This window comes from Nocardia cyriacigeorgica (assembly GCF_010868145.1).
In the GTDB taxonomy this organism is placed as follows: domain Bacteria; phylum Actinomycetota; class Actinomycetes; order Mycobacteriales; family Mycobacteriaceae; genus Nocardia; species Nocardia cyriacigeorgica_D.
In genome coordinates, this window is record NZ_JAAGUY010000024.1 from 1 (window position 1) to 57,671 (window position 57,671).

The following is a 57,671-nucleotide window of genomic DNA, read 5'->3' on the forward strand; positions in this document are numbered from 1 at the left end:
AGCGGATGTATCGCACCGGTGACCTGGTGGCGTGGAACGCGGCCGGTGAGCTGGAGTATTTGGGCCGCACTGACTTCCAGGTGAAGTTGCGTGGTCTGCGCATCGAACTCGGCGAGATCGAAGCCGCGCTGACCGGGCTCGACGAGATCGCCCAGTCGGTCGTGGTGGTCCGCTCCGATGACCGCCTCGGCGATCAGCTGGTCGGCTACCTGGTGGCCACGGCCGGGCAGAGCATCGATATCGAAGGCGTGCGCACGCAGCTCGGTGGCGAACTGCCCGCGTACATGGTGCCGACGGCGTTCGTCGTGCTGGAGGAGTTCCCGCTCAATGCCTCCGGCAAGCTCGACCGTAAGGCGCTGCCCGCGCCGGTGTTCGAGGCCAAGGCCTTCCGCGCACCGTCCACCCCGATCGAGGAGATCGTCGCCGGTACCTTCGCCGACGTGCTCGGCGTGGCCAGGATCGGCCTCGACGACGACTTCTTCACTCTCGGCGGCAACTCGCTGCTGGCCACCCAGGTCACCGCACGACTCGGTGCGGCCCTCGACACCCAGCTGGCCGTGCGTGACCTGTTCGAGGCGTCCACAGTGGCGGCGCTGGCCGGTCGAGTCGAGCGCAACGCCGGTTCCGGGCGGGCCCGGCCCGAGCTGACGGCAGGGGAGCGGCCGGAGCGGATTCCGCTCTCGCCCGCGCAGCAGCGGTACTGGTTCCTCAACCAGTTCGACACCGCCACCTCCGCGGTGGACAACATTCCGCTGGCGGTCCGGCTGTCGGGTCGCCTGGATGTCGGTGCGCTCGAACATGCCATCGGCGACGTCTTCACCCGTCACGAGGTGCTGCGCACGATCTACCCGCGCTCGGCCGACGGCCCGCACCAGGTGATCGGTTCCGTCGAGCGGTCCGCGCCGCATCTGACGGTGATCGCGGTGCCCGAATCCGAGCTGGTCGCCAAGGTCATCGAATTCGCCATGACCACCTTCGACGTCACCGTCGAGGTGCCGTTGGCGGTGGCGTTGTTCCGCATCGTCGCCGATGACACCGGCGCCGCGACCGACGATCACGTGCTGGCCTTCACCGTGCACCACGTCGCGGCCGACGGCTCGTCCATGGGCCCGCTGGCCCGCGACGTGATGGCCGCCTATGTGGCCAGGGCCAACGGTGACGCCCCGCAGTGGGCGCCGCTGCCGGTGCAGTACGCCGATTACGCGCTGTGGCAGCGTGCGGTACTCGGCGACGAGGACGATCCGGAATCCTTGGCCGCCAAGCAGGTCGGCTACTGGAAGTCCGCACTCGCCGACCTGCCGGATCAGCTGGAACTGCCCGCCGACCGGCCGCGCCCGCCCGCGCAGTCGTTCCACGGCAAAGCCATCCGGTTCGAGATCGATCCGCAGCGCCACGCCCGCCTGCACGAACTGGCCCGCGCCAACAACGCCTCGCTGTTCATGGTGGTGCACGCGGCGCTCGCGGTACTGCTGTCGCGCCTGTCGGGCACCGATGACATCGCCGTCGGCACCCCGATCGCCGGACGTGGTGAACGCGAACTCGACGACCTGATCGGCATGTTCGTCAACACCCTGGTCTTCCGCACGTCGGTGACGCCCGGCGACCGGTTCGCCGACCTGCTCGCCGATGTCAAGGAACGCGACCTCGAGGCGTTCGCCAACGCCGACGTGCCGTTCGAGCGTCTGGTCGAGGTACTCAACCCGGTCCGCTCGACCGCGCGCAACCCGCTGTTCCAGGTAGGCCTGTCGTTCCAGAACCTGGCCGAGACCACCTTCCAACTGCCCGGTTTGTCGGTGAGCGCGGTCAACTTCGATTCGCAGCTGGCCAAGACCGACCTGCACGTCACCCTGTACGACCGCTACGCCGACGATGGCACCCCGGCCGAAATCATCACCGAATTCGGTTACGCCATCGACCTGTTCGACGAGGCGACGGTTCAGGGCTTCGCCGACCGGTTCCTGCGGGTGCTGGATGCGGTGGTCGAGGACGCGACCGTCCCGGTGGGCGAGATTGATCTGCTGGCTCCGGCGGAGACCGAGCGCATCCTCACCGAGTGGAACGACACGGCGCATTCGGTCGACGCGTCGGCCACGCTGGTGTCGCTGCTCGACGCGACCGTGGCCGCGACGCCCGACGCTGTGGCGTTGGTCGCCGACGAGCCGTCGGCGACTCGCGAGGCCCACCCGTCGCCCGACCGCCACCCCTCATCGACTCGCTTCGTGAGGCTGTCGTATGCCGAGCTGGACGAGCGGGTCAACCGTCTGGCCCGCTACCTGATCGGGCGCGGTGTCGGACCGGAGGACCGGGTGGCGCTGGCCATCCGCCGCAGCGCCGACCTGGTGATCGCCATGTACGCCGTCGCCAAGGCCGGTGCGGCCTACGTGCCGATCGACCCCGATCAGCCGGCCGAGCGCACCGACTACATCCTCACCACCGCGGCACCGGTCTGCGTGCTGACCACCGCGCGCGACGATTTCCATGCCGTGGCCGATGTCGTCCAGATCGACGAGCTCGACCTGTCCGGCGTCGCCGCCGGTCCGGTGGCCGCCGACGAGCGGCGCGGTGAGCTGACGCCGACCAACACCGCCTACGTCATCTTCACCTCGGGTTCGACCGGCCAACCCAAGGGTGTGGCCGTGCCGCATCGGGCGATCGTCAACCAGTTGCTGTGGGAGACGGCCGAATTCGCGCTCGGCGCCGACGATGCCGTGCTGTTGAAGACGGCCGCGACCTTCGACCTGTCGGTGTGGGAGTTCTGGACGGCCGCCGTCTGCGGTGGACGTCTGGTGATCGCCACCGCCGACGGCCATCGCGATCCGTCGTATCTCAACGAGCTGATGCGCGATACGGCCGTCACCACGCTGCACGTGGTGCCGTCGATGCTGGACGCGCTGCTGACGGAGGCCGGTGGGCAGCTGCCCGCATCGCTGCGCCGAGTGCTGGCCATCGGTGAAGCGTTGCCCGCCGCGACCGCACAGCGGTTCCTCGCAGGCAGCGACACCGAACTGTTCAACCTCTACGGCCCGACCGAGGCGGCGGTGTCGATCACCAGCCACCGCGTCACCGTGGCCGACCAGCCGTCCGTGCCGATCGGTGCGCCGGAATGGAACAGCCGGGTATACGTCCTCGATGCGCGGCTGCGGCCGGTGCCGGTCGGTGTGTCCGGTGAGCTGTACCTGGCCGGTACGCAGCTGGCCCGCGGCTACTTCGGCCGCGCCGACCTGACCGCTGACCGGTTCGTTGCCGATCCCTTCGGCAGCGGCGAGCGTATGTACCGCACCGGTGACCTCGTGGCCTGGAACGGCGACGGGGAACTGGAATACCGGGGCCGCACCGACTTCCAGGTGAAGATCCGCGGCTTCCGGATCGAGCTCGGCGAGATCGAAGCCGCGCTGCTGCGGCAGTCGAGCGTGAGCGCCGCCGCGGTACTCGCGCACACCGACCCCAATATCGGTGACCGGCTCGTCGCGTACGTGGTGCCCACCGACGGCGCGATCGAGCAGCGTGCGTTGACGGCGGCGCTGGCGGCGGAACTCCCGTCGTACATGGTGCCCTCGGTGGTCGTCGAACTCGACGCGCTGCCGCTGAACGCCAACGGCAAGCTGGACCGTAAGGCGTTGCCGGAGCCCACCTTCGAGAAGGCGGTGTTCCGGGCGCCGGTCACGCCGATCGAGCAGATCGTGGCGAACGTGTTCGCCGATGTGCTCCGGGTCGCCGATCGTCCGGACTCCGAGACCAAGCGACTCGGCCTCGACGACGACTTCTTCGCCTGGGGCGGTAACTCGCTGCTGGCCACCCAGGTGGCGGCCAGGCTCGGCGAGGCGCTCGACACCCGGGTGCCGGTGCGCCTGTTGTTCGAGGCGTCCACCGTCGCCGCACTCGCGGTACGGGTGGAGCAGCACGCCGAGGCGGGCGGGCGCAAGGCGCTCACCGCGGGCCAACGGCCGCAGGAGATTCCGCTGTCGCTGGCCCAGCAGCGGATGTGGTTCCTCAACCGCTTCGACACCTCGTCGGCCGCCTACAACGTGCCCATCGCGGTCCGGTTGACCGGCGACCTGGATGTGGCAGCGCTGCGTGCGGCGATCGCGGACCTGGTCACCAGGCACGAGATCCTGCGCACGGTCTACCCGCAGCACGAGGACGGCCCGGTGCAGGTGATCCTGCCCCCGGCGCGGGCGATTCCGCGCCTGGATGTGCGGGTGGTCGCGCCGGACGAGATCGAAGCCGCCGTGGTGGCGCTGACCTCGACCATCTTCGACGTCACCACCGAGGTGCCGATGAAGCTGGCGCTGTTCCAGATCGCGAACGAGACCGGTTCGGCGGACAACGAGTACGTGCTCGCGATGGTCGTGCACCACATCTCCGGCGACGGCTCCTCGGTCGGCCCGCTGACCAGGGATCTGATGACCGCCTACGCGGCCCGCTCGGGCGGCGAGGCGCCGGGCTGGGCGCCGCTGGCGGTGCAGTACGCCGACTACAGCGTCTGGCAGCGTGAGCTGCTCGGTGATGAGAACGACCCGCGCTCGCTGGCCGCCAAGCAGGTCGCCTACTGGGCCGACGCGCTGGCCGATCTGCCCGACCAGCTGGATCTGCCGTCGGACCGTCCGCGTCCGGCCGTGCAGACCTTCGCCGGAGGCAAGGTCGAACTGCATATCGACGCCGACACCCACCGCGCACTGATCGAACTGGCGCGGGCCGAGGGCGCGACGCTGTTCATGGTCGTGCACACCGCGCTCGCGGTGCTCCTGTCGCGGCTGTCGGGTACCGACGACATCGCCATCGGTACCCCGATGGCCGGTCGCGGCGAGGCCGTGCTGGACGACCTGATCGGCATGTTCGTCAATACGCTGGTGTTCCGCACTCGCGTGGAGCCCGGTGAACCGTTCACCGAACTGCTCACCCGCCAGCGCGACACCGACATCCAGGCGTTCGCCAACGCCGATGTGCCGTTCGAGCGCCTGGTCGAGGTGCTCAACCCGGTGCGTTCGACCGCGCGGCATCCGCTGTTCCAGGTGGGTCTGTCCTTCCAGAACCTGGCGCAGGCGAGCCTGGAACTGCCGGGGCTCGCGGTATCGGGTCTCGATATCGACACCCAGCTCTCCCAGTTCGACCTGCACCTGATCGCGACCGACCGTTACGGCGATGCGGGTGAGCCCACGGGCATCACCGGCTTCTTCACCTACGCGACCGATCTGTTCGATCACGGCACGGTGCAGGGCTTCGTCGGCCGGTTCGCCCGGTTGCTCGGCGAGATCGTCGCCGCGCCGCGCACCGCTGTCGGCGATATCGAACTGCTCGACAGCACCGAGCGGACCCGGCTGCTGGCCGGCCGCAACGCCACCGACCATCACGTCGACGCCGCGGCCACGCTGGTCTCGCTGCTCGACGCCACAGTCGCAGCGCTACCGAAGTCGGTCGCGCTGGTCACCGACGACGGCACCCAGCTGACCTACGGTGAACTCGATGCCCGCGTGAACCGCCTTGCCCGGCACCTGATCTCGCTCGGGGTCGGCCCCGAGGCGCGGGTGGCGCTGGCGCTGCGGCGTTCGGTGGATCTGGTGGTCGCAATGTACGCGGTGACCAAATCCGGTGGTGCCTATGTGCCGCTGGATCCGGATCAGCCCGCCGAGCGGACCGGCTACATCCTGGAGACGGCCGCGCCGGTGTGCGTGCTGACCAACGACGACGCCGAATTCGATTCGGATGCGGCGCCGGTCATCTCGCTGGACGAGCTGGATCTGTCCGCAGTGAGCGACGCACCGGTCACCGACACCGACCGGGTGGCGCCGCTGCTGCCGCAGCACACCGCCTACGTCATCTTCACCTCCGGTTCGACCGGTCGCCCGAAGGGTGTCTCGGTGCCGCATGCGGCGATCGCGAACCAGTTGCGGTACAAGATCGCCGAATTCGCGCTGGACGCGGCCGACGCGGTGCTGCTGAAGACCGCGGCGACGTTCGACCTGTCGGTGTGGGAGTTCTGGTCGGCGGCGGTCTGTGGTGGCCGGTTGGTCATCGCCTCGCCCGACGGCCATCGCGACCCCGCGTATCTGAACGAGCTGATGGCGCGCGAATGGGTGACCACTCTGCACGTGGTGCCGTCCATGCTCGATGCGCTGTTGACCGGTGAGTTGCCGGATTCGCTGTGGCGCGTGCTTGCCATCGGTGAGGCACTGCCGGGCACCCTGGCCCAGCGGTTCCGCGCCGAGCATCCGCGCATCGAACTGTTCAACCTGTACGGCCCGACCGAGGCCGCGGTCTCGATCACCACCCATCGGGTCGGCGCGGCCGACATCACCTCGGTGCCGATCGGTGTGCCGCAGTGGAACAGCCAGGTCTACGTGCTCGACGCACGTCTGAACCCGGTGCCCGACGGCGTCGCGGGTGAGCTGTACCTGGCGGGCGCGCAGCTGGCGCGTGGCTACTTCGGCCGGGCGGACCTGTCCGCGGATCGGTTCGTGGCCAACCCGTTCGGGACCGGCGAGCGCATGTACCGCACCGGTGACCTCGTGGCCTGGAACGGTGCAGGCGAGCTGGAGTACCGGGGCCGCACCGACTTCCAGGTGAAGATCCGTGGTTTCCGGATCGAGCTCGGCGAGATCGAGTCGGCGCTGCTGGCGATGCCGGAGATCGCGCAGACCGCGGTGCTGGCGAAGTCGGATGCGCGCACGGGTGATCGTCTGGTGGCGTACCTGGTGCCGTCCGCCGGTACCGCCGCGCGCGTGGACGAAGCCGGGATGGAGCGGCAGAATGCCGCTCTCGATGTGGCGCGGGTGAAGTCGGCGCTGTCGGCTGCCCTGCCGTCGTACATGGTGCCGTCGGCGTTCGTGGTGCTGGATGCGCTGCCGCTGAACGTGAACGGCAAGCTCGACCGCAAGGCCCTGCCGGAGCCGGAGTTCGAGGTGCAGGAGTTCCGCGCACCGTCGACTCCGATCGAAGAGATCGTGGCGAATGTGTTCGCCGAGGTCCTCGGGGCCGAGCGGGTCGGTGCCGACGACGACTTCTTCGCGCTCGGCGGTAACTCGCTGCTTGCCACCCAAGTCGCCGCCCGGCTCGGTGCGGCGCTGGACGCTCGCGTGCCGGTGCGTGCGTTGTTCGAGGCCTCGACCGTCGCCGGTCTCGCGGTGAAGGTCGAACAGCATGCCGGTGCCGGTGGGCGGCGCGCGCTGGTCGCGGGTCCGCGTCCGGAGCAGGTGCCGTTGTCGCTGGCGCAGCAGCGGATGTGGTTCCTCAACCAGTTCGACACCGCCTCGGCCGTCAACAACATCCCGGTCGCGGTGCGGCTGACCGGTGACCTCGATATCGCCGCGCTGCAACTGGCCGTCGCCGACGTCGTCGGCAGGCACGAGACCCTGCGCACCGTCTACCCCGAGCAGGGTGGCGCCGCGCATCAGGTGATCCTGCCCGCCGATCAGGCGGTGCCGGATCTGACGCCGGTCACCGTCGGTGCCGAGGAACTGCGCGAACGGATCGTCGAGGTCATCTCCGCCGGCTTCGACGTCACGGTGGAAGTGCCGTTGCGCGCTGAGCTGTTCCAGGTCGATGCGGGCGAGTATGTGCTGGTGTTCGTTGCGCACCACATCAGTTCCGACGGCTGGTCCATGGGACCGCTCACCCGCGACGTCATGGTGGCCTACGCCTCCCGCGCGGGCGGCGTCGAGCCGGGCTGGGCGCCACTGCCGGTGCAGTACGCGGACTTCAGCGTCTGGCAGCGCGAGGTGCTCGGCTCGGAAGCGGATCCGGAGAGCCTGATCAGCAAGCAGGCCGACTACTGGCGCGCCGCGCTGGCCGGTCTGCCCGACGAGCTGAACCTGCCCGCCGACCGCACCCGGCCGACGACCCAGTCGTTCGCCGGTGGCCGCGTGGTGTTCCCGATCGAGGCCGACCTGCACCGCAGGCTCACCGAGGTCGCCCGCGCACAGAACGCGACGATGTTCATGGTCGTGCACACGGCGCTCGCGGTGTTCCTGGCGCGGATGTCGGGTACCGACGACATCGCCATCGGCACCCCGATCGCAGGCCGTGGCGAAGCCGAACTCGATGACGTCATCGGCATGTTCGTCAATACGCTGGTGCTGCGCTCGCATGTGCGCGGTGAACTCACCTTCGGTGATCTGCTCGCCGCGACCAAGGACGCCGATCTCCAGGCCTTCGCCCATGCGGACCTGCCGTTCGAGCGGCTGGTGGAACTGCTCAATCCGGAGCGTTCGACGGCGCGGCACCCGCTGTTCCAGGTGGCGCTGTCGTTCGAGAACCTGCCGGAGAACAGCTTCGAACTGCCCGGACTGCACGTCGGCGCCGTCGATTTCGACGTCGACACCGCCAAGTTCGATCTGTCGCTGACCATCCGCGAAGCAACGGGCGACGATGGCGCTGGCATGTACGCCGAATTCTCCTTCGCGCGTGATCTGTTCGACGAGCCAACCGTCGCGGTGTTCGCGCAGCGCTTCACCAGGCTGCTCGAGGCGATCACCATCGCACCACAGCAGCCGGTGGGTGACCTGCCGCTCCTCGACGATGCCGAATACCAGCTGCTGACACACGTGCACGGCGAAGACGTGATGGCCACCGGTCTGCTGCCGGATCTGCTCAACCGGGGCGTCACCCTGAACCCGGATCAGATCGCGGTGCGCTACCAGGGCCGCTCCATCACCTACCGGGAACTCGACGAGTACTCCTCGCGGCTCGCGCGGGTGCTCATCGATCGCGGGGTCGGGCCGGAGCGCATCGTCGCGTTGTCGTTCCCGCGCTCCTACGAGATGGTTGCCGCGTTCTGGGCAGTGGCCAAGGCCGGCGGCGCGCATGTGCCGATCGACCCGACGTATCCGGAAGACCGGATGCGCCACATGGTCAACGACTCCGGAGCCGTTCTCGGCCTTACCTCCGACGAGTACCTGGACCGGCTGCCGCGCGAGGTGGAATGGCTGCGCCTGGACGATCCGGCCACCGTCGACCTGATCGCTGCGCAGGCGGCTGATCCGGTCACCGACGCCGACCGGATCAGCCCACTGGCCATGCGCCATCCGTCCTACGTCATCTACACCTCCGGCTCGACCGGTCTGCCCAAGGGCGTCATGGTCACCCACGCCGGTATCGGTGGGTTGGCCGATGTGGCAACGGATCTGTACCACCTGGAATCGCATCACCGGTTCCTGCACATCTGCTCGCCGAGCTTCGACCCGTCGGTGCTGGAGTGGGTGTGTGCGGGCTACACCGGCGCGACGCTGGTCATCGTGCCGTCCACCATCATCGGTGGCCCGGACCTGGCCGAGCTGCTGCGCACCGAACGCGTGACCCACACGATCATCACGCCCGCGGTGCTCGGCACGGTCGATCCCGAGGGCATGGAAGCGCTCGAGGTCGCCTCCGTCGGTGGTGACGTCACCACCGAGGAACTGCTGGCCAAGTGGGAGCCGGGCCGTAAGTACTTCAATGCCTATGGTCCGACCGAGACGACCATCATCTCCTCCTACGCGCGCCTGAATCCGGGTCGCCACATCACCATCGGCCGCCCGGTGCACGGTATGACCGCGCTGGTGCTCGACGCGCGGATGAACCCGGTGCCGCCGGGTGTCGCGGGTGAGCTGTACCTGGCCGGTGGCGCGCTGGCGCGCGGCTACCACAACCGGCCCGACCTCACCGCGGACCGGTTCGTCGCCAACCCGTGGAGCACAGAGGGCGCGCGCATGTACCGGACCGGTGACGTGGTGCGCTGGTACGCCGAACCCGAGCAGCGTGCGGGCAATGCCGCAGTCGGTGTCATCGACTGGGAGCTGGACTATGTCGGTCGCTCGGACTTCCAGGTGAAGATCCGCGGCTTCCGTGTCGAGCTCGGCGAGATCGATACCGCGCTCGCCAAGCATCCCGACGTCGAATTCGCGATCACCCTCGGCCGCGAGACCGACGCAGGCGCGACGATCCTGGTGTCGTACGTGCTTGCCGTGCCTGGTCACCAGATCGACACCGAGCGGCTCACCGAGTTCGTCTCGCGCGGCCTGCCACCGCATATGGTGCCGAGCGCGATCGTGGTGCTGGACGAGATCCCGCTGACCCCCGTCGGCAAGCTCGACCGCAAGGCCCTGCCGGAACCGCAGCTCGCGCCGCGCGAATTCCGGGCACCGGTCACCGAGATCGAGGCGATCATCGCCGAGGTGTTCGCCGAGGTGCTCGGCGTCGACCAGATCGGTGTGGATGATTCGTTCTTCGCCCTCGGCGGCGACAGCATCCTGTCGATCCAGCTGGTGTCGCGGGCAAAGGCGCGCGGTGTGGTGTTCACTCCGCGTGATGTGTTCGAGCGGCGGAGTGTGGCCTCGCTGGCCGAGGTCGCCACGCTCGGCGCGGCGCCCGGCCAGATCCGCCTGGAAGAACTGCCCGGTGGTGGTGTCGGCGAGATCCCGCTGACGCCGATCATGGCGCAGATCCTCGCGGGCGGCTCGTCCTACGACCGGTTCTCGCAGTCCATGGCATTGCGGCTGCCCGAGGGCATCGACCGCGACACCCTGGTCGCCACCATCACGGCGGTCTTCGATCACCACGATGTGCTGCGTTCACGGTTGCGTCGCGACGGGCAGTCGTGGACGTTCGAGGCCCTGGAACGTGGTGCGGTCGACATCGACGCGCTGGTGCATCGGGTCGAGGCGTCGGCGGACATCACCGAAGCCGAGCTGACCGAGCTGGCGACCGCCGAATTCGATGCCGCCCTCGGGCGACTCGATCCGGCCGAGGCCGCCATGGCGCAGTTCGTCTGGTTCGCCTTCGACGGCGATCGGCGCGACGTGCTGCTCATCGTCGCCCACCACTTCGTGGTCGACGGTGTGTCCTGGCGCATCCTGATTCCGGACTTCGCGGTAGCGTGGTCGCAGCTCGCCGCCGGTCAGTCGGTGACGCTGCCCACCAACGGCACGTCGATGCGTCGCTGGGCGCACAGCCTGGTCGATGCCGCAGCCGACGCCGAGCGCGTCGGGGAGCTGCCGTTCTGGCAGCAGGTCGCGGCCACACCCGATCCGCAGCTGGGGACGCGGGCGTTCGATCCGGAGGTCGACACCTTCGCCACGGTCGAGCGGGTCGAGGTGACGTTGTCGGCCGAGGTCACCGACGCCGTACTCACCGCGGTGCCCAGCCTGTACCGGGGCGGTGTGAATGACGGTCTGCTGTCGGCGCTGGCCATGGCGGTCGCGCGGTGGCGCGGTGACGAACACGGTTCGGCGCTGATCAAGCTCGAGGGCCACGGTCGTGAGGAAGAGGTCGTGCCGGGTGCGGATCTGTCGCGCACGGTCGGCTGGTTCACCGCGGCCTACCCGGTGCGGCTCGAGCTCGGCGGTGCCGATCTCGATGACGCCTTCGCCGGCGGCGCCGCGCTCGGCGCGATTGTGAAGTCGGTCAAGGAACAGCTGCTCGGCGTGCCGGACAAGGGCCTCGGCTACGGCATGCTGCGTTACCTGAACGACGAGACCGGCGCACAGCTCGACGGTGGTTCGACCGGCCAGATCAGCTTCAACTACCTGGGTCGGATGTCGGCCGGTGAGATCCCCGAGGAACTCACCGAACTCGGCTGGGTGCCGGTGGCCGATCTCGGACAGCTCGATGTCGAGATGGATCGGGATATGCCCGCCAACGCGGTGCTCGATATCAACGCCATCGTCACCGACGGTGCGGACGGACCAGAACTGGGGGCATCGTTCGCGTTCCCGTCCGGGCTGCTGAGCCAGGAGCGGGTGCGCGAGTTCGCCGACCTCTGGGTCGCCGCACTCGAAGCACTGGCCGCGCACGCCCGACGTCCGGAAGCCGGTGGTTTCACACCGTCGGATATGGCACTGGTGCGCGTCGGCCAGACCGACCTCGAGCAATGGGAGCGCGAGTTCCCGGCGCTGTCGGAGGTGTGGCCGCTGTCGCCATTGCAGTCGGGTCTGCTGTTCCACGCGCTGATGACGCAGGCCACCGTCGACGTCTACACCATGCAGGCCGTGGTGGATCTCGGTGGCAGCCTGGACGTTTCCCGTCTGCGGGCGGCGGCGCAGGGCATCATCGACCGCTATCCGAACCTGCGGACCGCCTTCGTCACCGACTCGTCGGGGCAGGCGGTGCAGGTGGTGCTCGATCGGGTCGAGGCGCCCTGGACCGAGGTGGATCTGCGGGAGCTGCCAGAGGCCGAGCGCCTCGGTGAGCTGCAACGCCGGATCGCGGCCGATCAGGCCACGCACTTCGATATGTCGGTGCCGCCGCTGATGCGGTTCACCCTGTTCCGCACCGGCGAGACGCAGTGGCATCTGGCGATCACCACCCACCACATCCTGCTCGACGGCTGGTCCATGCCGCTGCTCATGCGGGACCTGCTGGTGCTGTACGCGGTCCGCGCCGATCAGACCGCGCTACCGCGGGTGGCCTCCTACCGCAACTTCCTCGGCTGGCTGGCCGGACGCGACCGCGAGGAATCGCTGCGGGCCTGGGCGCGGGCGCTCGACGGTGTCGGCGAACCGACCCAGCTGGCACCGCAGCCGCGTGGCGCCGAGCAGTACGAGATCGGCAAGCTGATCACCCAGATCGACGCCGACCGCACCCGCAAGCTCACCAAGCATGCCGCCGAACTCGGCGTCACGGTGAACACGCTGGTGCAGGCCGCATGGGGCATCCTGCTCGGCAGGCTCACCGGCCGCGGCGACGTGGTGTTCGGTGCGACCGTGTCGGGCCGGCCCGCGGAGCTGCCCGGCGTGGAGTCGATGGTTGGTCTGTTCATCAACACGCTGCCTGTGCGGGTGCGGATCGATGATCGGCAGAGCGTCGGCGAGCTGCTGGAGGGCCTGCAGCATGAGCAGGCCGATCTGCTCGACCACCACTATGTCGGGTTGACCGATATCCAGCGGGTGGCCGGACCGGCTTCGCAGTTCGACACGCTGCTGGTGTTCGAGTCGTATCCGATGGACAAGGAAGCCATTTCGGCGGCCAGTTCCATCGACGGCATGTCGGTGACCGGTGTCGGCGTCAACGACGCCACGCACTACCCGCTGACACTGCTGGTGACGGCCGAATCGACGATCGAACTGACGCTGAAGTATCTGAGCAGCCGGTTCACCGCCGACGAGGTCGAGGTGCTCTCGACCAGGTTGCAGCGTGTGCTCGACACGCTGGTCGGTGATCCGGCCAAGCCGGTCGGCGATATCGACATCCTCGATGCCGGTGAACGGGCACGCCTGCTCGCCGACTCGGGGATCGCGACCGCGACCGCGACACCGGAGCCGGTCGGCCGCGTCGGCGCCCGGACCATCGCCAAGGTGCTCGCCGAGGTGGTCGAGGAAGATCCGCAGGCGCCCGCACTGCTCGCCGGTGCCGAGGAAATCGCCTTCCAGGTGCTGGACCGCCGGTCCTCGCAGCTGGCGCGGCTGCTCATCGCACGCGAGGTCGGCCCGGGTGACGTCGTCGCCGTGACGGTGCCGCGTTCGGTGGATTCGGTGGTGGCGGCCTGGGCCGTTCAGAAGGCAGGCGCCGCCCTGCTCTTCGCCGCGGGCCTGAACTCCGACGAGATCACCACCGCTGGAGCCGCTTTCGTCATCGGTGCGCACACCAGCGGCCTGTCCGGCATCGACCCCTCGGATTCCGAGATCGCCGCCGAACTCGCCGCCGCACCGGGCCACCCGGTCTCCTACGCCGACCGGGCCCGCCCGCTCGGCGAAGACCATCCGGCCCTCGTCTTCCTCGCCGACGGCACCCCGAACGTCCTGACCCACACCCAGGCCCTCGACCGTGCCGAACACCTGCGCGAGGTGAACGAGATCGACTACGAATCGGCCACGTTCACCACGGCCGGTGCGGGACGAGCCGCTGCGGACGAGTTCCTCACCTCCGCTACGGCAGGCGCCCTCTCGGTCCTCCCGACCGGCGCGGACCCCGCGGACGACATCGCCGACGGTGAAGTCACCCACTGGTTCGCCGCCGCGGGTGACGCAGTCGACGGTGCCGGCGAGGCGCGGGTGGTGAGCGAAGGTTAGAACGCCACGAGCCGGTGCGAGGCAATGATCTTGCCTCGCACCGGCTCGCCCATTCGGGTCGTGGCTCCTCAAGCGAGGGCGTGCTCCTCGGCGAAGACCTTGCGGCAGACCGGCGCGCAGAAGACGTGGGTCTCGCCCTCGTGGGTGAGGGTGAAGGGGGCGGTGGCTATTTCGAGGGTCATACCGCAGGTCGGGTCGACGGCGTAGCCCTCGGGGATGTCGCGGGTGTCGTCTTCGGGGCGGTAGTCGGCGGTCATCAGTCTGGTGAGTTCGGCGGCGTCGGTGGCTCGGCCGAAGGTGCCGAGGCTGTGTTCACGGACGCCGAGGATCTGCACGACGCAATGCGGGGCGCCGAGCAGTCGTTGCGGATCGCCCTCGAACTCGGCGATGGTGTGGGTGATCAGGGGGATGATTCCCTGGCCGAAGTCCGGTCCGACCCAGGAACCGGGCACAGTGACGCGGACCAGATAACGCGGTGCGTCGGCCGGGCTCGGGCCGCCGGTGGCCCAGGTGGCTGGGTGGTGCACGAGCACGTGGGTGAACTCGCGAGCTCGGTCCATGACCGCCTCCGGTGCGGATTCCTCGGTGGTGAGGGTACGCAGCAGAAGCTGGGCCAGAGCGTTGCCGCGTTCACCGGCGAGCGCGGGATCGGAGACGAAGATATCGATGGTCATCATGAGCGGGACTCCTTCGTTGGCAGGAGGGTGGTGGTGACGATCAGGACGAAGACCAGGACGGCGCAGGCCACGCGGGCGATGTGGAAGTTCTCCCAACGGGTCAGCATGTCGGCGTAGTCGGCGGGTGGACCGGAAACCGCCCACTCCTTGATGTCCTGGTTGATGGGCACATTGCCGAGTCGGGTGATGGCGAATACCGCGACCGAGATGATCGTCGCGGTGGCAGCTATCCAGCGTTCTGCCGCACGGGTCCGCACGGACAGCACCAGGCAACTGACAAAGGTGGATGCCATGAGTGCTTGCATGACAACGCTGTTGGCGGACATCAGTGCGGTGTGGAAGGTGAGCCGCACATCGGTCGGGACCTCGCGGAAGGCGTAGAGCACATTGGCTCCGCCGTAGAGGAAGGCGCCGCCGAGCAGGCCGCTGGCCAGCAGTGCGGCCGCGCGGGCGAGGCGGGGACGGGCGATCGTCATCGGTACACCTCGACGCTGTCGGCGAGGGCGAGCAGTTCGTCGACCGACCACTGGTCGTCGGCGTGCTCTCCATGTTTGCTCGCCACCACCCGGCCGTCGGGCGTGATGAGGAAGTCCGCGGGCAGGCCGAGACGGCCGCCTTCAGGGTTTTTCGGTGGTGCGATATGCCCGGGTCGCCGCGAGGAACGCACTTCGCGCGCGACAGCGCGGACGATGGTGGGCCAGGCGCGGGGATCGAGCAGGGCGCGGGGTGTCGATTCCACCCCGAACTCGCGGTAGAGGCGGCGCTCGGGGTCGGCTATCACAGCCAGTGGCAGGTCGGCCGCGTACGTGCGCAATTCTTCTGCGCTGGAATGGAACACGACTATTTCGCGGATGTTCGCCGCGACTATATCGTCGAGCCTGGTGACGATCGAACGAAGATGCAGACTGCACACCGGACAGCCGGCGAACCGCCGGAACTGCAGATGGATGAGGCAGTCCGGATCGGGGATCGGCACAGGAGCGCCGGTGATGGTGACCAGATCGCGCCTGGTCACCGTGGTTGGAAGCGGCATTGAATCTCCTTTAAGTGTACAAGGTACGCCTACCTCCAGTATGCGCGTATCGCGTACGCTGTCAATCCATGCCGCGTCCTCGTTCGCTGACCACCGACGACCTGTCCGGCGCCGCGCTCACTGTGATCGATCGCGACGGCCTCGACGCGCTCACCATGCGCGCCGTCGCCAAGGAACTCGGCATGGCGACCATGGCGCTGTACCGCTACGTCGCCGACCGCACGGCGCTCGAGGTCCTCGTGGTCCAACGCATCTTCGCCACCATCGACCTCACCGTCCCGCCGGACCTGAACTGGCGCGACCGCGTCCGCCTACTCCTCAACCGCACCCGACTGGCCTCGGCCGAACACCCCGCAGCGGTGCCGCTGATCCTGCGCCACCGCCAGTCCGCCCCCGGCTCCCTCGGCCTGATCGAAGCGATGCTCTCAGCCCTTACCGCCAGCGGCCTGACCGGCGTCGACCGCGTCATCGCCCAACGCACCCTCATCGGCTACCTGCTCGGTTTCCTCCAAAACGAGCACTACGCCGCCCTCTCCGGACCGGGCACCGCGATCATGGCCGCCTTGCCATCCGAGGAGTTCCCGTTCCTCGCGCAGACAGCCGACGACGCGCGCGCCGTCCCGCCCGAAGAGGAATTCAGCGCGGGTTTGGATGTCATTCTCGACGGTCTCGCCAATCGAGCTGCACCAGAACGCGATTCGTAACCAGTTCCTGCTCCCCGCGCGGTGTCGGCTGTCCGGCACCGCCCACTGGAGACCGCTACCCGAACCGAGTTGAACCGATCAGTCGACCGCAGCGCTCAGCCGGGCGGTGAGTTCGCGGACGCGGGTGATGAGTTCGGGGGGTTCGTGGATGCGGATCGGGAGGTCGAAGAGGGACAGGTAGATGGCTAGTTCGTCGAGGGAGTTGGAACCGGTGCGTAGCGTGCAGGATTCGCTGTCGATCGGTTCGATGACGCCGATGGTCGGGGGGATTCGGTCGGTGGCGATGTCGGCGGAGACGGCGATCGATACGCGGGCCGCGTAACGGTAGGGGGCCACCGCTATGTTGCTGGCGACGTAGCCGGCGAGGTCGATGTCGGGGGCCTCGCGCGGGGTGAAGCGCGGGCCGGTGGGGGTGCGGGGGCGCAAGCGGTCAACTCGGAAGGTGCGCCAGTCGGCGCGGTCGGCGTCCCAGGCGATGAGGTACCAGCGGCGCCCGGTATGCGCCAGTCGGTGCGGTTCGGTGATGCGCAATGTTGTTGTGCCGTCATGACTGTGGTAGTCGAAGCGAAGGCGGTGCTTATCGCGGATGGCGCCGGCGATGGCGGTGAGGATCTCGGGGTCGACCGTCGGGCCGCCTGCGCCGACACTGACCGTCGCCGCGAGCAGCGTGCGCACCCGGTGACGCAACCGGGAGGGCAGCATCTGCTCCAGTTTCGTCAGTGCGCGCAGGGAGCTGTCCTCGATTCCAGCGATGGTGCCGCCGGCGGCGGTGCGCAAGCCGATGGCGACCGCGACGGCCTCGTCGTCGTCGAGCAGCAGTGGCGGCAGGTGCGTGCCCGCGCCGAGCCGGTACCCGGCGACCCCGCGTGCCGCATCGACCGGGTACCCGAGGTTGCGCAGCTTGTCGATATCGCGGCGCACGGTGCGGACGTCGATGCCGAGTTCGGCGGCCAGGTCGGTGCCGGTCCATTCCCGATGCATCTGCAACAGCGACAGCAGACGCAGCAGTCGCGCCGATGTTTCCCACATACTTTTCAGTCTGCCGCAGACTTAGGACCGAATCTGCCCTAACCGGTTCCTACTCTGATTCTCATGAGTGCAGCGATCACCCCCTTCCGGATCGACATCCCGCAGAACGACCTCGACGACCTGCACCGCAGGCTCGACGCGACCCGCTGGCCCGCACCCCTGCCCGGCGACGATTGGGACACCGGCGTCCCCACCGGCTGGCTGCGGGAGATGGTCGCCTACTGGCGCGACGGCTACGACTGGCGCGCCGCCGAACGCAGACTCAACGAATTCCCGCAGTTCACCACCGAGATCGACGGGCAGCTGGTCCACTTCGTGCACGTCCGCTCGCCCGAACCAACCGCTTTTCCGCTGATCCTGACCCACGGCTGGCCGGGATCCATCGTCGAATTCCTCGACATGATCGGCCCGCTGACAGATCCGCGCGCCCACGGCGCCGACCCGGCAGACGCGTTTCATGTGGTCATTCCTTCGCTGCCCGGGTTCGGGTTCTCCGGCCCGGTCGCCGATTCCGGTTGGACGGTCGAGCGGATCGCGGTTGCCTGGGCGGAGCTGATGGCGCGGTTGGGCTATGAGCGGTACGGGGCGCAGGGTGGCGATTTCGGCGGTGCGGTGAGCCCGGAACTGGGTCGCGTGGCACCGGAACGGGTGGCGGGCGTACACGTCAACGGCGGTGTGGGCGATTACCTTCCGCTGCCCTTGCCGGAAGAGGAGCTGGCGACGTTGACCGAACTGGAACGCGATCGGGTGCGTCGCACCGAGGCGTTCATGCAGAAGGAGTTCGGCTACATCTCGATCCAGTCGACCCGCCCGCAAACCCTTGCCTATGGGCTGGTCGACTCACCGGTGGCCCAATTGGCCTGGATCATGGACAAATTCCGCGAATGGACCCATCCGCGCGCGGTGGACCCGGACAAGATCCTCGACCGGGACCGGCTGCTGACCAACGTGATGCTGTACTGGCTCACCGGGACGGCGGGGACCGCGGCCTACGTCGGGTATGCGCAGGACGCACCGTGGGGTGCGGAGAAGCAGAACTCTGGTGTGCCCACCGGGGTGATCGTGTTCGCCCACGATGTGGCCATTCGTAAGTACGCGGGAACGGCCGACACCATCACGCGCTGGATCGATGTCGACCGTGGCGGTCATTTCGCGGCCCTCGAGGAGCCGGTGCTACTCGCCTCGGATATGCGCGAATTCTTCCGCGATCTGCGCTGAGGAGCGCGCTCAGGACTTGCTCTTGGCCGGAACCCATTCCAGCCCCCACCCATAGGCCTCGTCGACCGCCTTGTTCACCCAGCGGGGCGGTTCGGCGGGTGGCGGGATGAACCGTCCTTCGCGGCGGACCACCAACTCGCCGCCGACGTTCTCGATCACAGCCAGCACGATTGCGCGGGAGTTGTCGGTGCAGCCGTCGACTTCCATGTCGATGGGTGGCGAGCCGACGGGAAAGAGGGTTGCGGTTGCGCGGACACCGCGCAGGTCGGGTGCGCCCTCGTAGATGTTCGCGTAGACGAGTAGGCGGCGGAACTCGGTGACGTGGTCGAGGTTGATGTCGAGGTTTTCGCCGGTCGCTTCGTCGCCGGTGCGATCGTCTTTGTCGAGCCGGACGTAGGGCGGGCTGTCGAGCGAGCCGAAGCTGCCGACCGCGTGCACGAGGCCCTTGCTCCCGTTGGCCAGTTCCCAGAGGCAGCACAGATCGAGGTCGACGGTCTGGCCGCGTCCGCCGAGCAAGCCGCGGTTGCCGCCGCTCGACCAGTTCAGGTTCACTCGCATGGTGCCGCCGGTGGCACCGCGTTTGGTGAGTGAGACCGAGGGCGAGTCCTTGGTCAGCGACATCGTGGTCATGGTGATCGCGGCGGGCGCCGGCTCAGGTGCGGGCTGCGGCGATACCGGAGCCGGGTCCTCGTCGACCGAGATACCGAAGTCGGTGGCCAGCCCGGAGAGTCCGGTGTCGTATCCCTGCCCGACCGCACGGAATTTCCACCCGCCCTGCCTGCGGTACAGCTCGCCGAGCACGAAGGCGGTTTCGGTGCTCGCGCCGGTGCTGTCGAAGTGGGCGATCTCGGTGCCGCCCGCGGGATCGACCAGTCGCACGTACAGGCCACGGAACTGGCCGAAGGTGCCGCCGTCGGCGGAGGCGGCGATGACGATGCTGTCGATCTGGGGTTCGACCCGATCCAGCTGCACCTCGAGCACGTCCAGCACCGTGGTGCCCTGCTGTTTGCCCTCGTGACGGACCGCGGCCGATGGGTGGGTGGGTTGGTTGTAGAAAACGAAGTCGTTGTCGGACCGGACCTTGCCACCTGCGAGCAGCAGCGCCGAAGCGTCCGCGTCGGGGACGCCTGGCCCGGATCGCCATCCCAATTCGACGCGAACCGCGGCCAGTGGAACAGCGACGTTGGCGCCCTTCATCATCGACACGACTGCCAACGTATCCGAGGTGCGCGGACGCGGCTACTCACGAACCAGCGCGGTGCGGTCAGTGGGTGGGCGGCGCGATCTTCCAATGCTGATGCAGCGCGCCCGCGATCTCCGGCAGAACCATGACCGGAATCTTCTTGCGGCGCAGCATGTCCCGGATCTGATCGACCTGTTCGCGTTTGCGCATGTCGTAGGCGCTCGACACCGGGCCGCTCACCGGAGGCATCGACAGCAGCACCAGTTCACCGTGCTGCTCGTCGCCGCCGGCCAGGTCGAGTGCGAGCGACCAGCGGGCGCGTTCGTCGAGGGTGAACCGGCCCGCCACCACCCGGTCCCAGTCGATGCTGGTCTCGGCCCACGGGGTGCGCCGGTAGATCGCACCCTCGGTGAGCACGACAGCATCGCGGGTGAAGAGCGCGACGAGCACTGCCACTCCGGCGACGGCTCCGGCGAGCAGTCCGGTGAACACTCTGTTCACGCCGAACATGGCGATGACCCCGAGGCACAGCGCGACCGTCACGGCGATGCCGAGCACGCCGTAACTCATTGCGCGCTTGGTGGGCACCACGCCCGCGTGCACCAGGGTCATCTCGTCTCCGTCCGCCACCGCAACTCGCTGGTCAGGACCATACTGCCGCGAGGTGAACGAGATCACCAGTCGATCGCGCCTCAGGCCTGCAACGCGACAGCCGCCTCCGCGGTGTAGACCAGGAACGTCAGGCTCTGCTGGAAGTAGAGCTGCACCGACTCGGCGTCGTGGCCGAGATAGCCGATGGACAGATCCTGGCCGATCTGCAGATCGAAGTCGCCGCCGCGGGTGGTGAGCACGAACGCACCGTCGATGGCGGGCGCCCAGATGATCTCGCCCTCGGGGATGAGGCGCTCGATATGGGTGCGGATGGGGTGGCCGTGGTCGGAGGTCTCGCTGACGGCGGTGTACAGGTCGGCGCTCAGCAGCACCGAGTAGGGACCGTCGACGCCGGCCAACCGCAACTCGCTCAGCGCCTGGGCGACCGCCTCGGGCACCAGCCGCGGATCGCTTGGGACCGCGACCGGCGTGTTCGACGCGGCGGCCCTGATACCGGTGATGTTGGCGGCCGGATAGCCCTCGAAGATGGCGCGGTCCTCGGCCCAGGCGATGCGCTTGGCTGCGTCCTTGACCGGGTCCAGATCGGCGTCCTGCGCGCCGCGCTCGACATTGTCGAGTTCCTCGCGGGATAGCGTGAACGGCACCCGCAGCTCCACCAGCGGCGCGACCAGCCGCTGCCGGGCCTGCACGCCGTCGTCGGGGGCGGAGATCGGCGCGGTCCGTCCCAGTCCGACGGCGGAGTAGTCGGTGCCGTGCGGTCCGGACAGGTCGACCACGCGGCGTCCCGCGATATGCCGCTTGAACGTGCGGGTGGCCTCCTCTTCGATCGCCGACCATGCCTCGGAGGTGATCGGAGCGAGTTCACGATGCAGGTTGTTCATGGGCTAGCTGCTCCTTTTCAACGTGCCGATACCGAGAGAGCCGTGTGCGGCAGGTGCGGCGGGGGTGTCGTCGTCTGCCGATGACACGTCGGGTGGGTCGGGCAGATCATCGAGGAAGTCCTGTGCGGGGACGAAGAACAAGCCGCCGGTGACGGCGGTGGAGAAATCCAGGATCCGGTCGTAGTCGGCCTCGTCGGAACCGAGGAACATGCGGGTCAGCATCTCCTCGGTCACGCTCGGCGTGGCCGCGTAACCGACGAAATAGGTGCCCATCTCGTCCTCACGGATGCTGCCGAAGGGCATATTGGCGCGCAGGATCTGTCGTTCGGTGCCGTCGGGGTCGACGATGGTGTTCACCGCGACGTGGGAGTTCGCGGGTTTGACGTCATCGGGGAGTTCGAAATCGTCGAGTTTGGTGCGTCCGATCACGCGTTCCTGTTCCTCGACCGAGGTTGCCGCCCATTCGCCCATCTTGTGCAGGTATTTCTGCACGATGACGTAGCTGCCGCAGGTGAAGTCGGGGTCCTCGTCGCCGATCAGCGCCACCCGCCCGGCGGGCGATTCGGCGAGTGCGCCCTCGGGGTTCTCGGTGCCGTCGACGAATCCGAGCAAGTCGCGCTGTTCGAAGTACCGGAAGCCGGTGGTCTCGTCCACGACGGTGGCGGCGCCGGCGAGGCGATTGCCGATCGCCATCGCCAGCTCGAAGCAGGCGTCGTGCACCTCGGCCTTGATGTGGAACAGCAGGTCGCCCGGTGTGGCGGGAGCCTGATGGCGTGGCCCGGCAAAGCCGGGGAATGCGTGCAGTTCGGCGGGGCGCGGCCCGGCGAACAACCGATCCCATGCCGTGGAGCCGATCCCCGCAACGCAGGTGAGTCCCGCCCCTGGGAGCCGGAATCCGACCGAACGACGCAGTCCGGCGAGGTCGGCGAGCAGGTCGCGCACCGCCGCTTCGCCACCCTCGTCGATGGTGGCGACGAGGAAGATCGCGGACGGTGTGAGCGGTTCGAGGATCGGCTGCGGCTCACCCATGATCGCCAAGCCTAATAGCTGGGAGCGTGCTGGCCACACCGAATCGGCTATGGCGTGTTAAGGCTCACCCGGATCATGGGTCGTGCGTTGCTGTTTCGTAAGCCTCACCTACATCGCGTCGCGCCTGGCTATTTCGCGACGGTCAGCAGGAAAGCGACATCGTCGACGGCCTTGACGCTGTGCCGTGCTTTGGGCACGACGAGCAGATCGCCCGACGACCCCTTCCATTCGTTGGCACCGCTGATCAGAGTCAGGGTGCCGCTGAGCACCAGCAAGGTGGCATCGCCGAAATTATCGTGTTCGGCCAGGCTCTGGCCCGCGCTGAGACCGACGACGGTTTGGCGCAGGGTTTGCGCGTGGCCGCCGTAGATCGTTTGCGAGCTACGGCCGCTCGTGGCGGTGGCTGCCAGCTTGAGTTGCTGGCGGGCGACCGCGGTCAGCGATTTCTTGTCCATGGACTGCCTTTCGCAGATCACACCCGGAACAGGGCTGGTGTTCGGGGTCGATACCGCTGAGTATGCCCGACCCGCCACCGCCGCTCGGGTGTTTTGCGAGCTTGCCCGCTCTGAGCCGGGCGATGCGACGCGGTATTCAGCCGCGTCGGGTGAACCGGCGGATCCGGTAGCGCGGTCCGGCACTCGACTGCTGCCATGGCGTGTCGGCCTCGGCGTGCCATTGCGGGCCGATGGCCGGTGCGTACGCGTCGCCGGTGATGTCGGCGTCGATCTCGGTGACGAGCAGTTCGGTAGCGTAATCGAGTGCGGCGCGGTAGATTTCGCCGCCGCCGATGACCCAGACGTCATCGGGTGCTGCCAGTTCGAGTGCCTCCGGCAGCGAGGCGCTGCGTTCGGCGCCGTCGGCGGCCCAATCCGGTTGGCGGGTCACGACGATATTGCGGCGCCCGGTCAGCGGGCGGAACCGCGGTGGCAGCGAGTCCCAGGTGCGCCTGCCCATCACCACCGGATGGTCCATGGTGACGGCCTTGAAATTGGCCATGTCCTCGGGCACCCGCCACGGAATCCGGTTGTCGACGCCGATGACGCCGTCGAGGGTCTGCGCCCAGATGAGACCGATGACGCGCGTGGAACTCACACGGCCACCGGGGCCTTGATCGCCGGGTGATGCTGGTAGTCGACGACCTCGACATCGTCGTAGGCGTAATCGAACAGTGACGGTGCCCGGCGCAGCCGCAGGGTGGGGAACGGGTACGGCTCGCGGGTCAGCTGTTCGGAGACCTGCTCGACGTGATTGTCATAGATATGGCAGTCACCGCCGGTCCAGATGAAATCTCCGGGCTCGAGCCCGGCCTGCTGGGCCACCATCTGGGTCAGCAGCGCGTAGCTGGCGATATTGAACGGAACGCCGAGGAACAGGTCGGCACTGCGCTGATACAGCTGGCACGACAGTTTGCCGTCGGCGACGTAGAACTGGAAGAACGCGTGGCACGGTGCCAGCGCCATCTTGTCCAGCTCGGCCACATTCCAGGCCGAGACGATCATGCGCCGCGAATCCGGGTCCTCGCGCAGGGTCCGCAGCACCTGGGAGATCTGGTCGATATGGCTGCCGTCCGGGGTGGGCCAGGACCGCCATTGGACGCCGTAGACGGGGCCGAGCTCGCCGTCCGGCGCCGCCCATTCATCCCAGATGGTGACCCCGTGCTCACGCAGCCAGCCGACATTGGAATCACCGCGCAGGAACCACAGCAACTCGTAGACGATCGACTTGAGATGCACCCGCTTGGTGGTGATCAGCGGAAACCCGGCCGACAGGTCGTAGCGCAGCTGATGGCCGAAGACGCTGCGGGTGCCGGTGCCGGTGCGATCGGCTTTCTTCGTGCCGGTGGTGAGCACCTGACGGAGCAACTCTTCGTACTGGGTGTCTGGGGTGGTGGCCACGACCTCGAGCATAGTTCGGGGACCCGGCCCGTCCGACTCGGCGGGCCGGGCCAATAGGCTCGCCGCATGCGGAAGCTGTACGTGATCGGCATCGGCGCCGGCGACCCGGACCAGGTGACGGTGCAGGCCATCAAGGCCATGCGCGAGGCCGAGGTGTTCTTTGTGATCGGCAAAGGGGCCGAGAAACAGGAGCTCGTCGACGTCCGCACGACCATTCTCGCCGAGCATATGGATCGTCCGTACCGGATCGTGGAGATCGCCGACCCGCCGCGTGAACGCAACCCGATGGATGGTTCGGATTACCGCGAGGTGGTCGCCGACTGGCACGAACGCCGCTCGCTGCTACTGGAAAAGGAGTTCGCGCGGGTCGACGGCGTCGGCGCGATTCTGGTGTGGGGCGACCCGTCGCTCTACGACAGCACCCTGCGCATGGTCGAACGCGTCCTCGCGCGCGGCACCATCGGCTTCGACTACACCGTGATCCCCGGCGTGACCAGTGTGCAGGCGCTGGCTGCCTGCCACAGGACGGTGCTGCACCGCATCGGTGAACCGGTGCACATCACCACCGGCCGCCGGCTGCGTGAGGAGGGGCTCGACGCCGGATCGACGGTCGTCATGCTCGACGGCGAGTGTGCGTTCACCAGCGTGCCCGGCGCGACCCGGATCTGGTGGGGCGCCTACCTCGGGATGCCCGACGAAGTACTCATCGAGGGGCTGGTCGCCGAGGTCGGCGACCGGATCCGCGAGCGCAGGGACCAGTTGCGTGCGGAGAAGGGCTGGATCATGGACACCTATCTGCTGCGCGCACCCGACTGAACCGCCGCGCGAATCAGCCGGATCGACGGGCCCGGGTCCGTACAGTGGGCCTATGACCGAACAGGACATCCTGGGGCGCATCAAGGAATTGGTCGAGCAGGAGCACAAGCTGCGGTCGCAGGCGACGCGGGGCGAGCTGGATCCGAAATCGGAACGGCAGCGGCTGGCCGAACTCGAGGTGATGCTCGATCAGTGCTGGGATCTGCTCCGCCATCGCAGGGCCCGCATCGACGCGGGTGAATCACCGGATAATACGCAGGTCAGCTCGGCACGACAGGTCGAGGGCTACCTCCAGTAGCGCCCAGTGGACACCACCGAGTTCGACGTCATCGTCATCGGCGGCGGCCCGGCGGGGGAGAACGTCGCCTCCTACGCCGTCGCGGGAAGTGAGCGGACTGCCGCGATCGTCGAGCGTGAGCTCGTCGGCGGCGAATGCTCGTATTGGGCCTGTATTCCCAGCAAGGCACTGCTGCGCCCCTGGCATGTGCTCGGCGGTGCGCGTGCGATGCCCGGCGTGCGCGCCGACGGACTCGACGTGGCCGCGGTGCTGCGCAGGCGCGACGAATTCGTGCACAACCATGACGATTCGTCCCAGGCCGACTGGGCACACGACACCGGCATCGAAGTGGTGCGCGGTGCGGGTCGTCTGGCCGGTGAACGTGCGGTCGAAGTCGGTGGACGTACGCTGCGCGCCCGGCATGCCGTCGTGATCGCTACCGGGACGACGGCGAACATCCCCGATGTGCCGGGTCTGCGCGCGGCCCTGCCGTGGATCTCGCGCGATGTCACCAACCTGGCCGAGGTGCCGCGCCGGGTGCTGATCGTCGGCGGCGGTGTCGTTGCGTGTGAGGCCGCGACCTGGTTGGCGGCGCTCGGCTCGGTGGTCACCATGGTGGTGCGTGGCGGCTCGCTGCTCGGGCGCGTCGAGCCGTTCGCCCGCGACCGGATCGCCGAGGCACTGACCGGGCGTGGCGTCCGGATCCGGTTCGGCGCCGAGCCGGTGCGCGTGGCGCGACCCGACGCGCGCGACACCGGCGCAGGCCGGGTCCACGGCGGGCCGGTGACGGTGACCGTGCGCGACGGCAGCGACGAATCCGAGCTCGAAGCCGACGAGATCGTCGTGGCGGCCGGACGCAGACCCGCCACCGAGGAACTCGGGCTGGAGTCGGTCGGATTGGCGCCCGGCTATGTCGAGGTCGACGATCAGCTGACCGTCCCCGGCATGCCGTGGCTGTACGCCGTCGGTGATGTGAACCATCGCATCGCCCTCACCCATATGGGCAAATACCAGGCCCGGATCTGCGGTGACGTGATCGCCGCCCGCGCCGAGAGCAGGCCGCTGACCGGCCCGCGCTACGCCGCCACCGCCGACCACGCGCAGGTCCCGCAGGTCGTCTACACCGATCCGGAGCTGGCATCGGTCGGCCTCACCGAAGAGGCCGCCCGCGAGGCTGGGCATGCGGTCGACACCGTCGAACTCGATATCGCCGTCGCGGGATCCGCGCTGGCCCGTGACGATTTCGCGGGCCGGGCCAAGCTGGTGATCGACACCGCACCGGGCACGCTGCTCGGCGCGACCTTCGTCGGCCCCGAGATCGGTGAGCAATTGCACGCCGCGACGATCGCGGTGGTCGGGCAGGTACCGCTGGACACGCTGTGGCATGCGGTGCCGGCGTTTCCGGCGGTCAGCGAATTCTGGTTGCGGCTACTGGAGGCGTGGCGGGCCTGACGCGCGGTCACGCGGTCAGGTCAGGGGTAGGGCGGCGATCGGATCGGTGGTCGGGCCCGGTGAACCGCCGTCGGGTTCGACGGTGACCGCGAGCTGATCGGAAGCGGCGAACTCGGCGACGTACGGTGCATCGGGCGTCGGTAGACCGGTCAGCACCCCGGCGGACCGGGGAACTCCCTCCTGACCGATCAGCCAGAGCTGGTGCGCGTACCCGTCCGGTGGCGGGGGCACCGCGTCGAAGGTGACCGCGACCGCGCCCAGCTCGTCCGAGATGTACGCGACCAGGGTGCCGCCGGTGCTGACCGGGCTGGTCGCGGTGCGGGCGTCGGGCTGTTGCAGCACTTGGTCTGCGGTGACCATCCGTGCGGGCGATTCCTCGGTGCGCTGGCCGAATACGGCTGCGCCGATGGCGACCACGATGGCTACGGCGGCAGTTGCGGTGGCCCACCGCAGCAGCGTGCGCCTGCGGGCGCGGGCTGCGGCGAGTTCGTCGGCCGGCGCGGCGGCGGTGTTGCCGGTCTGGTCGGGGATATCGCTGGTGTCGGAGGGTTGACCGCTGTCGGCGACGTCGACGGAGTTGTCGGCGATGTTCAGACGGGCGTTGCCGGTGCCGGGTGTGTCCGCGGGGCGGTCGGGATCGGCGGGGTTCGTCGGGTCGTCGCCGTTGTCGGGTTCGCCGTCGCCCGACGCGTCGGGCGAGGAGCCGGCGTCGTCGGCGAGGGGGCCATCTGGTTCATCCCGATCGCCTGGCACCTCGATCGCGTCGAGGATCCGTCCTTCCAGCGCGGCCGGTGGTGTCTGTGCATCCAGGGCCGATAGTGCGCCCATCGCTTCTCGCACGTCCCGCACGATCTGGTCGAAGGTCCGCCGGGTTTCCGGGTCGCAGGTGGCGAGGCGTTGTTCGATGCTGTCGCGTTCGGCCTCGGTAACGGCGTCGAGGGCGTACGCATGCGCCAGGTCGAGCAGGTCGTGATCGTCGGGATGGTCGGGTGGGGGCGCGTCAGTCATCGCGAGCAACTCCGGTCAGGCAGTCCTGGAGGCGCTTCAACCCGTCCCGGATGCGGCTTTTCACAGTGGGTAACGGAGAGTGGAGGTGGTCGGCGACCTCCCGGTAGGTCCGGCCACTGTAATAGGCGAGAGCAACCGCTTCGCGCTGCGTGACGGTCAGCGTGTCGAGGCAATCACGGACATCCTGTTCTTCCAGCCGCTGCCCGACGGTTTCGGCGACGATGTCGTGATCGCGTCCGAGGTGGGTGTGGCCGTAGACGGCGTCGCGTCCGGCGGCGGAACTCTCGCTGCGCACGCGGTCCACGGCACGGCGATGGGTGATCATCATCAGCCAGCCGATCGGGCTCGACAGCGCCGGGTCGTACCGCTCGGCCGTCGACCACACCTGCAAGTACACCTCCTGGGTGGTCTCCTCGGCGGCGGTCGGGCTGCGCAACACCCGAAGGGCGAGCCCGAACACGCGGGGGCTGGTTTCGCGATAGAACCTGGTGAAGGCCTCTCGGTCGCCTGCTGCGGTCGATTTCAGCAGACCGTCGAGCTGGCGCCTGGCGTCACCGTTACCGTTGCGGGCCGGGCACGCACCCTGCTCGGCAGCCGTGTCCGGCGCGACGCGGCCGATGAACGGCATCGGACCCGGCTCGCTCGTCATCGCGGCCTCCTCGACCGCCCGGCAGGTTCGCCGCAGCTGTCCGGCCGGATCGGCCGCAAGTCCGGTGTGTGGCCTGAGCCACGCTGGTGGCCTCGTCGGAGCACGGGTTTCAGTGTTGCGCAAAGGCGTCATCCCGGTGGCCGAATCGAGGCACCCCATGGTGAATTTCGGTTTACTTCTGTTGGCAGATTGCCAGTTGTCGTTACCATCGGTAAATGGTCGCGTCGACAGATGTCTCGACCGCGGACGGCGTTGTCCGTGGTCACCGTGGCCGCCGGGTGATCCGCTGGCGGTCCGTTCCCTATGCGGCTGCGCCGGTGGGCGCACTGCGCTTCCGTGCGCCGGAGCCGGTCGAACCCTGGACCGGAGTCCGTCCGGCGACGGAGTTCGCCTACGCCGCGATGCAGCATCGGACCGGCGCCCAGATCGGGGCGCGGCGGTATCAGCCGACCAGCGAGGACGCGCTGACGCTCAATGTGACCGCACCGGTCTCGGTAGGTAGCAGCCCGTTGCCAGTGATGGTCTTCATCCACGGCGGCGGGTACATGTTCGGTACCTCGGCCCTGAGTCTCTACTCCGGTGCGCGGCTGGCCGTCGGCGGGGACGTCATCGTCGTCTCGCTGAACTATCGACTCGGTGCCTTCGGATACGCCGATTTCGGCGAGTTCGGCACCGACGAGCGGCCGTTCGATTCGAATCTGGGCTTGCGCGACCAGATCGCGGCCCTGGAATGGGTGCGCACCAATATCGCGGCGTTCGGCGGCGATCCCGGCAATGTGACCATCTTCGGCGAATCGGCCGGTGCTCACGCGGTGCTCAGTCTGCTCGCCACGCCCTCCGCTGCCGGGCTGTTCCATCAGGCCATCGCCCAGAGCGCGCCCGCCGACTGGGCATTGTCCGCCGAGGATGCGCGGCTGATCGCCCGCCGCTGTGTAGACGCACTCGGCGCGACACCGGACAATGCCGGGCAGGTGCTGTCGGAGGCGGCGGCCATCGATATCCACCGGGCGTTCGGGCGGGCGATGCGGAATTCGCTGCGGGAACGGCCCGGTTTCTTTGCGGCTGCACCCGTCGTCGACGGGACGTTGCTGCCGCAAGCGCCGATCGATGCGATCGCCGACGGCAACGCCCATCGCGTGCCGCTCATCATCGGCACCTGCAACAACGAAGGCACGTTGTTCGCGAAGTTCGCCGACTACGCGTTGCCGACCACCTCGGATCGGCTGCGCACCGCCGTCGGTGATCCGTCTGCCGAAGCACGCGTGCGGGCGGCCTACCCCGGCTACCCGGACTCGACTGCGGCCATCCGCGCCGGTGGCGATTTCGTGTTCTGGCGCCCATCGGTCGCGGTGATGGCCGGGCACAGCAGGTACGCGCCCACCTACGCCTACCGCTACGATTTCGCACCCCGCGCCCTGCGGCTCGCAGGTATCGGCGCCACGCACGCGACCGACCTGATGCCGGTCTTCGGCATCGCCGACAGCCCGTTCGGCCGGGCGCTCACCGCGGCGGGTGGTCGTCGCGGCCTGGTGTCGGTGACCAGGCAGTTCCAGGACAACTGGCTACGTTTCGCGCATACCGGCGCACCGCTACCGTCGTGGCCCGCCTATACCGAGGATCGTCGCAGCACGTTGATCATCGATGCGCCGAGCCGGGTCGAACACGACCCTCAGCGCGCGAAGCGGCTGGCGTGGGAGGGCATTCGGATGCCGAAGCTGGTGCACTAGGGGCGGATCGCTCGCGAATATCGGGGTGCCGGAAGGGCCTGGCGGCGTCGGCGACTCACGCCGGATGCACGACTGCGACCCTCACACGTTGCTCATTTGAGCAGCCGGGACATGCGCCGGTCGGCGAGGATCTTGCCCCCGGTCTGACAGGTCGGGCAGTACTGGAACGAACGTTCGGCGAAGGAGACCTCACGGACGGTGTCGCCGCATACCGGGCACGGCAGGCCGGTGCGTGCGTGCACCCGCATCCCCGAACGCTTTTCGCCTTTGAGCCGGGCGGCGTCCTGTCCGACGGAGCGTTGCACGGCATCGAGCAGCACCGTCCGCATAGCCTCGTACAGCTGCGACACCTTGTCTTCGGGCAGGGATTTCGCGGTGGCGAACGGCGAGATGCGGGCGGTGTGCAGGATTTCGTCGGAGTAGGCGTTGCCGATGCCCGCCAGCAGCGACTGCTCGACCAGTGTGGTCTTGATGCGCTGTGTGGTGCCAGCGAGTATCTCCGCGAACTGGGTCTCGGTGATGTCGAGTGCGTCCGGGCCGAGCCGGGCAATGCCGGGGACGTGCTCGGGATCGTCGACGATGTAGACCGCGAGCCGCTTCTTGGTACCTGCCTCGGTGAGGTCGAAGGCGGGGGTGGCGCCCTCCGGGGTGAAGAAATGCACCCGCAATGCCAGCGGCCCCTTGCCCGGTTTCGGTGGTGTCGCGCTCGGATTGTCGGTCCAGCGCAGCCAGCCGCCGCGGGAGAGGTGGGTGATCAGCCACAGTCCGCCGCAGTCCATGCCGAGGAACTTGCCCCACCGGCCCGCGCCGGTCACGTCGCGCCCGGAGAGATCGGTGACCGGCGGATCGAAGGTCTTGACCGCACTCAACGCCGCCACATCGACACGCCCTACCACCGCGCCGACCGCGTGTTCCCGGAGGAACTGCGCCAACGCCTCCACTTCCGGTAGTTCGGGCACGCGACCAAGGCTACCTGCGACCACCGACAGAATCGGGCTGTCGCCGCAGGCCCACCTCTAGTGGCGACGCAGTCCCGCGATGACGAGCCCGACCATCCGCCGTGCGTTGTAGCGCGGGTTGTTATCCGCGCCGATGCACAGATTGCCGACCCCGCGCATCAGTTCGTACGCGTCGGTGCCGGAGATGATCTCGTCTGCCTCGGCCGCGGCGTCGAGTAGCTGGGCGCACACGGGAACCAGGCGGTCGAGGAAATAGGCGTGCAGCGTGTCGAAGGCCGAGTCGTCGGACTGCAACGCTTCGGCGAGACCGTGTTTGGTGATCAGGAAGTCGACGAACAGGTTGATCCATCGCCCCAGTGCCGCATGCGGTGAGTCGCTGCTCGCCAGCAACGCCGGGCCTGCCTCGGCACACGCCTCGACCTGATGCCGGTAGACCGCGACGATCAGATCGGCGCGGGTCGGGAAATGCCGGTAGATCGTGCCGACGCCGACCCCCGCCCGCGCGGCGATATCGCGCACTGGAACGTCGACGCCCGATGCGACGAACGCGGCGGCGGCCGCATCCAGCAGGGTCTGCTCGTTGCGCCGGGCGTCGGCTCGTTTGCGTGGGCTGCCGGACCCGCTGTCACTCACTGCTTGGCCTTTGCTCGAGGGTTGGCAAACGGAACAACGTTCCGTATGTTGGTTATCGGAACGTTGTTCCGCTTGTTCAGGATGTCAGAACGGGCTGGTGGACACCACTTCACGCGCCGCGAACGGGCGCGGCTCTCGAGGAGAAACACGTATGCAGTACCGCACTCTGGGCCGCACCGGTGTCCAGGTCAGCGCGCTCGCACTCGGTGCGATGAACTTTGGCGCCACCGGCCGCACCGTCCAGGACGAGGTCACCGCGATGGTTGACGCGGCCCTGGACGCCGGGATAAACCTCATAGACACCGCGGATTGGTACGGCCGCGGAGAGTCCGAAGAAATGGTCGGCACGGCTATCGCCGGTCGCCGTGATGACATCGTGCTGGCTACGAAGGCGGCTATGCCGATGGATGACGAGCGCAACCATCGCGGAAGTTCGCGCCGGTGGCTGGTTACCGCGCTGGACAACAGCCTGCGCCGGCTGGGGGTCGACCATGTCGACCTCTACCAGATCCACCGATGGGACCCGAGTGCCAGTGACGAGGAGACGCTGTCGGCGCTGACCGATCTACAGCGCGCCGGGAAGATCCGCTACTTCGGTTCCTCGACGTTCCCCGCGTACCGCATCGTGCAAGCGCAGTGGGCCGCTCGGGAAAACCGTCTGAGCCGCTACGTCACCGAGCAGCCGAGCTACTCGATTCTGCAGCGCGGCATCGAAGCTCACGTCCTGCCGGTGGCCGAACAGTACGGGCTCGGCGTGCTGGTGTGGAGCCCGCTGGCTTCGGGGTGGCTGTCGGGTGCGATCCGGGCGGACCGGGAAATCGCCACCAGCCGTTCGTCATTCATGCCGGAACGCTTCGACCGCACCGTCCCGGCCAACCGGGCCAAAATGGACGCTGTCGAACAGTTGGCCGAGGTTGCCGACCAGGCCGGTCTGACCATGATCCAGCTCGCGCTCGGATTCGTCACCGCGCACCCGGCCGTGACCAGCGCGTTGATCGGTCCGCGCACGATGGACCATCTGCGCTCGCAGCTCGCGGCCGCCGACACCCTGCTGCCCGGCGACGTGCTCGACGCGATTGATGCCATCGTCGCTCCTGGCGTCGACCTCGCCGCGCACGAGAAGCACGATGCTCCGCCCGCCCTGCTCGACGCGAACCTGCGGCGTCGCTGAACCGCTCCGGTAGATCCTGTTGCCTCGGCGAAGCTCAAGCCGAGCCCGGGTGTCGGTTCTCGACTACCGCAACGCCGATGCGAGGCATTCGGCGGCGATCGGTACCGCGGTGGTGAAGTCGGCGTCCAGCAGTGCCGAGTAGCCGAGCGCCACCCCGAAGGCGCGTTGCGGTCCGATGTGATGGCGCGACAGGCCGTCCAGTGCGACACGACGGCGGCGGGCCGCGGCGACGGCGTGGTGCTCGGCGTCGACGGTCGGCAGCGGGACCACGAGATGTGAACCGGCGTCGTCGCCACGGATGGTCAGCCCGCGGCGGCGTAGTTGGTCCACGACGAAGGCGCGTCGCGTGGGCATGATCCGGCGGAGCCTGCGCAGGTGCCGGGCGAGGTCGCCGTATGCAGCCAGCTCGGCGAGAACCAGCTGTCCGGCGGGGCTCGGTGAGCTGCCGATCTGTGCCCGGTACGCCAGCACCGCATCGGCGATCTCGGGCGCGGCGACCAACCAGCCCGCACCGAGGGTGGGGGACAGGATCTTGCTCGTCGTGCCGAGGTGGACGACGACGTCGGGCGCCATGGCCGCCAACAAGGGCAAGGGGGCGGTGTCATAACGCAGTTCACCGTCGTAGTCATCCTCGATGAGCAGCACATCATTGGCCCGTGCGTAGTCGACCAGCCGGACACGGCGAGCTGCTGTCATCCGTTCGCCCAGCGGGAACTGGTGCGCCGGAGTGCAATACACGGCCTTGATGCCACCCGGCAACGCGTCGAGCCGCAGGCCCTCGTCGTCCACCGGCGCCGGCACCACCTGGACGCCTGCCGCGCGGAAGGCTCCGACCGCCCGCTGATACCCCGGATCCTCCATGGCGACACTGTCACCGGGACGCAATACAGCACAGGCGATCTCGTTCACCGCCGCACTGGTTCCCGAGGTCGCCAGGATCGCAGTGCCGCCGCCAGCGCTGAGCCCGCGATGGCGTAGCAGATGTTCGGTAACAGCCGCCAGGTACTGCGGCTCGCCGCGGCGATCTTTGCGCACCGCGGGGTCACGGTCCGCGGCGGCTCGCCAGGCGCGCCGCCACGCGGGCCGGTCGATGGCGGGCACGCAGGGTGCGCCGGGGCCGAGATCGAGCAGTGCCGTCGGCTCGGTGGGCGGGGTGGCGGCGGTGGCACCCTGGTGCCCGGGTAGGGGCGCTGCGGTCAGGTAAGTTCCCGACCCGCGTCGGCCGTCGAGCCAACCCTCGGCGTGCAACTGATCGTAGGCGGCGGCGACCACCGTGCGGCTGACGGCGAGCTGCTCGGCCAGTGACCGCGAGGACGGCAATCTGTCACCGCCGCGCAGCGCACCGGACGTCGCGGCACGGCGCAGCCCGTCGGCGAGCTGCACCGACAGCGGTGTGGCGCTCGCACGGTCCAGGTCGAGCAGTTCGGCGATAACCTCGGACACCGAAAGTGGCCTTTCATTCTCTATCAAAATTGGCTATTCAATGATGCCATTGCTTCCGGCAGGGTGAAACACATGACCGAACAAGCCCTGCTCCGGCCTCCGCTCTCACCGACCCCGCGCAGCACCCCCACGCGGCTGAAGGATCGCGCCAGGACCGACCGCGCCGATCTGGATGCGGTCCTCGATGCGGGACTCATCTGCCACCTCGGTGTCCTGCTCGGTGGCAACCCCGTGGTGCTTCCTACGGCGTACGGCCGCGACGGAAACCTGCTCTACCTGCATGGGTCCACCGGCGCAGGCAACATGCGGGCGGCGTTGGCGCAGGATGTGTCGGTGGCGGTCACCCTGGTCGACGGTGTGGTCTATGCCCGGTCCGCCATGCATTTCTCGATGAACTATCGGTCGGCTGTGGTGCTCGGTCGCGCCGTCGAGATCACCGATCCGCAGCAGCGGCTGCACGGACTCCGGGTGATCGTCGAGCACGCGGCGCCGGGCTCCTGGGATCGGGTCCGGCCGCCGAACAAGAAAGAACTGGCCGCGACCGTTGTCCTCGCGCTCGAGCTCACCGAGGCATCGGTGAAGATGCGCGCTGGTGGACCGAGCGACGATGCCGACGACATTAGAGCGGGCGGTGTGTGGGCAGGTGTGTTGCCGACGCGTCAGGTGTGGGATCCGCCGGTGTCCGCGCCGGACCTCGATGGCGGAGTTGCGGTGCCGTCCTCGGTATCCCAGCGGTGCGCCGCCCGCCAGTCGGGTTGACCGAAGGCGAGCTCGGACAGCGCGGCGGTGACCTCCGCGGGCGAGGCAGGTGCGACACCGTGTGCGCTCACCGCTGCGATCTGTTCGTGTTCGGCGGAATCCGACATGGCACCAGGTTAATTCGCCGCGTCCGGCTTCCGCTGTTGTCGTACCAGTTCCAGCCGCCGGGTGACACTGGTCGTCAGCACGGTGATCAGGGTGCCGAGCACCACCAGATCGAACACGATCTGCACCATGCTCGCGATGCGCGCGGCCTGGCCGACCGCATGGATATCACCGTAGCCGACCGTGGCCAGCGTCGACACCGTGTAATACAGGGCGTCGGTGCGGGTGTCGATGCCATAGAACTGATTCGTGCCGCGGTCGTCGAGGATGTAGTAGAACAGCGCGAAGAAGACCACGACGACCGACACCACCAACAGCAGCCCGTCGACCCGGCGGGTGGTGTCCTCCATGGCGGCGATGTACTGCGTGATCCGCCGGTAGCCGAGCCAGGCGAGACCGACGACTCCCGCGACGAACGCGATCAGGGTGAGGATCCGGGCGGGCCAGGTGGTGGCGAAATCCGAGCCGATCGGAACGCAGTAGTAGAGCAGCAGCGCGCACACCACCGTGCCGATATTGCGCAGGGCGTGCGCGCGCCGGGAGGTTTGTGGGATCGCCGTCATCGGTCCATGATCGACCGGTCCGGCGCGGCGCGCGGTGATACGCGCCGGATCGATGAACGTCTGGCCGGTCAGCCCAGGTAATACCGGGTGTCTCGGCCGTACAGCACCAGGTCGGCCCGGTGTGCGGTGGTCGCGACGAGTTCGGCGTTGGCCATATCGCTGTCGTGCACCTTGACCGCAGCGGCTGCTTCGTCTCGTCCGCCGCGCAGGTGACGGCTCAGCAGTCGGTCGATGAGGATGTTCCGGTCGGTGGTCAGGTACCAGCACTCGTCCAGCAAGAGTCGCACCGCCGACCACGGCCCGTGCTCGACGAGTAAATAGTTGCCCTCGGCGATGACGATCCGCTGATGGGTGACGACGATGCCGCCGGGTGTGGGCTCGTCGGTGACGCGGTCGAACGTCGGCCAGGGCACCGGTTCACCGATCGGGGTGTGCCGCAACCGGTTCAGGCCTGCGACGAATCCGGTGACGTCGAAGGTATCGGGTTCGCCCTTGCCCGTGAGTCGTCCGGCGGCCCGAAGTTGTGCGTTGGGCAGATGGTAGCCGTCCATCGGGGCGAGCTCGGCGACCGCGGAGCCGGCGGCGACGTTGATGGCATCGCGCAACGTCGCCGACAGCGTCGACTTCCCGGTGCCGGGTGGGCCCGCGATGCCGAGCAGGTGTCGGCCCGCGCGCCCGTCGGCCCGGGTTCGTACGCGCTCGGCGAGCGCGGCCACGGTCGTTTCCGGATCAGCCGCCACCGGCGTGACGGTACGCGCGTGTGTGTCAGACGAACGCCCGCTCGATGATGGAGGTGGTGTCGACACCGGTCGGCAGGGTGCCGAAGGCGATACCCCAGTCGTCGCCGAGCCTGGTCGCGCAGAAGGCGTCCGCGACGGCGGAATGGCCGTGCCGTACCAGCTGCGCGCCCTGCAGAACCAGCGCCATCAGCTCGATGACGCGGCGGGCGCGGTATTCGATATCGCTGAGGTCGGACAGTTCCTTACCGACCCGGTCGATGGCGTCGTCGAGCCGCGGGTTCGCTCCGCGGGCCAGGTTCACCTCGTTGAAGTAGGCCTCCACCGTCTCCGGTTGACGGCCCATGGCGCGCAACGCGTCCAGCGCCGCGACATTGCCCGAACCCTCCCAGATCGACATCAGCGGCGCCTCCCGGTACAGCCGCGGCATCCCGGACTCTTCGGCATAACCATTGCCGCCGAAACATTCCAGTGCCTCCGCCGCGTGCGACGGCGCGCGCTTGCACACCCAGTACTTGGTGACGGCCAGGGCGATCCTGCGCAGCGCGGCCTCGGCGGGATCGCTGCTCGCGCGGTCGGTGGCGCCGGCAAGGCGCATCATGACCGTGGTCGCCGCCTCGGATTCGATGACCAGATCGGCCAGCACGTTCGCCATCGCGGGTTGGTCGATCAGCTTGGCGCCGAATACTTCCCGATGACGGGCATGATGCACCGCGAAGACGGCGCCGACCCGCATACCGGTGGCCGAACCGATCACGCAGTCCAGCCTGGTCATGTTCACCATCTCGATGATGGTCTTGACACCCGCACCCTCGGCGCCGACCAGCCATCCGGTGGCGTTCTCGTATTCGATCTCCGAGGAGGCGTTGGACTTGTTGCCCAGCTTGTCTTTGAGCCGCTGGATCCGGATGGGATTACGGGTGCCGTCGGGCAGTACCCGCGGCAGCAGGAAACACGACAGCCCGCTGGGCGCCTGCGCCAGGGTGAGGAACATATCCGACATGGGCGCCGAGGTGAACCACTTGTGCCCGACGATCCGGTAGGAGCCGTCCGGCTGCGGGGTGGCGGTGGTGGTGTTCGCCCGCACATCGGAGCCGCCCTGCTTCTCCGTCATCGACATGCCTGCGATCAGGCCAGCCTTCGTCGACGGCTCCCGCAGACCGAAATCGTAGGTGCGCGAACCGAGCAGCGGCTCGTATTTCGCGGCGAGCTCCGGGTTGTTGCGCAGCGCGGGGACAACGGCGTAGGTCATCGAGATCGGGCACATATGCCCGGCCTCGGCGGCGCCCCACGTGTAGAACTTGGCCGCGCGCGCGGTGTGCGCGCCCGGTCGATCGTCGAGCCAGGGCGCGCCGTGCAGGCCATGTGACACCGCCACGTCCATCAGGTCATGCCAGTGCGGATGGAACTCGACCTCATCGATGCGGTGACCGTAGCGATCGTGGGTGTGCAGCACCGGTGGGTATTCGTTGGCCAGCCTGCCCCACTCCTGGGCGCGTGCACTGCCCGCCAGCGCGCCGAGTTCGCGGACCTCGGCCTCGGCCCAGCCCGCACCTTCCCGGTGCAGCCCTTCGAGCAGGGCCGGGTTACGGGAGACGTCGAACGGGACGATCGGCGGAACCTGGTTGAAGACTTCATGCGTCTGCATCGTGTGCTCCTGGGTGCGTGACCGCGGGGAACGGCATGGTCGCCATGCCGTCGGCGCTCACCGGATCGGGGGTGAGTGGATGGGTGCCGGGTGCCGGACCGGCCTTGGGCGATTCGGAGAGGGATGCGGTGGTCGTGATGGGTGCCGACGGCCAGCTGGTATCCGGGCGCGGCCCGCGGCGCACTCCGAGGGCGCGCAGCGCGAACGACACCAGTTCCGGGACGACGGATTCGGTGTGCGGCGCATGGGCGAGCGGCCCGACAAGTACCTCACCGATCGCGCCGACCATGGCTGCGGAGCTGATCCGCGCGTCCTGTGCGGGCAGCTCGCCACGGGCGACGCCGTCGGCCACCGCCGCCTCGAAGGTCTCGGCGAAGGCGCGCCGGAATCGCAGACGTTCGGCGTCGATCGCCGCGTCGACGGGTTCGGCGAGCAGGACGTAGGCGAGCTTCGGATTCTTCAGCGCGCGCACGGCGAAGGTCTCGACGGCCGCGCTGACCCGTTGTGCGGCGTCGCCGCCGGAACCCGCCGCCGCGACGGCCTCGACCTCGCGGGTGACCACCTTGCGGAAGACACCGGTGACCAGATCGGCCTTGCCCTCGAAGTGCTTGTACACCGTTCCGGTGGCTACACCGGCCTCGGCCGCCACCGCCGCCATGGACAGGCCGGCGAAACCGTCTCTGGACAGCACCCTGGTCGCGGCCTGCACGATCAGTGCCGCCTGCGCGTCGAGCCGGGCCTGGACGGCCGGGGTTCTGCGGTACACCACGCAAGAAGTGAAGCATGAATTCACTTCTTCACACAAGGGGTGTCAGGCCGTATGGTCGGTGAGATGAGTGTCAGAGTCGAACACGCCGGCCCGGTCACCACGGTGATCCTGCACCGGCCAGAGGCACGCAATGCCGTCGACGGACCGACCGCGCGGACACTGGCCGACGCGTTCCGTGCCTTCGACGCCGACCCCGACGCTTCCGTCGCAGTGCTGTGGGGTGAGGGTGGCACCTTCTGCGCGGGCGCGGATCTCAAATCGATGGGTGGGGAGAACTCCAACCAGGTCACCGAGGACGGTGACGGACCCATGGGCCCCACCCGAATGCGATTGTCCAAACCCGTGATCGCCGCCGTCTCCGGGTACGCCGTGGCGGGTGGGCTGGAGCTGGCGCTGTGGTGCGATCTGCGGATCGCCGAGCAGGACAGCACCTTCGGGGTGTTCTGTCGCCGCTGGGGAGTGCCGCTGATCGACGGCGGCACCGTGCGCCTGCCCAGGATCGTCGGTGCGGGCCGCGCCATGGACATGGTGCTCACCGGCCGCCCGGTGAGCGCACCGGAGGCGTTGCAGATGGGGCTGGTCAGCCGCGTGGTGCCCACCGGCGACGCGCGCAGGGTCGCGGAGGAGGTCGCGGGCCAGCTCGCCGCGCTACCGCAGACCTGCCTGCGGTCGGACCGGCTGTCTTTGCTGGAGCAGGACGGCCTCGACGAAGAGGCGGCGTTGCGCAACGAATTCCGGCACGGCATGGGTGCGCTCATGGATGGTGCTCTCGACGGCGCTGCCCGTTTCGCCGCAGGTGCGGGACGGCATGGAGAGTTTCGATGAACCGATGAGCTCGGGCGGGGCCGCCCCTGCGCGGCTCACCGTCATCGACGAGATCTTCCTGCGCACCCACCGCGGGCTCGGCACGCCCATCGCCCTGCAAGGCGTGTGGCGCACCGCCGACCGGGTCGAGGCCGCGATGCTGGAGGATCTGCACGCGCGGCTGCGCCACGGACCACTCGGCCGCCGCGTGGTCAGGGCACGCGTACCGGGAGCGCGTCGGTTGTGGCAGCCAACGACCCGGGCGTATCCGCTCGACCCCGGCCGCGAGATGGCATCGACCGAACTGCTCGACTGGGCCGACACCCTCGGCGCCGATCTCGATCCGGAGTACGGCCCCGGGTGGCGGCTGTCCGCGGCACCGGTCGACGACGGCGGCACCGTCATCGTCCTGACCTGCTCCCACGTCCTCGCCGACGCGCGAGGGCTACTCATCGCCGTGGATACCGCCCTGCGTGGGCTGGCGATCGAATCCGTGCCATCAGCAGGGCCGGGCTCCGAGTGGGCAGACGCGGGGCGGCAGCTCGCGACGGTGTTGGGCGGGACTGCAGCGGCCATCGGCACCGGGCTGGCTCGAGTGCTTTCCCGGACCGCAACGCGGGCTTCGCCCAGGCGAGCCGAATCGATGACCGACGCGGCGGCACCGGATCGCGCACGGCGCGGACCTACCGTCCGACCCGGCGTGCCTGACGAAGTGATGCCGACCGTTGGTGTGGTCCTTCGAATCCCCGCCGAAAACTGGGACCGCGCGGCCGCCGGATCCGATGGCACCCCCAATAGCCTGTTCGTGTGGTTCGTCGCGAATGTGCTGTGGGCGAGCGGTTTCCCCAGCTCGGTGATCGAGGCCGCGCTGCCGGTCGATACGAGGGACGAGCCCCGCGTCGACAACGATCTGGCGATGACCTCGATCGCCGTCACCCCGTCGGACTCGCCGGCCGATATCCGCGCGAAATCCCGTGCGGCATATGAGCGCCGGATGACCAGCCCCGCGGGGCTACCCGAACAGACCCTGCAACTGGTCTCGGACCGGCTGGCCTATGCGATGTCGCGTGGCGCAGGCGAACGCGACATCCTCTGCTCCAATATCGGCGCCCTGCCGCCGAGCCTGCACACCTTCGGCCCGCACGACTGCACCGGAATCGCCGCCCGCGCCATCCATCCCGGCCTGACCTTTGCCCGCCGTCCGCGCACGCGTCTGTCCGGCTACCTGTCCCGCACGTCCGATACCTACACGCTGGCGCTGGTCGGCCTCGATCCGACACTCATCCCGAGTTCGGGGGTGTTGCGCACGTTCGCCGAGGACATGGCTCGTTCGCTCGAGCTACCGATCGGCGGCTGGTAGTCGCCACGGGATGAGTCGCGGGACGTCGACTCGCGGCCCTCATCGAATGCCCGGCCCCGCGCCTGGCTGGGCACCCCCCGGAAAACCCATCGCTCGACACCGTCTCGCACTGCTAGCGTGTGCGCCGTGATGTCCCCGGAGGCCTCCAGACGTTAGCGACCTGGCCGATCTGTCAGGTGGCGTTGTGGTGTACCGATGCGCGGTGACGACTGATCGTCACCGGTTTCGCATGCGCCGACGACGCCGCGCCGCATTCGCGGCCGAGATCCGGCCCGGCTTCTGGTCCCGCGCGTAGTGCGCGAATTCCTGCCTCGTCGTCGAGCCATCCCGGCCGACGGCGCATCCGGTCATCACACCTCACGGAGTCCTCTCGTGCCGATAGTCGTATTCGTCCTGGCCACAGCAGTATTCGCCCAGGGCACCTCGGAATTCATGTTGTCGGGTCTACTGGAACCCATGGCCGTCGATCTCGGCGTGCCGATCGGCTCGGCCGGCTTGCTGACCTCGCTGTTCGCGGTGGGGATGATCATCGGCGCACCGGTGATGGCGGCAACCGCGAGCCGCTGGCCGGCGCGGTACTCGCTCGCCGGGTTCCTGGCAGTGTTCCTCGCCGCGCATCTCGTCGGTGCCCTCACCACGACCTTCGGTCTGTTGCTCGCGACACGCGTGGTGGCTGCGGTCGCGAATGCCGGCTTCCTAGCCGTCGCGCTCGCCGGGCTGCCTGCGTTTGTGGGCGCGGATCGGGTCGGCCGAGCGACCTCGATCATCCTGTCCGGTGTCACCCTCGCGTGTGTCGCGGGTGTGCCTGCGGGCGCGATACTCGGACGAGCGCTGGGCTGGCAGTCGGCATTCTGGGCGGTGGTGCTGGTCGGAGTACCCGCACTCGCCGCGACATGGCTGCTGGTACCCGCCGGTGATCGCCGCGACGAGCCGAGCGGCGGTCACCGGCCATTGCGCGGTGAGCTCAGTGCCGTAGGGGCCCCGGGAGTGCGGGTTGCCATGGTGGTCGGTGCCCTGGTGAACGCGGCTACGTTCGCAGGCTTCACCTACCTCGCCGTCGTGGTGACCGAGGTCGGCGGTGTGGGGGAGGCGTGGGTGCCGGTGGTGCTGGCGTTGTTCGGTATCGGATCGTTCGCCGGGGTGAGCGGTGCGGGTCGATTCGCCGACCGGCAGACCTCACTCGTGGTCGCGGCGGGTGTCGTCGTGCTGCCGATCGTCTGGGGCGCCACCGCGCTGACCGTGTCCCTGCTGCCTGTCCTGCTGATCATGGCGGTGATCGCCGGTGCGACGTCCTTCGCGGTCGGATCCACCGTGATCGGCCGCATCGTGCGTGCCGCGGCGCCTACCGCGCCCAGGCTCAGCGGAGCGTTCGCGACCACCGCCTTCAATACCGGGGCCGCCGCGGGGCCCGCAGCCGCCGGTGTCGTCATCGGTATCAGTGGATCGGTCTCCTCGGCGTTGTGGACGAGTGCGGCGCTGGCCGCTCTGGCAACGGTTGTTACCGCAGCCGGGCGTACGAAGGCACCCGCGCCTACCGCGAAGGAACCGGTGGCTGAGACGTCGACACACTGAGCTGGGCCGGTCCCGTCAGCGGTGGTCGCGGTACCAGTGGATCAGCGCATCGGTCGACGAATCGCCCTGCGGCGCCGGGTCCTCGGACGAGGTGAGCAGCGGAGCCAACGCCAGCGCCTGCTGCTTGCCCAGCTCGACGCCCCACTGATCGAAGCTGTCGATGCCCCAGATGGTGCCTTCGACGAAGACCTGATGCTCGTACAGCGCGATCAGCTGCCCGAGCACCGACGGGGTCAATTGCGGCGCGAGGATGGTGGTGCTCGGCCGGTTGCCGGGCATCACCTTGTGCGGGACGAGCTTCGGGTCGGTGCCGTCCGCGGCGACCTCCTCCGCGGTCTTGCCGAAGGCCAGCACCTTGGTCTGCGCGAACAGGTTGCTCATCAGGATGTCGTGCATGCTGCCGGTGCCGTCGCGGGTCGGCAGATCATCAGTGGGGCGGGCGAAGCCGATGAAGTCGGCCGGGATGAGCCGAGTGCCCTGGTGCAGCAGCTGGTAGAAGGCGTGCTGGCCATTGGTACCCGGCTCACCCCAGAAGATCTCGCCGGTCGAGGTGGTGACCGGAGTGCCATCGGCGCGAACCGATTTGCCGTTGGATTCCATGGTCAGCTGTTGCAGATAGGCGGGGAAGCGGGCCAAATCGTTCGAATACGGCAGCACCGCACGCGATTCCGCGCCGAAGAAGTTCGCGTACCAGACCCCGATCAGGCCGAGCAGCACCGGCGCGTTCTGTTCCAGCGGTGTGGTGGCGAAATGCCGGTCGATACTGTGCATGCCGGCCAAGAATTCGGCGAAGCGTTGCTTGCCGATGGTGATCATCACCGACAGGCCGATCGCCGAATCGACCGAATAGCGTCCGCCCACCCAATCCCAGAAACCGAACATATTGGCGGGGTCGATACCGAACTCGGCGACCCGCTCGGCATGGGTCGACACGGCGACGAAATGCTTGGCCACCGCATCCTCGCCGAGCGCCGCGACCACCCAGCGACGGGCAGCGGTCGCGTTGGTGAGGGTCTCCAGGGTCGAAAACGTCTTGGACGCCACGACGAACAGGGTGGTCGCCGGATCGAGCCCGGCCAGCTTCGAGACCAGATCGGCCGGGTCCACGTTCGAGACGAAACGCGCACCGATGGTCGTGTCGGCGGTCTCACCGATCGCGTAATGGCGCAGTGCCTGATGCACCATCACCGGACCGAGGTCCGAGCCGCCGATGCCGATGTTCACCACGGTCGCGATGCGCTCACCGGTGGCGCCGCGCCACCGTCCGGACCGCACCTCATCGGCGAAGGCACCCATTCGCGCCAGCACCCGATGCACCTCGGTGCCCGCGTCGGCGTCGTCGAGAACCAGCGATTCGCCCGCGGGCAGGCGCAGGGCGATATGCCCGACGGCCCGGTCTTCGGACGTATTGATGTGCTCGCCGCGATACATCCGGTCGCGACGCTGCTCCACGCCCGCTTCCCGCGCCAATTCGACCAGCAGCTGCAGGGTTTCCCGGTTGACCCGGTGCTTGCTGTAGTCGATGTGCAGATCACCCGCCGTCACCGTCAGCTCACGACCGCGTGCGGGATCCTCGGCGAAGAATTCCCGTAGCGTCCGGCCGGAAACAGCGCTGTGGTGGTCGTGCAGTTTCCGCCAGGCCGCCGATGCGGTGATGTCGCTGCTCACGTCCGCCGAGCGTAGTAGCCCCCTCGCGCGCATGCACGCGAACGGTGCCGAACACGGTGCGCCGTGAACAGATCAGGCGCAAGGCAGTGGCGGCGGCCTGACAGGCACTGCCGGACATCGTCCGTCATCGGCCGCGCTGAACGCGGGGGTACGCCTAGCCTTGGCTCATGGTCTCCGAACGCGAAGTACTCGAATCCGTACCCACGCAACTGTGGATCGGCGCAGGAGCCGATGCCACCGGCGGTGCGACGTTCCCGGTGTACAACCCGGCCGATGGTCAGGTCCTCACACACGTCGCAGACGCCGCCCCCGAGGACGCGATGCGCGCGCTGGACGCCGCCGTCGCGGCACAGGCCGACTGGGCCGCCACTCCCGCTCGCGAACGTGGCGAGATCCTGCGGGCGGTCTTCGAACAGCTCACCGCGCGTGCCGAGGAGTTCGCGCTGCTGATGACGCTGGAGATGGGCAAGGCACTGCCCGAAAGCCGCAACGAAGTGCGTTACGGCGCCGAATTCTTCCGATGGTTCAGCGAGGAAGCGGTGCGCGTGCACGGCCGCTACCTGCACGCACCGTCGGGCACCGGGCGGATCATGGTGCACAAACAGCCCGTCGGGCCGTGTCTGGCGATCACGCCGTGGAACTTTCCGCTGGCCATGGGCACCCGCAAGATCGGTCCTGCACTGGCCGCCGGCTGCACCATGATCGTCAAGCCTGCCTCCGAGACGCCGCTGACGATGCTGCTGCTGGCCACACTGTGCAGCGAGGCCGGATTGCCCGACGGCGTGCTCTCGGTGATCACCACCAAGCGTTCCGGGGCTGTCACCGGACCACTGCTGCAGGATCCCCGGTTGCGCAAGCTGACCTTCACCGGTTCCACCGAGGTCGGCCGCACCCTGGTCGAACAGTCGGCGCACGGTTTGCTGCGCACGTCGATGGAACTGGGCGGCAATGCGCCGTTCGTGGTGTTCGACGACGCGGACGTCGATGCCGCCGTGCAGGGCGCCATGCTGGCGAAGCTGCGCAACGGCGGCGAGGCGTGCACCGCGGCCAACCGTTTCCACGTCCAGCGCGGCGTCGTGGCGGAATTCACCACCAAACTGATCGAGGCGATGTCCGCATCGGTGACCCTCGGTCCTGGCATCGATCCGGATACCACCCTCGGCCCGCTGATCAACGAGAACCAGCTGAATACCGTTCGTGACCTGGTCGATGACGCTGTCGGCGCGGGCGCGACCGTCCGGCTCGGCGGTAAGGCGCCGGAGGGGCCCGGCTGGTTCTATCCGGCCACGATCCTGACCGATATTCCGTCGGGGGCCAGGATCCTGCGCGAGGAGGTGTTCGGACCGGTCGCGCCGATCGTCACTTTCGACACCGAGGACGAGGGCCTGGCCGCGGCGAACGACACCGAGTTCGGCCTGGTCAGCTACGTGTACACACGGGATCTGGACCGGGCGCTGCGGGTGGCGGAGGGCCTGGAGAGCGGGATGGTCGGCATCAACCGTGGCGTGATCTCCGATCCCGCGGCACCGTTCGGCGGGGTCAAAGCGTCCGGTTTCGGCCGTGAGGGCGGCACCGAAGGCATCGAGGAGTATCTGTCCACCAAGTACATCGCATTGACCTGAGTCGATCGCAACGAACGAGACGACCGCCCCGGGGTGTGAACACCCGGGGCGGTCATGGGGGAAGCGACGACCTCGCGATCGCCGCGCAGTTCGGGACGCCCGTGCGTCCTGCCGCGGTGGCGCCGGACGGGGCGAGGGGGAGTTAGTGGCCGAGGCGGCCGCGACCGAGCCGCAGCAACAGCATCGCGAGGGTGTGGCCTTCCTGGCCAAGTTCGCTGAATCGCTCCAGCACCTTCATCTCACGACTGTGCACAAGGCGCGGCCCGCCGGACGCCATACGGGTTCGGCCGATGATCCGCGAGATCTCGGTCCTGCGCTTGATCGCGGCGAGGATCTCGGCATCGAGCCGGTCGATCTCCTTGCGGAGTTTTTCGATCTCCGCCTCGGTATGAGGCAGAGCCGAATCGGACCCGGTCGTCGTGGCAGGGGTGCTCATCATTCATCTCCTCGTGTCAGAACGTGGATCGGTCGACGCGGGCAGCGTGTTACCGATCAGTTCTTTCACCGTGAAACAGACCTGGTGGGCATTGCATTGTCCCCCCAGCATTGTCTCCCCAGTGGGGGCGCTCAGGTGCAAAGTCCGCGATCCCGATATTCGGGGGACATCCGATAGAGATGTCTTGCAGGAGCCCTGACCATGTGGCCAGTCTGCCACGGGTCTATAGCTATGCAAAACGGTTACGTTTGTGAATCTGCTGAGAACGCGTTCACAGCTTCGTGGCCGCGCCGACCTGCGGCTGTTCACCCGTCGTTGTCTCGGTGAGTACCGAGACGTCAACTGGTCTGCCCAGGAGTTCAACTCTGTCGGTGCGCGCCGGTAGCGTGGACAGACGATGGACAGCACCTTGGCTCCCGAGACGCATGGCGGTCATCGGCCCGAACCCGAACCGCGTTCCGGCAACTCACCGCAGGCCCAGCACGCGCCGCAGGCTCAGGAATCGCCGCAGGCGCCGGATACCGCGGCCGGTGGTCGCGCGGCGGCGCAGGGTGGCCTACGGGCCAAGCAACAACGGCTCACCGCCGAACAGCAGCAGCGCCGCACCGAGGCGGGCCACCGCCGGGCCGAGGCCGAGCAGCGGAAGAGCGAGGAGACCGAGCGTCTGATCGACGGGCTCAATCCGCAGCAGCGTGCGGCCGTGGTGCACACCGGCGCCCCGCTGTTGATCGTCGCGGGCGCCGGTTCCGGCAAGACGGCCGTGCTGACCAGGAGAATCGCCTATCTGCTCGCCGCGCGCGGCGCCACACCGGGCCAGATCCTGGCCATCACCTTCACCAACAAGGCCGCCGCGGAAATGCGTGAGCGGGTCATCGGCCTCGTCGGTCCACGGGCGAACAACATGTGGGTGTCGACGTTCCACTCCAGTTGTGTGCGGATTCTGCGCATGCAGTCGGCGTTGCTGCCGGGGTTGAACTCGAACTTCTCGATCTACGACGCCGATGATTCGCGCAGGCTGCTCACGATGATCAGCCGCGATCAGGAGATCGACACCAAGAAATACTCCGCGCGCCTGCTGGCCACCGCCATCTCGAATCTGAAGAACGAGCTCATCAGCCCGGAGCAGGCCACCGCCGACGCCGAATCCGATGACGCCGAACTGCCCGGCCTCGTCGCGCGGGTCTACACCGAATACCAGCGCAGACTGCGCGCGGCGAATGCCCTGGACTTCGACGACCTGATCGGTGAAACGGTCGCACTGCTGCAGAGCCACCCGCAGGTCGCGGAGTACTACCGCAGGCGGTTCCGGCACGTCCTGGTCGACGAATACCAGGACACCAACCACGCCCAGTACATCCTGGTCCGCGAGCTGGTCGGGCATCACGCGAGCCGTCCGGCCGCCGATACGGCGGGTGCCGATGACGCAGCCGCCGGCGCCGCAGCGGCGGCCGGGTCCGACGACGACTGGGCCGAACCGGACGAGCACCGGGTACCGCCGAGCGAACTGTGCGTCGTCGGTGACGCCGACCAGTCCATCTACGCCTTCCGCGGTGCCACGATCCGCAATATCGAGGAGTTCGAGCGCGACTTCCCCGATGCCGAGACCATCCTGCTGGAACAGAACTACCGCTCCACCCAGCACATCCTGTCCGCCGCGAACGCGGTGATCGCCCGCAACGAGGGCAGGCGCGAGAAGCGGCTGTGGACCGATTCCGGTGAGGGTGATCTGATCACCGGCTACGTCGCCGACAACGAACATGACGAGGCCTCGTTCGTGGCCCGCGAGATCGACCGCCTGGTCGATGCGGGCGAGGCCACCTACGGCGATGTGGCGGTCTTCTACCGCACCAACAACAACTCGAGGGCACTGGAAGAAATCTTCATCCGAATGGGCCTGCCCTACAAGGTAGTCGGTGGGGTGCGCTTCTACGAGCGCAAGGAAGTCCGCGATGTCGTCGCCTACCTGCGCGTACTGGAAAACCCGGACGATGCGGTGAGCCTGCGCCGGATCCTCAACACCCCGCGCCGCGGCATCGGCGACCGCGCCGAAGCCTGCGTCGCCGTACATGCCGAGCAGCGGGATATCGGTTTCGCCGCCGCACTGCGCGATGCCGCCGACGGGAATGTCGCACTGTTGAACACCCGGGCCCAGCGCGCGATTTCGGGCTTTCTGGAGTTGCTGGAGGAGATCAGGGCGGCCGGTGCGCGGCCGGACGCCGATTTCCCCGATGTCGGCAATGTGGTCGAGGCGGTGCTCGATCGCACCGGCTACCGCGCCGAATTGGAAGCCTCCGATGATCCGCAGGACGGCGCCCGGTTGGACAATCTGAACGAGCTGGTCAGCGTCGCGCGGGAATTCAGCTCCGAGGCCAACAACAACGCCGAGGCCGCCCGCGCGGAAGGCATGCTGCCCGAAGCTGCCGACGGTGAACCCGAACCCGGCTCGCTTGCCGCGTTCCTGGAGCGGGTATCGCTGGTCGCCGATACCGATCAGATCCCGGATGAGGGTGCGGGCGTGGTCACCATGATGACCCTGCATACGGCGAAGGGCCTCGAATTTCCGGTCGTGTTCGTCACCGGCTGGGAGGACGGCCAGTTCCCGCATATGCGCGCGCTCGGCGATCCGGCCGAGCTGGCCGAGGAACGTCGCCTCGCCTACGTCGGCATCACCAGAGCCAGGCGCAGGCTGTACCTGAGCCGTGCGGTGGTGCGTTCGGGTTGGGGCCAGCCGGTATCCAATCCGGAGTCACGGTTCCTGCAGGAGATCCCCGGCCATCTGATCGACTGGAAACGGTTGGAGCCCAAGAGCTCGGGTGGATCGCGCACCGGCCGTCGTCGCGGTGACGAGGACTTCGAACGCGACTGGACCGAGGGATGGTCGGAGCCGCGTCCCGGTGTGCGCGAACGCCGTCCGGCGCCCCGTGCCGGCGGCGTCAAACGCAACAATGTCGATCTCGTGCTCGCGGTGGGCGACCGAGTCAGCGACGACAAATACGGCCTCGGCCGTGTCGTCGCCGCCGACGGTGTCGGCCCGCTGGCCACGGTCACCATCGATTTCGGTACCGCGGGCAAGATCCGCCTCATTCCACAGTTCAGCCGCACCCTGGTGAAGCTCTGAGAGCCGGTTCGCGCAGGTCCACACGTCGATGCCTCGAGCGTTGATGTCGGCGCGGCAAAAGCGCGCCTACAGGTCAGCGCCTGACTCGGTGGTGCCTGCTCAGCTCGGCAGCAGGTCGGTCAAGGCGTCGTCGAGGGTGGGGTAGCGGAACCGGAAGCTCGCATCGTGCAGCACTGCTGACGTGGCGTGTCGCCCGGTCAGCCCGAGCGCCGGGTCCGAGCGCAGGACAACGGCTCCCAGCGCCAGCAGCGGTTTCGGGGTCGGCGGGGCAGGCGGTCGGCGCAGGTGCCTGCGCAGGGTTGTCATCAGATCGCGGTTGCGGACCGGGAAATCGGTGGCGGCCACCAGGATGCCGTCGGGCAGTTCGATGCCGGGTTCGAGGCCGAGTGCGGCACGCACGATCGCGAGCCAGTCTTCGATGTGGATCCAGCTGAACCACTGTGTGCCATCGCCGATCCGGCCGCCGAGCCCTGCGCGGGTCAGCTGACACAGCCGTTTCAAGGCTGGAGCCTGTGGATCGAGCACGATGGACGTACGCAGGATGGTCTGGTGGGTTGCCTCGGCACCGTTGAAGGCCTCTTCCCAGGCGACCGCGACGCCGGTCATCTGTGGAAGTGCGGCGGCGCCGACCGGCAGCGGAGTCGTTTCGGTGCACCGGGTTTCGCCCGCGTCGGACCAGATGGCGGTGGTACTCGCCTGGATCCAGTAGTCGACCCGCGTATCGAGTGCGGAGGCGGCGGTGACCAGCGCGCGAGTCGGTTCGACCCGACTGCGCCGCAGTTCGTCGATATTCTCGGCGGTTGGCCTGACGTCGACGAGTTTGCCCGCCAGGTTGACGACCGCCGTCGGCCCGGGGTTACACAATGCACCGGCCCAGTCGCCGACCGTGCGGCCATCCCATTCCCGTTGCGGGAACGGCAGTTCCGGGTCGTGGCGGCGGGTGAGGATGACGACTCGCTGTCCGCGGCACACCAGGTCGGCCGCGATGTGTCGGCCGAGGGCGCCGGAGCCGCCTGCGATGACCGCGGTCAGGGCGTTCTCGGCGGGGGTGATTCCGGCTAGTGTCGCCAGCCTGGCGAAGCACACCCTGGCATCGGTTTCCACCAGGGTGCCGATGACGGCGCGGACCGCGGAGGCGGACGGCCCGATGAAGGTGAGCCGTTGTGTGAGTTCGGTACCGCCGTCGGCCGGGGTGAGTGTCCAGGTGAGATACATCCGCCCCATCGGGGTGTCCTGCTCCAGGGTCAGCTCGTGTTCGGGCGTGACCGTGGTGAGGACGAATGGGTCGGCGGTGCGTTGGTGTACCGGGCCGAGCAGGCGTCCGCGCGGGACGATGTCGCCGGTGGCGCCGGCGGCGACCGGGCCGTGCATGACGACGGAGGTGACCGCGGGGTTCCATTCGGGCAACCGCTGTGGGTCGCCGAGCACCCGCCAGATCTCGGCGGCGGGAAGTGCCAGGACTTGGGTGTACGTCGTTGTACGAGCCATGGCCTGACGCTATGTGGCGTGGGCGTGCTGGGGAAGCGTGCGCTTCGTCACCGGGTGGCGTGTCCGCCACGAATCGGCCTGTGCGCCAATGGCGATGGCGATTCGTGTCGTCTTCGTGCGGTGCTGCGGGGTCAGTCGCGCATCTGGCCGAGGCTGATGCCGCGGGTGGCGAGCCAGGGGAGCGGGTCGACCTTGTCGGAGCCGTTGAGCCAGACCTCGAAATGGACGTGCGGGCCGGTGGAGAAGCCGCGGTTACCCATGGTGGCGATCTGGTCGCCCGCCATCACCCGCTCGCCCTGCGACACGGTGGCCGTGTCGATATGGCCGTAGATGGTGACGGTGCCGTCGTCGTGCAGTAGCCGCACCCACATGCCGAAGCCCGCGGCGGGGCCGGCCTCGATGACTGTGCCGTCGGCGACGGCGTAGATGGGGGTGCCGATCGGGCCTGCGACATCGATGCCGAGGTGCTGAACGCCCCAGCGGGCGCCGAATCCGGAGGTGAAGTTACCCGCGGCGAACCGGGCGAACAGGGGCCGCAGCTTGGCGGCTTCCTGCGCGGCCAGGTCTTCGGCGAACTTCTGGCCCTTTTCCAGGATGTCGGTGAACTGGCTCAGATCCACGGGCGCACCGACAGTGAGTACCTGCGGTGAATCGGGCGAGGCGGCCACGGTATTCGGGTCGGCCGAGTTGATCGGCGAGTGCGAGGCGATTTCGTAGATCTGGTCGGCCTCGTAGTCGGCGGCCATCGTCTGTTCTTCGGGCGACGCGAAGGCGCACTGACCTGCGGCGACGAAGGCGCCTGCGGCGACAGCGGCGACCGCGGCACGGCCCTTGAGAGCCGAGGGCGGGGCGGGTAGTCGATGGGCGCCGCCGCTGCGGGTGCGGCTTTCGCGAGCGGGGACGACTTTCGGCGTGGCCGGAGCTTCGGCGTCGTCGTCGGCCTCGTCGGTCTCGCGCCAGGTCTCGCCGCCGCCGCTCCATGCGCCACCGTCGGACCAGGTTTCGCCCTCGGTCCAGCTCTGTTCGGACCAGTCCTGCGACCAGTTGTTGTCACCGTCGGACCAGGCTTCGCCTTCCGACCATGAGGCATTGTCGTTCCACGCGTTATCGGCTGCCCAGGAGTTCTGCGCGACGCCGCCGCTGTGTTCGGTCGCGTGTGTACCGGCGGGGGGGTGGAAGCCGTATCCGTGGTGTCCGCTGCCTGCGACCGCGCCCGAGGGCTCGTCGTCGTGGCGGTATCGGTGACCCGACCGGCTGCGACTGCTGGGGTCGAGGGTCGTGCGGTGGTTCATCGGCGAGCCCGCATCACGGTGCGGAACGATCTCGCGCTCGTGCCATGCCCGATCGGGGGCGGCATCGAAGGGTCGACCATGGAACGGCTCTCCACCTGCGGAGTGCTGTGGTGCGTCAAGCTTGCCGTCCTCCTCATCACCTGGAACAACGGAGTCGTGACCGGGTTGTGACATCGACCGCATCGACGGTAACGAAACGATTGCAGGGTTCGCAAGCGATGTGCACCTTCCGATGGGACATGTGAGATGGATCACGATAACAGCTCGATTCAACTCACGCGTTTCTGGGCACCGGAGTGAGGTTGCCTGGTCGTGACGGGTCCGTGATCGGTCGTGATCGTACTTCGGTGCCGCTCTCCGGTGACCCGTCAACAAGCTACTCGCCAGTAGCCTTGGCCAGCGGTTTTACCTGTCCCGGGCGTGGATCCGTGACCTGCGCCACTTAGGATGTACGTGGCCGATTGGCCCTCCATGTGACTGATTAGAGTCCGACCCGACCCGCTTCCGACGTCGGGCCGCCAACTAAAGACGTTGTCATCACAACGCAGACGAGACGGTGAATACATGGATCTCTTCGAATATCAGGCGAAGGAGCTCTTCGTTAAGCACGGAGTGCCTTCGTCCGAGGGCCGCGTCACGGACACGGCCGAGGACGCCCGCGCCATCGCGGCGGAAATCGGCAAGCCGGTGATGATCAAGGCCCAGGTCAAGGCCGGTGGCCGCGGTAAGGCCGGTGGCGTCAAGTACGCCGCCACCCCGGAGGACGCGCTCACCCACGCGCAGAACATCATCGGCCTGGACATCAAGGGCCACATCACCAAGAAGATCCTGGTTGCCGAGGCCAAGGACATCGCGGAGGAGTACTACATCTCCTTCCTTCTCGACCGCTCCAACCGCACCTACCTGGCCATGTGTTCGGTCGAGGGCGGCATGGAGATCGAAGAGGTCGCCGCGACCAAGCCGGAGCGCCTCGCCAAGGTTCCCGTCGACGCCGTCAAGGGTGTCGACCTCGCGTTCGCGCGTTCCATCGCCGAGCAGGGCCACCTGCCCGCCGACGTGCTCGACGCCGCCGCGGTCACCATTCAGAAGCTGTGGGAGGTGTTCGTCAAGGAGGACGCCACCCTGGTCGAGGTCAACCCGCTGGTGCGCACCCCGCAGGACGAGATCCTCGCTCTGGACGGCAAGGTCACCCTGGACGAGAACGCCGAGTTCCGTCAGCCCGGCCACGAGGAGTTCGCGGACAAGGACGCGACCGACCCGCTGGAGCTGAAGGCCAAGGAGAACGACCTCAACTACGTCAAGCTCGACGGTGAGGTCGGCATCATCGGCAACGGCGCGGGTCTGGTCATGTCGACCCTCGACGTCGTCGCCTACGCGGGCGAGAACCACGGTGGGGTCAAGCCCGCCAACTTCCTCGACATCGGTGGCGGCGCCTCGGCCGAGGTGATGGCGGCCGGGCTCGACGTCATCCTGGGCGACGCGCAGGTCAAGAGCGTGTTCGTGAACGTCTTCGGTGGCATCACGGCCTGCGACGCTGTCGCCAACGGCATCGTGAAGGCGCTGGAGATCCTCGGCTCCGAGGCGAACAAGCCGCTGGTCGTCCGTCTCGACGGCAACAAGGTCGACGAGGGTCGCCAGATCCTGGTCGACGCCGCGCATCCGCTGATCACGCTTGCGCAGACAATGGACGAAGGCGCCGACAAGGCCGCCGAACTGGCAGCGGCCAAGTAAGGAAACCGGAAATGTCTATCTTCCTGAACAAGGACTCGAAGGTCATCGTCCAGGGCATCACCGGCGGCGAGGGCACCAAGCACACCGCCCTGATGCTCAAGGCCGGCACCCAGGTCGTCGGCGGTGTGAACGCGCGTAAGGCGGGCACCACCGTCTCGCACACCGACAAGGACGGCAACGCGGTCGAGCTGCCGGTGTTCGGCACCGTCGCGGAGGCCATGAAGGAGACCGGCGCGGACGTCTCCATCGCGTTCGTCCCGCCGAAGTTCTCCAAGGACGCCATCATCGAGGCCATCGACGCGGAGATCCCGCTGCTCGTGGTCATCACCGAGGGCATCCCGGTGCAGGACACCGCCTACGCCTGGGCCTACAACGTGGACAAGGGCAACAAGACCCGGATCATCGGCCCGAACTGCCCAGGCATCATCACCCCCGGTGAGTCGCTCGTCGGCATCACTCCGGCCAACATCACGGGTAAGGGCCCGGTCGGCCTGGTCTCCAAGTCCGGCACGCTGACCTACCAGATGATGTACGAGCTGCGCGATTTCGGCTTCTCCACCGCCATCGGCATCGGCGGAGACCCGGTCATCGGCACCACCCACATCGACGCCATCGAGGCGTTCGAGAAGGACCCGGAGACCAAGCTGATCGTCATGATCGGCGAGATCGGCGGCGACGCCGAGGAGCGGGCCGCGGCCTACATCAAGGAGAACGTCACCAAGCCGGTGGTCGGCTACGTCGCGGGCTTCACCGCCCCGGAGGGCAAGACCATGGGCCACGCCGGTGCGATCGTCTCCGGCTCGGCGGGCACCGCCCAGGCGAAGAAGGACGCGCTGGAGGCCGCGGGTGTGAAGGTCGGCAAGACGCCGTCCGAGACCGCCGCGCTGGCGCGTGAGATCCTGGAGAAGGCAAGCGTCACTGCCTGATTCGGTCAGGGCCCACCGGCGGTAACGAAGCGCCCCCTGTGCAGGCCCTCGAATCGAGCGAATGCATTTCGGATCGATTCGGAAATATCGTGAAGGCCGCTCCCGGTGAATTCACCGGGAGCGGCCTTCGTCGTTATCCACAGGCGCCGATTCTCTCCACAGGTGAATCGCTCGGTGATGACCTGCGCGCCCGAGTGCAGTAGCGTCAGGAGGGAATCAGTCGTGAACACACATGTATGACTCGACCTAGGAGACGACGACATGTCATACCCGACCGGGGGCTCCGGGTACAACGCACCCGCGCCGACGCCCTCCGCATCCGCCAACCCCGGCCAGTCGCCGGCAGGTGGAGGTACCGAATCAGGTGCCGACGCCAAGGGGCTGCCGTTCTTTCTGACGATCGGCGTGGCTGCGCTGGGTGTGATCAGCTTCCTGCTCGGCTTCCTGCCCTTCATGGGCCCGGACATCGAAGGTCTCGGCAGTGATGCCGAGTCGCAGAACGCCTTCGTCTCCGGTGTGACCGGTCTGCTCGCGCTGGCGCTGCTCGGTGGTGTGTTCGCCGGTCTGTCGCTGCTGCCGAAGCAGAACTGGACCGGAGCGGCGGCCGCGGTGTCGGTCACCGCGTTCATCGGTGTGCTGTTCCAGTCGTTCAGCTTCCCCGAGATGACCAAGGCCGAATTCGGTGTCTGGGTCCTGCTGTTCTTCGTGTTCGTCCAGGCGGCCATCGCGGTTGCGGTCGTGCTGTTCGAGGCGGGCATCATCAAGCTTCCCGAGCCGCGTCCGGCGGCCCCGCAGGCCGGCTACGGCCAGCAGCAGGCGGGATACGGCCAGCAGCAGGCCGGTTTCGGTCAGCAGCAGGCGGGTTACGGCCAGCAGCAGTTCGGCCAGAGCCAGCCGGGCCAGGGCGGTTTCGGTGGCGGTCAGTACCCGTCGCAGCCGTCCTACAGCCAGCCGGGCCAGCAGCCGTCCTACGGCCAGGGCCAGGCGGGCCAACAGTACGGCCAGCAGCAGCCGTCCTACGGCCAGCAGCCGGGTTACGGTGCGGGCCAGCAGCAGTCGCCGTACGCCGGTGGCCAGCAGCAGTCGCCTGCCGAGGGTGCCACCCAGCAGTTCGGTGGCCAGCAGTACGGCCAGCAGCCCTACGGCCAGCAGGCGCAGCCGGGTCAGCAGAACCAGCCGTTCGGTGGTGAGCAGAACGCCGATCCGGCCGCCGACCCCACCAGGGCGTTCCGTCCTTCGGACGACAACAAGTAATCCGGCGACTACACGGTTGTCATCGGTGCTCTCCCGGCGCCCGGCGCGCCTGACCCGCTCGCGCCGGGAGAGCTGCCAACCTGAATCTTCATGAGCTCCCCGCGGAATTCGCTTGTCCGACGGACCGCCCCGGTCCGTTCCGAGCCGGAATCACCGGCAGACGAGCCGGGGTTTTTGTCGCTCACTCCCGAACGCGCCCGGGTGCTGCTGCTCGTCGCCGCCCGTCCTGCCGCCTTCGGCCTTGCGGCCATCGTCATCGCCATGCTCGCCACGCTGCTGGCCTCCGGCAGCGGTCTGTCCGGTATCTCCGGCGCTATCGCGGGCAGCTGGCTCGCCGTACATCAGATCCCGCTCGTCATCGGCACCACCACAATCGGTGTGCTGCCGCTGCTGCCCACTCTGTTGATGATGTGGGCTTCCGGGCGCGAATGTGCCCGCGCGGTCGAACCCGAGCCGTCCCGAGCCGATCTGGCCTGGATCGTTGCCGCAGCGGCAGGCGGACCGCTACTGGTCACCGCCGTGTGCTCGGCCGTCGCCGAGGACGCATCCGGTGTGCTGGCCCTGCAGCCGCCGAATCCGCTGGCGGCCTTCGCCTGGGTGGGGGGACTCCACCTCGTGGCAGCCGGCAGCGGTATCGCCGCCGGGCTCTGGCCCGCCTCGGCCGACCGGCTGCCGTACTGGTTGATCGCCGCAGGCTACGTCGCCGCGCACACCGTGCTGCGGCTGCTCGGGTGCGCGGCCGCGGTCACGGTCATCTCCTTCCTCGCGCACTGGTCCCGGATCGGTGACACCTACTCCGGAGCGGGCAATGCCGGCGGGGTCATCGGGCTGACGGTTTTGTCGCTGCTGTACCTGCCGAACGTGGTGATCGGCGCGGTTGCCGTGCTAGTCGGCGCTGGCGTCGAATTCGGTGACGCCTCGGTTGGCGTGTTCTCGGTGGTCGGCGGCCCGGTGCCGGCGGTGCCCGTGCTGGCGGCGCTGCCCACCGGCCCCGCCGCGGTCTGGTGGCCGGTGCTACTGCTGATCCCCGCGGTTGTCGGCGTGATCGGCGGTCTCGATACCGCACGTGTCTCCTACGACCGCATCCTGGCCCCGTGGTCGACACTCGCAGGTGCGGCGCTGGCGACGGTGGTGCTGGTGCTGCTCGGTGCCGTTTCCGGCGGCGCACTCGGCACCTTCGGACGAATCGGCCCGGACCTGCCGATCTTCGCCGCCGTCACGGTCGCATGGTTGGCGATCGCGGGGTATGTCGGTCTGATGTTCGGCCGCCTGTTCATCACGCCGGTCGGAACCCCGATTCCGGCCTTCGGCTACGACGATCATGACGACTACGACGATCATGACGACTACGACGATCATGACGACTACGACTACGACGAATATGGCGACTACGAATACGACAACGAATATGACGACTACGACGATGACGAATTCGGCGACTACG

At 68.1% G+C, this 57,671-nt stretch carries 42 protein-coding genes (1 of these 42 running past the window's edge); 18 read left to right on the top strand and 24 right to left on the bottom strand.

What is annotated here, in order from left to right:
* Positions 1 to 13,979: non-ribosomal peptide synthetase (locus GV792_RS22700; RefSeq protein WP_163826316.1), on the top strand; the 13,979-nt coding region annotated here is incomplete at its 5' end.
* A gap of 68 nt (positions 13,980 to 14,047) precedes the next feature.
* Here the strand turns inward: GV792_RS22700 and GV792_RS22705 are convergent.
* From GV792_RS22705 to GV792_RS22715, 3 genes are read right to left on the bottom strand one after another with little or no spacing between them, the layout of a single operon-like run.
* Positions 14,048 to 14,656 carry a YHS domain-containing protein gene (locus tag GV792_RS22705; RefSeq protein ID WP_163826317.1) on the bottom strand — a complete coding sequence of 203 codons (609 nt, stop codon included), beginning with the start codon at positions 14,654 to 14,656 and terminating at the stop codon, positions 14,048 to 14,050.
* Entirely contained in the window at positions 14,653 to 15,132 is a 480-nt protein-coding gene (locus tag GV792_RS22710) for a DUF1772 domain-containing protein (RefSeq protein WP_163826318.1), read from the bottom strand. Before GV792_RS22710 ends, GV792_RS22705 begins: the two co-directional genes overlap by 4 nt.
* Positions 15,129 to 15,689, bottom strand: coding sequence for a peroxiredoxin-like family protein (locus GV792_RS22715; RefSeq protein ID WP_163826319.1), 561 nt, complete (start codon positions 15,687 to 15,689; stop codon positions 15,129 to 15,131). The genes GV792_RS22710 and GV792_RS22715 overlap by 4 nt, the downstream gene beginning before the upstream one ends.
* Positions 15,690 to 15,757: 68 nt before the next feature.
* Between GV792_RS22715 and GV792_RS22720 the strand changes: the two genes are divergently transcribed.
* Positions 15,758 to 16,393: a TetR/AcrR family transcriptional regulator gene (locus GV792_RS22720; RefSeq protein ID WP_163826320.1), complete on the top strand. Its 636-nt coding sequence runs from the start codon at positions 15,758 to 15,760 to the stop codon at positions 16,391 to 16,393.
* 78 nt (positions 16,394 to 16,471) lie between these two features.
* On the opposite strand, the gene GV792_RS22725 is transcribed toward GV792_RS22720, so the two are convergent.
* Entirely contained in the window at positions 16,472 to 17,422 is a 951-nt protein-coding gene (locus GV792_RS22725; protein WP_163826321.1) for a helix-turn-helix transcriptional regulator, read from the bottom strand.
* A gap of 63 nt (positions 17,423 to 17,485) precedes the next feature.
* On the opposite strand from GV792_RS22725, the gene GV792_RS22730 reads away from it, so the two are divergent.
* Positions 17,486 to 18,640, top strand: coding sequence for an epoxide hydrolase family protein (locus tag GV792_RS22730; RefSeq protein ID WP_163826322.1), 1,155 nt, complete (start codon positions 17,486 to 17,488; stop codon positions 18,638 to 18,640).
* A gap of 9 nt (positions 18,641 to 18,649) precedes the next feature.
* Here GV792_RS22730 and GV792_RS22735 read toward each other — a convergent pair whose 3' ends face one another.
* The 7 genes from GV792_RS22735 to GV792_RS22765 all read right to left on the bottom strand — a co-directional run bounded on the left by GV792_RS22735 (position 18,650) and on the right by GV792_RS22765 (position 24,240).
* A complete protein-coding gene (locus GV792_RS22735; protein ID WP_163826381.1) occupies positions 18,650 to 19,840 on the bottom strand; it encodes a TerD family protein in 1,191 nt (396 codons plus the stop codon).
* A 64-nt stretch (positions 19,841 to 19,904) separates the two neighbouring features.
* Positions 19,905 to 20,453: a hypothetical protein gene (locus GV792_RS22740; RefSeq protein WP_309138609.1), complete on the bottom strand. Its 549-nt coding sequence runs from the start codon at positions 20,451 to 20,453 to the stop codon at positions 19,905 to 19,907.
* A gap of 62 nt (positions 20,454 to 20,515) precedes the next feature.
* Complete coding sequence (locus GV792_RS22745; protein ID WP_163826323.1) at positions 20,516 to 21,316, bottom strand: family 1 encapsulin nanocompartment shell protein; 801 nt, start codon at positions 21,314 to 21,316, stop codon at positions 20,516 to 20,518.
* A 3-nt stretch (positions 21,317 to 21,319) separates the two neighbouring features.
* The gene (locus tag GV792_RS22750) at positions 21,320 to 22,345 is read right to left on the bottom strand and encodes a Dyp-type peroxidase (protein ID WP_163826324.1); all 1,026 of its coding nucleotides are present in this window, start codon (positions 22,343 to 22,345) and stop codon (positions 21,320 to 21,322) included.
* A gap of 128 nt (positions 22,346 to 22,473) precedes the next feature.
* Entirely contained in the window at positions 22,474 to 22,800 is a 327-nt protein-coding gene (locus GV792_RS22755; protein ID WP_163826325.1) for a cupin domain-containing protein, read from the bottom strand.
* A gap of 136 nt (positions 22,801 to 22,936) precedes the next feature.
* On the bottom strand, positions 22,937 to 23,437 hold the full coding sequence (locus GV792_RS22760) for a dihydrofolate reductase (RefSeq protein ID WP_163826326.1): 501 nt from the start codon (positions 23,435 to 23,437) through the stop codon (positions 22,937 to 22,939).
* Positions 23,434 to 24,240 carry a thymidylate synthase gene (locus GV792_RS22765; protein ID WP_309139144.1) on the bottom strand — a complete coding sequence of 269 codons (807 nt, stop codon included), beginning with the start codon at positions 24,238 to 24,240 and terminating at the stop codon, positions 23,434 to 23,436. The genes GV792_RS22760 and GV792_RS22765 overlap by 4 nt, the downstream gene beginning before the upstream one ends.
* Before the next feature lie 66 nt (positions 24,241 to 24,306).
* Here GV792_RS22765 and cobF point away from each other — a divergent pair, with 66 nt between their 5' ends.
* The 3 genes from cobF to GV792_RS22780 are packed head-to-tail and all read left to right on the top strand — an operon-like array spanning position 24,307 to position 26,785.
* Entirely contained in the window at positions 24,307 to 25,056 is a 750-nt protein-coding gene (gene cobF, locus GV792_RS22770; RefSeq protein WP_163826328.1) for a precorrin-6A synthase (deacetylating), read from the top strand.
* Positions 25,057 to 25,108: 52 nt separating this feature from the next.
* Positions 25,109 to 25,354 carry a DUF2630 family protein gene (locus tag GV792_RS22775; protein WP_163826329.1) on the top strand — a complete coding sequence of 82 codons (246 nt, stop codon included), beginning with the start codon at positions 25,109 to 25,111 and terminating at the stop codon, positions 25,352 to 25,354.
* Between the two features lie 6 nt (positions 25,355 to 25,360).
* Positions 25,361 to 26,785, top strand: coding sequence for a dihydrolipoyl dehydrogenase family protein (locus GV792_RS22780; RefSeq protein WP_163826330.1), 1,425 nt, complete (start codon positions 25,361 to 25,363; stop codon positions 26,783 to 26,785).
* 15 nt (positions 26,786 to 26,800) lie between these two features.
* Here the strand turns inward: GV792_RS22780 and GV792_RS22785 are convergent, their stop codons facing one another.
* Together GV792_RS22785 and sigK are read right to left on the bottom strand one after the other, a co-directional pair.
* Positions 26,801 to 27,793, bottom strand: a complete 993-nt coding sequence (locus GV792_RS22785) for an anti-sigma factor (RefSeq protein WP_163826331.1) — start codon at positions 27,791 to 27,793, stop codon at positions 26,801 to 26,803.
* Positions 27,786 to 28,442, bottom strand: a complete 657-nt coding sequence (sigK, locus tag GV792_RS22790) for an ECF RNA polymerase sigma factor SigK (RefSeq protein WP_163826332.1) — start codon at positions 28,440 to 28,442, stop codon at positions 27,786 to 27,788. Before sigK ends, GV792_RS22785 begins: the two co-directional genes overlap by 8 nt.
* A 215-nt stretch (positions 28,443 to 28,657) precedes the next feature.
* Between sigK and GV792_RS22795 the strand changes: the two genes are divergently transcribed.
* A complete protein-coding gene (locus GV792_RS22795; protein WP_163826333.1) occupies positions 28,658 to 30,169 on the top strand; it encodes a carboxylesterase/lipase family protein in 1,512 nt (503 codons plus the stop codon).
* A 92-nt stretch (positions 30,170 to 30,261) separates the two neighbouring features.
* Here GV792_RS22795 and GV792_RS22800 read toward each other — a convergent pair whose 3' ends face one another.
* Together GV792_RS22800 and GV792_RS22805 are read right to left on the bottom strand one after the other, a co-directional pair.
* Entirely contained in the window at positions 30,262 to 31,128 is an 867-nt protein-coding gene (locus GV792_RS22800; protein WP_163826334.1) for an Fpg/Nei family DNA glycosylase, read from the bottom strand.
* 57 nt (positions 31,129 to 31,185) lie between these two features.
* Positions 31,186 to 31,761 (bottom strand): TetR/AcrR family transcriptional regulator, encoded by a 576-nt coding sequence (locus tag GV792_RS22805; protein ID WP_163826335.1) that lies wholly within the window; start codon positions 31,759 to 31,761, stop codon positions 31,186 to 31,188.
* Positions 31,762 to 31,912: 151 nt separating this feature from the next.
* Between GV792_RS22805 and GV792_RS22810 the strand changes: the two genes are divergently transcribed.
* Positions 31,913 to 32,932: an aldo/keto reductase gene (locus GV792_RS22810; RefSeq protein WP_163826336.1), complete on the top strand. Its 1,020-nt coding sequence runs from the start codon at positions 31,913 to 31,915 to the stop codon at positions 32,930 to 32,932.
* Positions 32,933 to 32,995: 63 nt separating this feature from the next.
* Here GV792_RS22810 and pdxR read toward each other — a convergent pair whose 3' ends face one another.
* Positions 32,996 to 34,375, bottom strand: a complete 1,380-nt coding sequence (pdxR, locus tag GV792_RS22815) for a MocR-like pyridoxine biosynthesis transcription factor PdxR (protein ID WP_163826337.1) — start codon at positions 34,373 to 34,375, stop codon at positions 32,996 to 32,998.
* 72 nt (positions 34,376 to 34,447) lie between these two features.
* Between pdxR and GV792_RS22820 the strand changes: the two genes are divergently transcribed.
* Positions 34,448 to 35,134, top strand: coding sequence for a pyridoxamine 5'-phosphate oxidase family protein (locus tag GV792_RS22820; RefSeq protein WP_163826338.1), 687 nt, complete (start codon positions 34,448 to 34,450; stop codon positions 35,132 to 35,134).
* A gap of 116 nt (positions 35,135 to 35,250) precedes the next feature.
* Here the strand turns inward: GV792_RS22820 and GV792_RS22825 are convergent, their stop codons facing one another.
* The 4 genes from GV792_RS22825 to GV792_RS22840 form a co-directional block, all read right to left on the bottom strand.
* On the bottom strand, positions 35,251 to 35,802 hold the full coding sequence (locus GV792_RS22825; protein ID WP_163826339.1) for a potassium channel family protein: 552 nt from the start codon (positions 35,800 to 35,802) through the stop codon (positions 35,251 to 35,253).
* Positions 35,803 to 35,870: 68 nt separating this feature from the next.
* Positions 35,871 to 36,542, bottom strand: a complete 672-nt coding sequence (locus GV792_RS22830) for a nucleoside/nucleotide kinase family protein (RefSeq protein ID WP_163826340.1) — start codon at positions 36,540 to 36,542, stop codon at positions 35,871 to 35,873.
* 25 nt (positions 36,543 to 36,567) lie between these two features.
* Positions 36,568 to 38,187 (bottom strand): acyl-CoA dehydrogenase family protein, encoded by a 1,620-nt coding sequence (locus GV792_RS22835; RefSeq protein WP_163826341.1) that lies wholly within the window; start codon positions 38,185 to 38,187, stop codon positions 36,568 to 36,570.
* The gene (locus tag GV792_RS22840; RefSeq protein ID WP_163826342.1) at positions 38,174 to 38,956 is read right to left on the bottom strand and encodes a TetR/AcrR family transcriptional regulator; all 783 of its coding nucleotides are present in this window, start codon (positions 38,954 to 38,956) and stop codon (positions 38,174 to 38,176) included. The genes GV792_RS22835 and GV792_RS22840 overlap by 14 nt, the downstream gene beginning before the upstream one ends.
* 63 nt (positions 38,957 to 39,019) lie before the next feature.
* Between GV792_RS22840 and GV792_RS22845 the strand changes: the two genes are divergently transcribed.
* The 3 genes from GV792_RS22845 (at position 39,020) to GV792_RS22855 (ending at position 42,692) form a co-directional block, all read left to right on the top strand.
* Positions 39,020 to 39,781 carry a crotonase/enoyl-CoA hydratase family protein gene (locus GV792_RS22845; RefSeq protein ID WP_163826343.1) on the top strand — a complete coding sequence of 254 codons (762 nt, stop codon included), beginning with the start codon at positions 39,020 to 39,022 and terminating at the stop codon, positions 39,779 to 39,781.
* Positions 39,717 to 41,120, top strand: a complete 1,404-nt coding sequence (locus tag GV792_RS22850) for a hypothetical protein (protein ID WP_175584687.1) — start codon at positions 39,717 to 39,719, stop codon at positions 41,118 to 41,120. The genes GV792_RS22845 and GV792_RS22850 overlap by 65 nt, the downstream gene beginning before the upstream one ends.
* A 372-nt stretch (positions 41,121 to 41,492) precedes the next feature.
* On the top strand, positions 41,493 to 42,692 hold the full coding sequence (locus tag GV792_RS22855; protein ID WP_163826344.1) for a Cmx/CmrA family chloramphenicol efflux MFS transporter: 1,200 nt from the start codon (positions 41,493 to 41,495) through the stop codon (positions 42,690 to 42,692).
* A gap of 15 nt (positions 42,693 to 42,707) precedes the next feature.
* On the opposite strand, the gene pgi is transcribed toward GV792_RS22855, so the two are convergent.
* Positions 42,708 to 44,360: a glucose-6-phosphate isomerase gene (gene pgi / locus GV792_RS22860; RefSeq protein WP_163826345.1), complete on the bottom strand. Its 1,653-nt coding sequence runs from the start codon at positions 44,358 to 44,360 to the stop codon at positions 42,708 to 42,710.
* Between the two features lie 167 nt (positions 44,361 to 44,527).
* Here pgi and GV792_RS22865 point away from each other — a divergent pair, with 167 nt between their 5' ends.
* Positions 44,528 to 45,982: an NAD-dependent succinate-semialdehyde dehydrogenase gene (locus tag GV792_RS22865; RefSeq protein WP_163826346.1), complete on the top strand. Its 1,455-nt coding sequence runs from the start codon at positions 44,528 to 44,530 to the stop codon at positions 45,980 to 45,982.
* A 142-nt stretch (positions 45,983 to 46,124) separates the two neighbouring features.
* Here GV792_RS22865 and GV792_RS22870 read toward each other — a convergent pair whose 3' ends face one another.
* Positions 46,125 to 46,418: a chorismate mutase gene (locus GV792_RS22870; RefSeq protein ID WP_163826383.1), complete on the bottom strand. Its 294-nt coding sequence runs from the start codon at positions 46,416 to 46,418 to the stop codon at positions 46,125 to 46,127.
* A 397-nt stretch (positions 46,419 to 46,815) separates the two neighbouring features.
* Here GV792_RS22870 and GV792_RS22875 point away from each other — a divergent pair, with 397 nt between their 5' ends.
* On the top strand, positions 46,816 to 49,536 hold the full coding sequence (locus GV792_RS22875; RefSeq protein WP_163826347.1) for a UvrD-helicase domain-containing protein: 2,721 nt from the start codon (positions 46,816 to 46,818) through the stop codon (positions 49,534 to 49,536).
* 99 nt (positions 49,537 to 49,635) lie between these two features.
* Here the strand turns inward: GV792_RS22875 and GV792_RS22880 are convergent, their stop codons facing one another.
* Both GV792_RS22880 and GV792_RS22885 read right to left on the bottom strand, forming a co-directional pair.
* A complete protein-coding gene (locus tag GV792_RS22880; protein ID WP_163826348.1) occupies positions 49,636 to 51,024 on the bottom strand; it encodes a DUF1731 domain-containing protein in 1,389 nt (462 codons plus the stop codon).
* Between the two features lie 131 nt (positions 51,025 to 51,155).
* Positions 51,156 to 52,316 (bottom strand): M23 family metallopeptidase, encoded by a 1,161-nt coding sequence (locus tag GV792_RS22885; protein ID WP_163826384.1) that lies wholly within the window; start codon positions 52,314 to 52,316, stop codon positions 51,156 to 51,158.
* Positions 52,317 to 52,880: 564 nt separating this feature from the next.
* Between GV792_RS22885 and sucC the strand changes: the two genes are divergently transcribed.
* The 4 genes from sucC to GV792_RS22905 all read left to right on the top strand — a co-directional run.
* Entirely contained in the window at positions 52,881 to 54,047 is a 1,167-nt protein-coding gene (gene sucC, locus GV792_RS22890) for an ADP-forming succinate--CoA ligase subunit beta (protein ID WP_163826349.1), read from the top strand.
* 11 nt (positions 54,048 to 54,058) lie between these two features.
* Positions 54,059 to 54,973, top strand: coding sequence for a succinate--CoA ligase subunit alpha (gene sucD, locus GV792_RS22895; protein WP_163826350.1), 915 nt, complete (start codon positions 54,059 to 54,061; stop codon positions 54,971 to 54,973).
* A 261-nt stretch (positions 54,974 to 55,234) separates the two neighbouring features.
* Positions 55,235 to 56,227 carry a DUF5336 domain-containing protein gene (locus tag GV792_RS22900; RefSeq protein WP_163826351.1) on the top strand — a complete coding sequence of 331 codons (993 nt, stop codon included), beginning with the start codon at positions 55,235 to 55,237 and terminating at the stop codon, positions 56,225 to 56,227.
* Between the two features lie 90 nt (positions 56,228 to 56,317).
* Positions 56,318 to 57,671: the 5' portion of a cell division protein PerM gene (locus GV792_RS22905; RefSeq protein WP_163826352.1), read on the top strand. The gene runs 164 nt beyond the window's last position; only the first 1,354 of its 1,518 coding nucleotides appear in the window; its start codon is at positions 56,318 to 56,320; the stop codon falls past the right edge of the window.

What these genes read in the sequence shown, in the direction of transcription:
- GV792_RS22725 (WP_163826321.1), bottom strand. Translation starts at nt 17,422, where the DNA reads ATGTGGGAAACATCGGCGCGACTGCTGCGTCTGCTGTCGCTGTTGCAG.
- GV792_RS22755 (WP_163826325.1), bottom strand. Translation starts at nt 22,800, where the DNA reads ATGGACAAGAAATCGCTGACCGCGGTCGCCCGCCAGCAACTCAAGCTG.
- GV792_RS22735 (WP_163826381.1), bottom strand. Translation starts at nt 19,840, where the DNA reads ATGATGAAGGGCGCCAACGTCGCTGTTCCACTGGCCGCGGTTCGCGTC.
- GV792_RS22820 (WP_163826338.1), top strand. Translation starts at nt 34,448, where the DNA reads ATGACCGAACAAGCCCTGCTCCGGCCTCCGCTCTCACCGACCCCGCGC.
- GV792_RS22865 (WP_163826346.1), top strand. Translation starts at nt 44,528, where the DNA reads ATGGTCTCCGAACGCGAAGTACTCGAATCCGTACCCACGCAACTGTGG.
- GV792_RS22825 (WP_163826339.1), bottom strand. Translation starts at nt 35,802, where the DNA reads ATGACGGCGATCCCACAAACCTCCCGGCGCGCGCACGCCCTGCGCAAT.
- GV792_RS22745 (WP_163826323.1), bottom strand. Translation starts at nt 21,316, where the DNA reads ATGAACAACCTGCATCGTGAACTCGCTCCGATCACCTCCGAGGCATGG.
- GV792_RS22885 (WP_163826384.1), bottom strand. Translation starts at nt 52,316, where the DNA reads ATGAACCACCGCACGACCCTCGACCCCAGCAGTCGCAGCCGGTCGGGT.
- sigK (WP_163826332.1), bottom strand. Translation starts at nt 28,442, where the DNA reads ATGACGAGCGAGCCGGGTCCGATGCCGTTCATCGGCCGCGTCGCGCCG.
- GV792_RS22880 (WP_163826348.1), bottom strand. Translation starts at nt 51,024, where the DNA reads ATGGCTCGTACAACGACGTACACCCAAGTCCTGGCACTTCCCGCCGCC.
- GV792_RS22730 (WP_163826322.1), top strand. Translation starts at nt 17,486, where the DNA reads ATGAGTGCAGCGATCACCCCCTTCCGGATCGACATCCCGCAGAACGAC.
- GV792_RS22710 (WP_163826318.1), bottom strand. Translation starts at nt 15,132, where the DNA reads ATGACGATCGCCCGTCCCCGCCTCGCCCGCGCGGCCGCACTGCTGGCC.
- GV792_RS22870 (WP_163826383.1), bottom strand. Translation starts at nt 46,418, where the DNA reads ATGAGCACCCCTGCCACGACGACCGGGTCCGATTCGGCTCTGCCTCAT.
- GV792_RS22705 (WP_163826317.1), bottom strand. Translation starts at nt 14,656, where the DNA reads ATGATGACCATCGATATCTTCGTCTCCGATCCCGCGCTCGCCGGTGAA.
- GV792_RS22900 (WP_163826351.1), top strand. Translation starts at nt 55,235, where the DNA reads ATGTCATACCCGACCGGGGGCTCCGGGTACAACGCACCCGCGCCGACG.
- GV792_RS22810 (WP_163826336.1), top strand. Translation starts at nt 31,913, where the DNA reads ATGCAGTACCGCACTCTGGGCCGCACCGGTGTCCAGGTCAGCGCGCTC.
- sucD (WP_163826350.1), top strand. Translation starts at nt 54,059, where the DNA reads ATGTCTATCTTCCTGAACAAGGACTCGAAGGTCATCGTCCAGGGCATC.
- GV792_RS22845 (WP_163826343.1), top strand. Translation starts at nt 39,020, where the DNA reads ATGAGTGTCAGAGTCGAACACGCCGGCCCGGTCACCACGGTGATCCTG.
- GV792_RS22835 (WP_163826341.1), bottom strand. Translation starts at nt 38,187, where the DNA reads ATGCAGACGCATGAAGTCTTCAACCAGGTTCCGCCGATCGTCCCGTTC.
- GV792_RS22875 (WP_163826347.1), top strand. Translation starts at nt 46,816, where the DNA reads ATGGACAGCACCTTGGCTCCCGAGACGCATGGCGGTCATCGGCCCGAA.
- GV792_RS22795 (WP_163826333.1), top strand. Translation starts at nt 28,658, where the DNA reads ATGGTCGCGTCGACAGATGTCTCGACCGCGGACGGCGTTGTCCGTGGT.
- GV792_RS22775 (WP_163826329.1), top strand. Translation starts at nt 25,109, where the DNA reads ATGACCGAACAGGACATCCTGGGGCGCATCAAGGAATTGGTCGAGCAG.
- GV792_RS22785 (WP_163826331.1), bottom strand. Translation starts at nt 27,793, where the DNA reads ATGACTGACGCGCCCCCACCCGACCATCCCGACGATCACGACCTGCTC.
- GV792_RS22850 (WP_175584687.1), top strand. Translation starts at nt 39,717, where the DNA reads ATGGTGCTCTCGACGGCGCTGCCCGTTTCGCCGCAGGTGCGGGACGGC.
- GV792_RS22715 (WP_163826319.1), bottom strand. Translation starts at nt 15,689, where the DNA reads ATGCCGCTTCCAACCACGGTGACCAGGCGCGATCTGGTCACCATCACC.
- GV792_RS22720 (WP_163826320.1), top strand. Translation starts at nt 15,758, where the DNA reads ATGCCGCGTCCTCGTTCGCTGACCACCGACGACCTGTCCGGCGCCGCG.
- sucC (WP_163826349.1), top strand. Translation starts at nt 52,881, where the DNA reads ATGGATCTCTTCGAATATCAGGCGAAGGAGCTCTTCGTTAAGCACGGA.
- GV792_RS22750 (WP_163826324.1), bottom strand. Translation starts at nt 22,345, where the DNA reads ATGGGTGAGCCGCAGCCGATCCTCGAACCGCTCACACCGTCCGCGATC.
- cobF (WP_163826328.1), top strand. Translation starts at nt 24,307, where the DNA reads ATGCGGAAGCTGTACGTGATCGGCATCGGCGCCGGCGACCCGGACCAG.